The sequence below is a fragment of the Pseudomonas sp. NY15181 genome, assembly GCF_048068055.1.
In the GTDB taxonomy this organism is placed as follows: domain Bacteria; phylum Pseudomonadota; class Gammaproteobacteria; order Pseudomonadales; family Pseudomonadaceae; genus Pseudomonas.
This window is the reverse complement of the sequence record NZ_JBLUPT010000001.1, coordinates 726,200-782,113: the sequence shown is the minus strand read 5'-3', so window position 1 is coordinate 782,113 and position 55,914 is coordinate 726,200. Positions and strand designations below refer to the sequence as shown.

Genomic DNA, 55,914 nt, shown 5'->3' with positions numbered 1-55,914 from the left:
CATCGATGAAGCAGGCCACGCCCTCCGGCTTGAGCACCCGGCGCACTTCCCGCAGCGCCTGGCCGACATCGCGCCAGTGGTGCGCCGAATAGCGGCTGAAGACGAAGTCGAACTCACCATCCTTGAACGGCAGCTGCTCGGCGGCCCCGCAGCGGGTGGAGATATTGCCCAGCCCGCGCTCGGCGGCGGCCGCAGCCACCACGTCGAGCATCTGCTGCGACAGATCGTAGGCCACCACTTCGCCAGCCAGCGGCGCGACGTTGAAGCTCACGTGCCCTGCCCCGCAACCCAGGTCCAGTACACGCGCCCCGGTGGTCGCCGACAGTCGCTCGCGCAGCTGGGCGAATTCCTCACCCTGGGCGTGTACGGCGCTGGTCAGGTAAGCGTTGGCCTGGGCGCCGAACTGGCGCTGGACCACTTGCTCGTGGCGACTCTCGGTCATGACTGTCTCCTTGACTTGCGGTGCTGCGACGCCATCAGGCGTCGCGGAACAACCAGGGTTGCTGTTGCTTGTAACCGGTTTCGAAACTGCGGATGGCGTCGGCGTCCTGCAGGGTCAGGCCGATGTCGTCCAGGCCGTTGAGCAGGCAGTGCTTACGGAAGGCATCCACTTCGAAGCTGTACTGCTTGCCGTCCGGACGGGTCACGGTCTGCGCGGCGAGGTCGACGGTCAGCTGGTAACCCTCGGCGGCTTCGCACTGGGCGAACAGTTCGTCCATCTCTTCATCTTTCAGGATGATCGGCAGCAGGCCGTTCTTGAAACTGTTGTTGAAGAAGATGTCGGCGAAGCTCGGAGCGATCACGGCACGGAAGCCGTACTCGTCCAGCGCCCACGGCGCGTGCTCGCGGGAGGAGCCGCAACCGAAGTTCTCGCGGGCCAACAGCACGCTGGCGCCCTCGTAGCGCGGGAAGTTCAGCACGAAGTCCTTGTTCACCGGACGCTTGGAGTTGTCCTGGTTCGGCTGCCCCACGTCGTGGTAGCGCCACTCGTCGAACAGGTTCGGGCCGAAGCCGGTGCGCTTGATCGACTTGAGGAATTGCTTGGGGATGATCTGGTCGGTGTCGACGTTGGCACGGTCGAGCGGCGCGACGAGACCGGTGTGCTGAGTAAAGGCTTTCATTTATAGGTCTCCTCAGGCCTGCATCAATTCACGTACGTCGATGAAACGACCGGTCACGGCAGCCGCGGCAGCCATCGCCGGGCTCACCAGGTGGGTACGACCACCGGCACCCTGGCGGCCTTCGAAGTTGCGGTTGGAGGTGGAAGCGCAATGCTCGCCGCTCTCCAGGCGGTCCGGGTTCATCGCCAGGCACATGGAGCAGCCCGGTTCACGCCATTCGAAGCCGGCTTCGATGAAGATCTTGTCCAGGCCTTCCCGTTCAGCCTGGGCTTTCACCAGGCCCGAGCCCGGCACCACCAGCGCCTGCTTGACAGTGGCGGCGACCTTGCGGCCCTTGGCCACGGCGGCAGCGGCGCGCAGGTCTTCGATGCGCGAGTTGGTGCAGGAACCGATGAACACGCGGTCCAGCTGGATATCGGTGATCGCCTGGTTGGCGTTCAGGCCCATGTACTTGAGCGCGCGGACGATGGAGTCGCGCTTGACCGGGTCGGCTTCCACGGCCGGGTCCGGCACGTTCTGGTCGACGGCCAGGACCATTTCCGGGGAAGTGCCCCAGCTGACCTGCGGCTTGATGTCCTCGGCACGCAGCTCGACGATGGTGTCGAAGTGCGCGTCGGCGTCGGAAACCAGGTCGCTCCAGGCTTCCACGGCCTTGTTCCAGTCGCCGCCCTGCGGCGCGAACGGACGGCCCTTCACGTATGCGATGGTTTTCTCGTCGCACGCCACCATGCCGACGCGGGCGCCCGCTTCGATGGACATGTTGCAGATGGTCATGCGGCCTTCCATGGACAGGTCGCGGATGGCGCTGCCGGCGAACTCCAGGGCATGGCCGTTGCCGCCCGCGGTGCCGATCTTGCCGATCACCGCGAGGACGATGTCCTTGGCAGTCACGCCGAAGGGCAGTTTGCCTTCCACGCGGACCTGCATGTTCTTCATCTTCTTGGCGACCAGGCACTGGGTGGCCAGCACGTGCTCCACCTCGGAGGTGCCGATGCCGTGGGCCAGCGCACCGAAGGCGCCGTGGGTCGAAGTGTGCGAGTCGCCGCAGACCACGGTCATGCCCGGCAGGGTGGCGCCCTGCTCCGGGCCGACCACGTGGACGATGCCCTGGCGGATGTCGTTCATCTTGAATTCGAGGATACCGAAGTCATCGCAGTTCTCGTCCAGGGTCTGGACCTGGATACGCGACACTTCGTCGGCGATGGCATCGATGCCGCCCTTGCGCTCGGCCTGGGTGGTCGGCACGTTGTGGTCCGGGGTCGCGATGTTCGCGTCGATGCGCCACGGCTTGCGGCCGGCCAGGCGCAGGCCTTCGAAGGCCTGCGGCGAGGTCACTTCGTGAAGGATGTGGCGATCGATATAGATGAGCGACGAACCATCGTCACGGCGCTTCACCTCGTGCATTTCCCAGAGCTTGTCGTACAGCGTCTTGCCGGCCATCAGAGAATCCTCATCAGCGTCTTTCTATGCCCCTTGGGCTTGTGGGGATGATGCTATGGAAAGGAGCCGAATAACTCAAATTCATATTTTTTATCCAAAGGATTCCCAGAAGGAATACAGGTGCGTTATAAGAGTCGGGCGCCGTTTCCAGCCCTAACAGGGAGTCGACATGGACCTGACCAGCCTCAACACCTTCCTCGCCATCGCCGAGTCCGGCAGCTTCTCCGAAGCCGGCGAGCGCCTGCACCTGACCCAGCCGGCGGTGAGCAAACGCATCGCCGCCCTGGAGAGCCAACTGGGCGTGCGCCTGTTCGACCGCGTCGGTCGCGAAGTGACCCTGACCGAGTCCGGCCGCGCCCTGCTGCCGCGCGCCTACCAGATCCTCAGCGTGCTGGACGACACCCGCCGCGCCCTGACCAATCTCAATGGCGAAGTCAGCGGCCGGCTGGTCCTGGCGACCAGCCACCACATCGGCCTGCACCGCCTGCCGCCGCTGCTGCGCGCCTTCACCAAGGCCCACCCGCAGGTCGCGCTGGACATCCAGTTCTGCGATTCGGAAGTGGCCTATGAAGAGATTCTCCATGGCCGGGCCGAGCTGGCCGTGATCACCCTCGCCCCGGAAACCGCAGAACCCGTGCGCGCCGTGCCGGTGTGGGACGACCCGCTGGACTTCGTCGCCGCCCCCGAGCACCCACTGTCGGTGCAAGGCCCGGTATTCCTCGCCGACGTGGCGCGGCACCCTGCGGTGTTCCCCGGCGGCAATACCTTCACCCACCACATCGTGCGGCGCATGTTCGAGGCCGAGGGTCTGACGCCGAACATCGGCATGAGCACCAACTATATGGAGACCATCAAGATGATGGTCTCCATCGGCCTGGCCTGGAGCGTGCTGCCGCGCACCATGCTCGACGACAGCGTCGTGCGCCTGCCGCTGCAGGACATCCAGCTCAGCCGTCAGCTGGGCTACATCCTGCATACCGAACGCACGCTGTCCAACGCCGCGCGCGCCTTCATGCGCCTGCTCGACGCCCAGGCGGCGGGGCTTGCGCCTGTCGCGGCCTAACCTCTATTGTTCTGGCAGAACTAGAAGAACAAGGGGCCCGAATGCCCGTCCGCACGCCATTTCGCAACCGCCTTGTGAGCGGTCTCGGTTTCTTGCCGAGGAGCGATGCATGACCCGACACTCCTCATCCTCCCTGCCTGAATCCGAAAGCCAGGATCAGTTCGCCAAGGCTTTTCATACCGGCCCCGACGCCATGGTCATCACCGACCGGGACAGCGGGTGTTTCCGCGAGATCAACGCCAGCTTCACCGAACGCTTCGGCTGGAGCCGCGACGAAGCCATCGGCCGGACCTCGCTGCAGCTGGGCATCTGGCGCAGCCTGGATGAACGCCAGCGGATGCTCGACACCTTCGACGCCGAGCAACGCATCGACGGCTTCGAAGTCACCCTGCTCACCCGCGCAGGCGAAGCGCGCAGCGCCCGTGTCTACGGCTGCCAGATCGAACTGCAGGGCCGCAACTGCCTGGTCCTGACCATCCGCGACGTCACCCGCCTGCGCGCCCAGGAACAGGCCCTGCGCGACAGCCAGGAGCGCCTCGACCTGGCGCTGGACTCCGCACAGCTGGGCATCTGGGACTGGCACATCCCCTCCGGGATGATCTACGGCTCCACCCGCGCCGCCGTGCTCCACGAACTGCCGGCGCGGGACTTCCACGGCCCCTTCGGCGAATTCTTCGCCTGCGTCGACGAAGCCGATCGCCGGCGCATGCGCCAGGCCTACGCGCGCCTGGCCAAGGGTCCGGACAACGACTACCAGTTCACCTACCGCGCCCAGCTGCAATCCGGCGAAGTGCGCTACCTGGAGAGCCGCGCCCGGCTCTACCGGAACACCGAAGGCAAGCCGCTGCGCATGGCCGGCACCTTGCTCGACATCACCGAGCAGGTGGTGCGCGAACGCAACCTGGAAGCCTCCGAGGAAAAGTTCGCCAGCCTGTTCCAGGGCAGCCCCGACCCGATCTGCGTGTCGCGGGTGCGCGACGGCGAGTTCATCGAAATCAATCCGAGCTTCTGCAGTACCTTTGGCTGGCGCGCCGAGGAGATCATCGGCCAATCGTCGCACCTGATCGCCTTCTGGGCGGACAACCAACTGCGCGAGCGACTGTTCGAGCAACTGATGCGCGACCATTCGCTCCAGAACATCGAGGTGCAGTTCCTCACCCGCGAGGGCAAACCCATCACCTGCATGGTCGCCAGCCGGCTGATCTGGGTCGACCGCCAACTGTGCATCCTCTCAACCTTCCGCGACGTCACCGGGCGCCTGCAGGCGGAGGCGGAGCTCAAGGCCAGCCAGGAGAAATTCTACAAGGCGTTCCACTCCAGCCCCGACGCCATCACCATCACCGAGCGCGACAGCGGCCGCTACATCGAGGTCAACGAAGGCTTCCATCGCCTGACCGGGTATCGGCCGGACGAGGTGATCGGCCAGACCGCGATGGGCATCAACATCTGGGCCGACCCCAACGAACGCCAGGACATGCTTGCCGCGCTGAAACGCGACGGCTTCGTACACCACCTGGAAATGCTCGGCCGCCACCGCGACGGCACGGTCAAGACGGTGGACGTCTCGGTTGAGCAGATCGACCTGGGCGGCACCGCCTGCCTGCTGCTGACCGCCCGCGACACCAGCGAGCTGCGCGAGGCGGAAGCGCGCATCCAGCACCTGGCCTACCACGACGCCCTGACCGACCTGCCCAACCGCGCCCTGCTGATGGACCGCCTCAAGCAGCAGATCGCCCTGCTGCAGCGGCACGACCTGCGCGGCGCGCTGCTGTTCCTCGACCTGGACCACTTCAAGCACATCAATGACTCGCTGGGGCACTCGGTGGGCGATGCCATCCTGCAGATGGTCACCGCGCGCCTGGAAGCCAGCGTGCGCCAGGAAGACACGGTGGCGCGGCTGGGCGGTGACGAGTTCGTGATCCTGCTGACCGGTATCGACGGCAGCCGCCTGGAAACCGCGCGCCGGGTGCGCCAACTGGCGGAGAAACTGCGCGACCTGCTGGCCGAACCCATGCTGCTGGACGGGCACCGCCTGCAGATCACCCCGAGCATCGGCATCGCCCTGATACCCGACGACGGCGCGACGCCCGAGGACCTGCTCAAGCGCGCCGACATCGCCATGTACCGCGCCAAGGACGCCGGTCGCAATACCGTGCAGCTGTTCCACGCCTCCATGCAGAAAGCCGCCAGCGAGCGCCTGCGCCTGGAGAGCGGCCTGCGCATGGCCATCGCCCGTCGCGAGTTCAGCCTGCACTACCAGCCGCAGATCGACTCCCGCGGCTCGCGCATCGTCGGCGCCGAAGCGCTGTTGCGCTGGGACCACCCGACCCAGGGACCACAATCGCCGGCCAGCTTCATCCGCGTACTGGAAGACAGCGGGCTGATCATCGAAGTCGGCCGCTGGGTCATCGAGGAGGCCTGCCGCACCTGCGCGCGCCTGCTCGCCGAAGGACGGATCGACATCGATGACTTCTGCCTCAGCGTGAACATCAGCCCGCGGCAGTTCCGCCAGAACGACTTCGTCGAGCGCGTCCTCGACAGCCTGCACAAGGCCGGACTGCCGGCCAGTCTGCTGAAACTGGAGATCACCGAAGGGATCGTGATCCAGCAACTGGAGGACACCATCGCGCGGATGCAGCGCCTGCGCCAGGCCGGGGTGCGTTTCGCCATGGACGACTTCGGCACCGGCTACTCCTCACTCACCTACCTCAAGCGCCTGCCGGTGGACAGCCTGAAGATCGACCAGAGCTTCGTCCGCGACGCCCCCAGTAACAGCAACGACGCGGAGATCGTCCGCGCCATCATCGCCATGGGGCACAGCCTGGGCCTGGAGCTGATCGCCGAAGGCGTGGAAACCCCGGAGCAGCTTGCCTTGCTGGAAGAACAGGGCTGCCACCTGTACCAGGGCTACCTGTTCAGCCGGCCCGTGCCGCTGCAGGCCTTCATCGACCTGCTGCCGCGCCGGGACATGCACGGGGCGCCCTGACGCGCACCGCCCGGTCAGTCGGCCGGGCGCAACTCCGACATCACCACCATCACCTGCGCCTCGTCCGCCTCGCCGTCATTCAGGTAGAGGTGGCCGACGCTGCTGTCGAAGTAGGCCGTCTCGCGCGGGCCGATGCTCACCGACTCGCCCGTCTCGAACTGGATGCGCACACGTCCGGACACCACCAGAGCGAACTCCTGGCCGGGGTGGCGGACGAAATCGTCGAAGTCCCCCACCTCGCGGGCGAAGATGCGCGCATACAGTGGCGTCATGCTGCGCTGCGGGAAGTCGCCGGCAATCGGGTAGTACTCGTAACCGCCGGTATCGTAGCCGGCGGCCTCATCGACGCGGGTCTTCACGAAGGTTTTCAGCCCGGCCTGGGCGCCGACGGACGGTAGCGGGCGGAACAACTGGGCGATATCCACCTGCAGCGCGCGAGCCGCCGCCGCCAGCTTGTCATAGCTCACCGCAACCTGCGCCAGCTCCATCTTCGACAGCGTGGAAACCGCCACGCCAGACAGGTCGGAGAGCTGTTTCAAGGTCAGTTTCCGCTGCTTGCGCACCGCCCTCAGGCGCGCGCCGACTTCATTCCGATCCAGTTGCTGCGGCTTGGGCTGGGCTTGGGCGGATTCGCTCATGAGGCATCTCGAAAGGGGATGCGGAAAGTTTACCGGGCCTTGCCTTTGTCGCAAAAATTCTCATATCTTAGATTTCTCACATAAGAGAAAACCTGCAGAAGGTCCTTGCCGTGAATCCATTCGACATCGTCATCATCGGCGCCGGCATCGCTGGCGCATCCCTCGCCTACCGGCTGAGCGAGACCCATCGGGTACTGGTGCTGGAGCGGGAAGAACAGCCCGGCTACCACTCCACCGGACGCTCCGCCGCCATGTTCATGGAGGCCTACGGCACCCCGCAGATCCAGGCGCTGACCCGTGCCAGCCGGGCCTTCTACGAAAACCCGCCGGCCGGTTTCAGCGAGCACCCAATCCTCACCCCGCGCGGCTGCCTGTATGTCGGCGGTCCCGAGCAGGTCGACCTGCTCAAGCAGGCCGAAGCCACACCGGGAGTGCGGCGCATCAGCACCGAACAGGCGCTGGAATTCCTGCCGTACCTGCGCGCCGACGCCATCGCCGGTGCGCTGTACGAACCCGATGCCCGCGATCTCGACGTGCACGCACTGCACCAGGGCTACCTGCGTGGCCTGCGGCAGCGCGATGGCGAACTGCGCTGCAACCGCGAGCTGCTGTCGGCCCGGCACGAAGACGGCCTGTGGACGCTGCAGCTCAGCCAGGGCGAAACGGTGCAGGCCAGGCAACTGGTGAACGCCGCCGGCGCCTGGGCCGATCACGTGGCCGAGCGCTGCGGCATCCGTCCGGTCGGCCTGCAGCCCTGCCGCCGCACCGCCTTCACCTTCCCAGTCCCGGACGGCGTCGACATCAGCCACTGGCCCACCGTGATCGGCATCGACGAGAGCTTCTACTTCAAGCCCGACGCCGGCCAGTTGCTCGGCTCGCCCGCCAACGCCGACCCGGTACAGGCGCAGGACGTGCAGCCCGAAGAGCTGGACATCGCCCTGGGTGTGCACCACATCGAAGAACACACCACCCTGACGATCCGTCGCCCGAGCCATAGCTGGGCCGGCCTGCGCTCCTTCGTCGCCGACGGCGACCTGGTGATCGGCCAGGACGAGCAGAACCCCGCGTTCTTCTGGCTGGCCGCCCAGGGCGGCTATGGCATCCAGTCGGCCGATGGCGTGTCGCGCCTGGCCCAGTCGCTGCTGCTCGGCCAGCCGCTTCCCGAATCCCTGCGCCAGGAAGGCGTGGATCCCCTGCGCCTGAGCCCGGCGCGCTTGCGTTGAGTCCTACCGGAGGCACTCCCATGAGCGATATCCAGCGTTATCCCAGCACCCTGCCCTTCCCCTTCTCCCGCGCGGTCAAGGCCGGCGGCTTCCTGTTCCTTTCCGGGCAGATCCCGATGACGGCGGATGGCCAGGTGGTGAATGGCGACATCCAGACCCAGACCGAAGCGGTGATGACCCGTATCGCCGAGAGCCTGGAAGCCTGCGGCGCGAACTACTCCCAGGTGGTGAAGGCCACCGTGTGGCTGTCGGACATGGCGCATTTCGCCGGCTTCAACGAGGTGTACAAGCGCTACTTCGACCAGGGCCTGCCGGTGCGTTCCTGCGTGGCCTCCGCCCTGGCGCTGGGCGTGGACGTCGAAGTGGAAGTCCAGGCCTACGTCGGCGAAGCGTGATCCTTCCTCCGGCCTCGCCCCAGGCGCGGCCGCCCCAATAACAACAATAGGGTTTCGATCATGAATACCAGTCTCAAGCTCGGTGGTGCCTACATAGGCCTGGTGGTCGGCGTCGGTTTCGCCTCGGGCCAGGAGATCCTCCAGTTCTTCGGCAGCTTCGGCATCATGGGCCTGGCCGGCGCCGTGGTGGCGCTGGCGCTGTTCGCCTTCCTGCTGATGAACCTCTACCAGATCGGCAGCCGCCTGCAGACGCAGTCGCACAAAGAAGCGATGGAGTTCATCTGCGGCAAGCCGCTGGGCCGCGTCGTCGACCTGATGCTGACCTTCTTCCTGTTCGGCACCATGGTGGTGATGTTCGCCGGCGCCAACTCCTCCTTCGAACAGCAACTGGGCATCGGCCACAACATCGGCGGCATCGTGCTGGGCGTGCTGACCATCATCACGGTGTGCCTGGGCCTGAAGCGGGTGATCACCCTGATGAGCCTGATCACCCCGGTGCTGATGATCATCGTGGCGATCATCGCCATCTACGCCCTGACGCACATCCAGAAGCCGCTCGCCGAACTGGAACAGATCGCCCTCGCCCTGCCGCATCCGGCGCCCAACTGGCTGCTCAGCGCCTTCCTCTATGTTTCCTACAACGTCGCCGCCACCGCGGCTGCCGTGGTGGTGATGGGCAGCAGCGTGGCCAACCTGCGCAAGGCCGGGCTGGGCGGCATGATCGGCGGGGCCGGCGTCGGCGTGCTGATCCTGGCCATGGCCCTGGTGATGCTGGTGCAGATCGACGTGATCGGCGACAGCGCCATTCCCACCCTGCTGCTGAGCAACCACATCGCCCCCTGGTTCGGCGACGTGATGCTCGCGCTGCTGCTGGTGAAGCTGTACTGCACCACCAGCGGCTTCGCCTACACCCTGGCCGCGCGCTGCGCCGCCTATGGCGTGCCGTTCCGCGTGGCCACAGTGGCCGCGGTGGTGCTCGCCTTCATCGGTAGCCAGGTCGGCTTCGTCAAGCTGGTGGGGATCGTCTACCCGATCATGGGCTACCTGGGCTTCGTCCTGATGGTGGCAATCGTCATCGCCTGGTGGCGCAATCGCTCGGCGCCAATGCCGGAGCGGCAGAGCGCCTGACCGACGTAGAAACGAAAACGCCCGCCTCTTTCGAGGCGGGCGTTTTGCTTTGCGGCTACGGCTCGGTCAGTGCCGAGGCGATGCTCAGCCTTCGATGGCCGGGCGCTGGCCGTTGATGGCGATCCGCTTGGGCTTGGCTTCTTCCGGGATGATGCGCACCAGTTCGATGCTCAACAGGCCGTTCTTCAGCGACGCGCCCTGGACCTCGATGTGGTCGGCCAGGCGGAAGGACAGCTTGAAGGCACGCTGGGCGATGCCCTGGTGCAGGTAGGTGACGCTCTCGGAAGTCTTTTCGCGCTTGCCGCCGTTAACGGTCAGCACGCCGCGCTCCACCTGCAATTCCAGGTCTTCCTCCTGCAGGCCGGCGGCGGCGATGACGATGCGGTACTGGTCGTCACCATGCTTCTCGACGTTGTAGGGCGGGTAGGAACTGCCGCTTTCGCTGCGCAGTGCGGATTCGAACAGATCGTTGAAGCGGTCGAAACCGATGGACTGGCGGAACAGCGGGGCGAGGGAAAGGACGTTGCTCATGCGAATCTCCTGAAAATTTCAGCAAGGTATGATCTGGAGCCTGACTTCAGAACTCCGGTGCGGGACCCGTCTTCGGCCTCCCGCAGGAACATAGATTGGGCTGCTCGAATCCATTTCAAGCCCCCTTCGCAACGGGAAGATTTTCCATGGACAAGGTCATGCTGATCACCGGCGCCAGTCGCGGCATCGGTGCCGCCACCGCCCTCCTCGCCGCCGAACGCGGCTACCGGGTGGCGATCAACTATCGCCGCGAACGCGAGACCGCCGAGGCGCTGGTGGCACGGATCACCGCTGCCGGCGGAACGGCTCGGGCGTTCGCCGCCGACGTATCGAACGAGGAGGACGTGCTGCGCCTGTTCCGCGAAGTGGACGACGCGTTCGGCCGCCTCGACGTGCTGGTGAACAACGCCGGCATCCTGGAGCGCCAGATGCGCCTGGAAGACATGGACGTGGCACGCCTGCAGCGGGTGTTCGCGGTGAACGTCACCGGCACCTTCCTCTGCTGCCGCGAGGCGCTGAAGCGCATGGCGCGCAAGCACGGCGGCAACGGCGGGAGCATCGTCAACGTCTCGTCCATGGCCTCGCGCCTGGGCTCGCCCAACGAGTACATCGACTACGCGGCGGCCAAGGGCGCGGTGGACAGCCTGACCATCGGCCTGGCGAAGGAAGTGGCCGGCGAAGGCATCCGAGTCAATGCGGTGCGGCCGGGACTGATCAGGACCGAGATCCACGCCAGCGGCGGCGAGCCGGGGCGTGTCGAGCGCCTGCAATCGGCGATTCCCCTGGGCCGGGGTGGCGAGGCGGAGGAAGTGGCGCGGGCGATTCTATTCCTGGCCTCGGACGAGTCCAGCTACAGCACCGGCGGGTTCGTCGACGTCAGCGGCGGGCGCTGATCGGACCTCACGGATACGGCGCTAGCGCGCCGGACTTACCTGTAGGAGCGAGCTTGCTCGCGAACCACCCAAGTACCGAATCCAGCCGGCCAACCCGTTCGCGAGCAAGCTCGCTCCTACGAAAATCAAGAGCCGGCTCAGGCCGCTTCTTCGATCTCGACCTGCATCATCCGGTCGATCAGCTCGCAGTCATGCTCGCGGCGCACCTGGGTGAACAGCTCTACGGCTTCGGGATAGCTGCGGGTGAGCATCCCCAGCCACTGCTTCAGCCGCCCCGGCGCATAACGCGGCGCCAGCTTGCGCCGCGCCTGGCGCCAGAAATCGTCGAGCAGCACGCGCACTTCCGACCAGGGCATCGGCACCACTTCGCGACCGTCACGCCAGGCTGCAATCTGCCGCGCAAGGTCCGGACGGGAGACCAGTCCGCGCCCGAGCATGATGTCCGCCACGCCGCTGATGGAACGGCAGCGGTGATAGTCATCCAGGGTCCAGACTTCGCCATTGGCGAACACCGGCACCTTCACCGCATCCGCCACCCTGGCCACCCACTCCCAGTGCGCCGGCGGCTTGTAGCCGTCCACCTTGGTCCGCGCGTGCACCACCACATGGGCGGAGCCGGCGTCGGCCAGGGCTCGGGCACAGTCGATAGCGCCGTCCGGGCTGTCGTAGCCCAGGCGCATCTTCGAGGTGACCGGGATGTGCGCCGGCACGGCGCGGCGCACCGTCTCGATGATGCTGAACATCAGCTCGGGCTCTTTGAGCAGCACCGCGCCGCCACGGGAGCGGTTCACGGTCTTCGCCGGGCAGCCGAAATTCAGGTCGATCACCGGCGCGCCCAGCTCGCAGGCCTGCACGGCGTTCTCCGCCAGGCACTGCGGATCGGAGCCGAGCAGTTGTACGCGCATCGGCACGCCGGCGCGGGTGCGGCTGCCGTGTTCCAGCTCCGGGGCGAGCGCCAGGAAGGCCGACGGCGGCAGCAGCCGGTCATTGATGCGGATGAATTCGGTGACGCACCAGTCGATGCCGCCGACACGGGTCAGCACATCGCGGAGGATGTCATCTACCAGCCCTTCCATCGGGGCCAGGGCGATCTGCACGACAGGCGAGCCTTGAGTAATTGCGGGGCGGCGGATTGTAGGGAATGCGCCGCGCCGGGAAAAGCGCGGCGCGACGGATCACGCGCCGGCGGCCACGGCTTCCGGAGAGAGCAAGGCGCGGCCGTAGCCTTCGATGAACTCCGCCGGCATGCGCTTGGGCTTGCCGGTGGACAGTTCGATGCAGACGAAGGTGGTCTGCGCGCGCAGCAGGGTCACTGCGTCTTCCGGGCGCACCAGCTGGAAGTGACGGGTCATCTTCAGGCGCTGATCGGACTCGACGATCCAGGTCGCCAGTTGCAGCTGGTCGCCTTCGTAGGCGGCCGCCAGGTAGTCCACCTCGTGGCGCACCACGGCCATGGCGCGGTCCAGCCGGCGGTACTCGGCCAGATCCAGGCCGAGCCGCTGGGAGTGGCGCCAGGCGCAACGCTCCAGCCAGCTGACGTAGACGGCATTGTTGGCATGACCGAGACCGTCGATGTCTTCAGCCTTGACCTCGATGTCGATGACGAAGGGATCGGGCAACTGCCAACTCATGAGGAATGCTCCAGGCTTGCGGCCAGTTCGCGTGCTTCGACGGCCAATTGAGTGATCTGGTCCCAGGCACGGGCGCGCACCAGGCTCGGCGGTGCGATCCAGGTGCCGCCGACACAGGCGACGTTGGGCAGGCGCAGGACGTTGAGCAGGTTTTCCTGGGTGATGCCGCCGGTCGGGCAGAAGCGGATGCCGGTGAAGGGCTCCTTCAGGCTCTTGAGCATCCGGATCGCCGCATTGCCGTCGGCGGGGAACAGCTTCAGCGAGCGGTAGCCGTATTCCAGCGCCACCAGCACTTCCGAAGGCGTCATCACGCCGGGCAGGAACGGCAATTTCGCATCATCGGCGGCGGCCACCAGACGTGGCGTGCAGCCGGGGCTGATGGCGAACTGCGCGCCGGCATCGCGGGCCTCCTGGAACTGCTCGGTGTGGATCAGTGTGCCGGCGCCGAGGATCATCTCGGGCAGCTCGCGGCGGATCTCCGCGAGGGCATCCAGCGCCTGCGGCGTGCGCAGGGTCACTTCGAGCACCCGCACACCACCGTCATACAACGCGCGGGCCAGATCACCGGCCAGCGCCACATCCTCGATCACCAACACCGGCATGACCGGGCGCGCCTGCTGCAGCACCCAGTCCAGCGACAGATTCATGCGTTTCCCCCAATCGGCCACCCGCATGCGCAAGACCTCGCGCCCAGGCCGGGGCAGCCGGAAATGCCCGGAAGTCTACGCCAGCGCGCGGGGCCTGACGACCCGCAACGGGCCATCATGAAACGATAACGGCGGCCTGTAGCCACCGTTATCAATGTAGTGAATGACTCAGGAAACCAGTGCCAGGGGCAGGGGCTCCTCGACCTCTTCCAGCAGCTCCAGGACCGCATCGATGACCGCCGGATCCGCCAGCACCCGGTGATGTCCGCCATCGGTCAGGCGCAGCAGCCGGCTCTGCGGCCAGGCCTCGTGAATGGCCGTGGCCTCGCTCACCCGAACGTAACGATCATCCTCGGCGTGCACCACCAGACCGGGAAAGTCCAACTCGTAGCGCGCGACGTCCAGTTGCTTGGCCGCGATGCCCGAACGACTTTCGATCATCCGGATGAAGCGCGAGCGCGCCACCGGCGGCAAGCCGACCACTTTGGAGAAACCGCGCAGAACGCCGAGCACATTACTCGGTGCTCCGATGGTCACCAGGGTTTCGGTACGCAAACCCATCTGGGTAGCCAGCAAAGCGCTGGCGCCGCCCATGGAATGGCCGATCACCGCGCGCAGCGGCGGCAACTCACCGGCCGCTTCCAGGAGAGCACGGGCAAACAGCACGATGTCCGCTTCCTGGCCGGGCGACCGGCCGTGTCCAGGCCCGTCGAGGGCGATCACCCCGTATCCGGCACCCACCAGATTCTCGATCAGCGTAGCGAACTGGGTGGGCCGCCCTTCCCAGCCATGCATCAGCAGCACTGCCGGCCCTTCCCCCCAGCGCAGCGCGGACAGGCCGAAACGCAGGGTGACGCGCTCGGAGCTGGCCAGCAACGGCAACTCCCAGTCTCGCGGCGCGTGCTCGTTGGGCGTCACGAACAGCTGACGCATGCGCTCCGCCGCCCATTGCGGCGCAACGCGGCCCAGGGTGGAGTTGATTCCTCGAACCCAGCTCAGACTGCTCATTTCCGTACCTCCCTCAGATCACCGCTTTCTTCGCGGCACGCAGGACACGATCGGACAGGTCGCCCTTGCCCAGGGCACGGGCCAGCGCCAATCCGCCAATCATCAGGGCCATGTCGCTGAGCACCGCGTCGATTTCCTCCGGACGTTCAGCAAGGCTCGCCACCATCAGCTCCACGTGCTCCTCCAGCGCCTCACGGAAGCCTTCCGGGAGGTGCGCCACTTCGCTCAGGGAGCTGGGAATCGGACAGCCTTCGTCCTCGGTATCGCGGTGCTTGCGCGACAGGTAGAATTGCGCCGCCAGGGCCCGGCGCTCGGCAAAACTCATTTGCGGATCGAACATCTTCAGCCCGGCCCGACGCTTGCTCAGCAGTTGGCGGAACGCCTCCAGCATCAGCGCGTCCTTGCTCTCGAAATGCGCGTAGAAGCCGCCCACGGTCAGCCCCGCCGCCGACATCACCTCGCCCACACTGGGATCGACCGGACCGCGCTTGAGCAGCGCGCTGGTGGCAGCGGACAGGATGCGTTCGCGGGTCTGGGCCTTCTTGTCGCTCATGGCATCGCTCCAAAAATATTATGATCAGAATATTATTCTCATAATAAAAATCGGCAAGCAGAATGCGCGACCGCTGGTCGGGAGAAAATCTTTCAGGAGGGAGAAAAACAAAAGGGCCACTGAAAGTCTCAGTGGCCCTATAGGCATCGCAGAGCGATAAAAATGGCGTCCCCTAGGGGACTCGAACCCCTGTTACCGCCGTGAAAGGGCGGTGTCCTAGGCCACTAGACGAAGGGGACATATCCTTCGAAGAAACCCACCAGGCGGTGGATTCTGGCTTCATCCCGATTGGGAAATTGGTGGAGCTAGACGGGATCGAACCGTCGACCTCTTGCATGCCATGCAAGCGCTCTCCCAGCTGAGCTATAGCCCCAGATCACTCTGGCTGACGACGCGAACGCATCGTCGCTGGATAGTGGCGTCCCCTAGGGGACTCGAACCCCTGTTACCGCCGTGAAAGGGCGGTGTCCTAGGCCACTAGACGAAGGGGACGCAAAACCTTCGATTTCGGTCTTGCCAGGACAGACAAGACTTACTGGTAATTTGGTGGAGCTAGACGGGATCGAACCGTCGACCTCTTGCATGCCATGCAAGCGCTCTCCCAGCTGAGCTATAGCCCCAAAGTACCGCTGGATCTACCGTTCCGCTTCGCTCTGTCATTCAGTTCGTCGCTGGAACGGGGCGCATCTTAGGGGCGAGACGAAACCCTGTCAACAAGATTTTTTCAGATTTCTAATTTTTTTCTCCCAAAGAACAATCACTTATGTGACCGCCCCGAATCCAGGCCAACGGAATAAGCAGCCCGCCTGCCCTCCTCCAGCCATGCCAAACGCGCTGCGCAGACCTAAAAAAGGCCGGGCACCTGACGGCGACCGGCCTTCTCCAGAGTAGGAAAGATCTTAGGCGCCGATGGCGTCGCGAATCTTCTCCCACTCCTTGGCTTCTTTCTTCGACGCACCGCCCAGCAGCTCCAGCGCCTGGCGCAGGCGATAGCGCGACAGGTCGGCGCCGAGGATTTCCATGGCGTCGAGCACCGACACCGAGCTGGCCTGGCCGGTGATGGCCGGGAACATCAGCGGCATCACGTCACGCAGCTTCAGCCCCAGGTGCTCGGCCACGGCCTGGATGGTCGCGGTGATCCTGTCCTTCTCCCACTGACGCAGCGCTTCGAGCTTCCACAGCACCAGTTGCAGCACCTGGCGAACCTGGGTGGCGTCGAGCTTCTTGTGCTCGAACAGCTTGGCGTCCAGTTGCACGCCGCCGCTGAAGAAGAAGCCGGCCAGCGGGGCGATCTGGCTGAAGTTCTCCACACGGCCTTGCACGTGCGGGGCGATCTTCATCAGGTACTCGGGGTTGAGCGCCCACTTCTGCACTTCCTTGGCGAAGTCCTCGACGGACAGTTCGCGAATCCACTGACCGTTCAGCCAGGAGAGCTTCTCGATGTCGAAGATCGGGCCGCCCAGCGATACGCGGGACAGGTCGAAGTGCTCGATCATCTCCGCCAGGCTGAACTTCTCGCGCTCATCCGGCATGGACCAGCCCATGCGGCCGAGGTAGTTCAACAGGGCCTGGGGCAGCAGGCCCATGCGCTCGTAGAAGGTAATGGAGGTGGGGTTCTTGCGCTTGGACAGCTTGCTCTTGTCCGGGTTGCGCAGCAGCGGCATGTAGCAGAGCACCGGCTGCTCCCAGCCGAAGTACTCGTACAGCTTGATCAGCTTGGGCGCCGAGGGCAGCCACTCCTCGCCACGCAGAACGTGGGTGATGCCCATCAGGTGGTCGTCGACCACGTTGGCCAGGAAGTAGGTGGGCAGGCCGTCGGCCTTCATCAGCACCTGCATGTCCATGCGGTCCCACGGGATTTCCACGTCGCCACGGAGCATGTCCGGCACCACGCAGACGCCCTCGGTCGGCACCTTCATGCGCACCACGTGGGATTCGCCGGCGGCGATGCGCTTGGCCGACTCTTCCTTGGTCAGGTGCATGCAGTGGCCGTCGTAGCGCGGGGTTTCCTTGCGCGCCTGCTGCTCGGCGCGCAGCGTGTCGAGGCGCTCGGCGGAGCAGAAGCAGGGGAAGGCGTGGCCTTTTTCCACCAGCTCGTCGCTGTACTGCTTATAGATGGCGCCGCGCTCGCTCTGCCGGTACGGGCCGTGCGGACCACCGACGTCCGGACCTTCGTCCCACTCGATGCCCAACCAGCGCAGCGCGTCGAAGATCTGCTGTTCCGATTCGCGGGTGGAGCGCAGCTGGTCGGTATCCTCGATACGCAGGATGAACTGGCCGCCGTGCTGACGGGCGAAGCAGAGGTTGAACAGCGCGATATAAGCGGTGCCGACGTGCGGATCACCGGTGGGGGACGGCGCGATACGGGTGCGGACAGTGGTCATGAAGGCTCTCATGTGAATCGGTGAGGACAGCGCGGGCCAGGACACGCGCTCATGGACGCGATGTTATCAGGCGGGCCGCCCCCGGCTCCAGCCAACGCTCCGCATCAATGGGCAGGTTATTGATCAGGAAGTCGAGGAAGGCCTTCACCTTCATCGCCTGGAAGCGCCGTGACGGGTAAACCGCGTAGAGCTCGCCGACCGGCAACTGCACCTGCGGCAGGACGCGCACCAGGCTGCCGTTGGCCAGTTGTCCGTCGACGATCAGTTCCGGCAGCGATGCGATCCCGGCGCCGGCCAGCACCGCCTCGCGGGCGAAGGTGATGTTGTTGCACGACAACACCCGATGGCAGGGGATGCTCTCGCCGCTCAGCGGCCAGTAGCGCTGGGAATCCGCTTGCAGCAGCACGGCGCGATGGCCGGCTAGCTCCTCGACCTGCTGCGGCTGGCCATGCAAGGCCAGGTATTCCGGGCTGGCGCACAGGCAGCGGTTGGTGATCAGCATGCGCCGGGCGATCAGGGTGGAGTCTTCCGGCTGGCCGACCATGATGACGATGTCCACGCCCTCCTCCAGCGGATCGACGCTGCGTGAGGTCAGCTCGACTTCGGCGGCGATCTGCGGGTAGAGCCGCATGAAATCGCCCAGTACCTTGCCCAGGTACATCTGGCCGAACTCGATGGGCGCAGTGATACGCAACAGTCCCGACGGCGCCTGCTGCAACTGCATCACCGCCTGCTCGGCCTCGGCGAAGTCGTGCATGATCTGCCGGCAGCGGTCGTAGTAGGCCTGCCCCACTTCGGTCAGGCGCAACTTGCGGGTGGTGCGGTTGATCAGGCGCACGCCCAGGCGCTCTTCGAGCAGGACGATGCGCCGGCTCACCGTGGACTTCTGCATGCCCAGGCTCTGCGCGGCCTGGGTGAAACTGTGCAGTTCCACGACGCGGGTGAAGATCAGCGCATCATCCAGCCCCATGATTGTTCCTTATAAGCAACAAAGTTTCCGAAGTGTAGCGGCTACGTGCCGTCACGGAACACTGTTACATTGGCAAACATTTTTCCGTCAACCAAACGCTCGTTTAACTATGCCTGCCCAACTGCAACGTCGCCTGACCGTGTTCCTGGCCATCCTCGTGGTGGTCGCCCTCGCCTTCCTGGCGCGCTGGTATTTCATCGGTCGCTTCGTCGAGACGACCGATAACGCCTACGTGCAGGGCGAGATCACCCGTATCGCCAGCCAGCTCGGCGCGCGCATCGACGAAGTGCTGGTGCAGGACAACCAGCACGTGGAGAAGGGCCAGTTGCTAGTCAAGCTCGAAGCCGACGACTTCAAGCTCGCCCTGGACCGCGCCAAGGCCACCCTGGCCACCCGCGAGGCGGAGCTGGAGCAGGCTCGCAGCAAGCTCAAGGGGCAGTCGAGCACCATCGCCGCCAGCGAAGCCGACGTGAACGCCAGCCAGGCGACCCTCGGCCGCGCCGAAGTCGACCTGGGCCGCGCCCAGGCGCTGCGGGGGCCGGGGTACGTCTCGGAAGAGCGCGTCACCACCCTTACCGCCGACTCCCGCGTCGCACGTTCCCAGGTCGCCAAGGCCCAGGCCGACCTGCAGGCCCAGCGCGTCCAGCGCGCCACCCTCGGCACCGATGTCCAGCGCCTGCAAGCGCAGATCGAGAGCGCCCGCGCCGACATCGCCCAGGCCGAGCTCAACCTGGCCCGTACCGAAATCCGCGCACCGGTGAGCGGCCTGGTCGGCCAGCGCAACGCCCGCATCGGCCAGTACGTGCAGGTCGGCACCCAGCTGCTGTCGCTGGTGCCGGACGACGGCATCTGGATCCAGGCCAACTTCAAGGAAACCCAGATCGGCAAGATGCGTCCGGGACAGAAGGCACGCCTGGTGTTCGACTCCTTCCCCGACACCCCCATCGACGGCGAAGTGCAGAGCCTGTTCGCTGCCTCCGGCGCGCAGTTCAGCCTGCTGCCGCCGGACAACGCCACCGGCAACTTCACCAAGGTGGTGCAGCGCATTCCGGTCAAGATCACCTTCGCCGATGACAACCCGCTCAAGGGCCTGATCCGCCCGGGCATGTCGGTCGATGCCGAGGTCGAGTTGCGTGTCCGCTGATGCCCTGGTGCGGCCGGCCGGGGAGCCGACCCGCCGCGACTGGATCGCCGTGTTCAGCGCCATGCTCGGCGCCTTCATGGCGGTGCTCGACATCCAGATCACCAACTCCTCGCTGAAGGACATCCAGGGCGCGCTGGCCGCCACCCTGGAGGAAGGCTCGTGGATTTCCACTTCCTACCTGGTGGCGGAAATCATCATGATCCCGCTCACCGCCTGGCTGGTGCAACTGCTCTCGGCACGGCGGCTGGCCTGGATGATTTCCACCGGTTTCCTGTTCTCCTCCCTGCTTTGCTCCTTCGCCTGGAATCTGGAGAGCATGATCGTGTTCCGCGCCATGCAGGGCTTCACCGGCGGCGCGCTGATCCCGCTGGCCTTCACCCTGGCGCTGATCAAGCTGCCGGAACACCACCGCCCCAAGGGCATGGCGCTGTTCGCCATCACCGCCACCTTCGCGCCCTCCATCGGCCCGACCCTGGGCGGTTGGCTGACCGAGAACTTCGGCTGGGAATACATCTTCTACATCAATATCCCGCCGGGCCTGTTGATGATCGCCGGCCTGCTCTACGGCCTAGAGAAGAAGCCGCCGCACTGGGAACTGCTGAAGAGCACCGACTACGCCGGCATCGTCACCATGGCCATCGGCCTGGGCTGCCTGCAGGTGTTCCTGGAAGAAGGCCACCGCAAGGACTGGCTGGAATCCAACCTGATCGTCGGCCTGGGCAGCATCGCCCTGGTCAGCCTGATCCTCTTCGTGATCCTGCAGACCTCGCGGCCCAACCCGCTGATCAACCTGGGCATTCTGCGCAACCGCAACTTCGGCCTGTCGAGCATTTCCAGCATCGGCCTGGGGATGGGGCTGTACGGCTCGATCTACGTGCTGCCGCTGTACCTGGCACAGATCCAGGGCTACAACGCCATGCAGATCGGCGAGGTGATCATGTGGATGGGCATACCGCAGCTGTTCCTCATTCCGCTGATTCCCAAGCTGATGAAGATCGTCGAGCCGCGTCTGCTCTGCGCCCTGGGCTTCGGCCTGTTCGGTCTGGCCAGCTTCTGTTCCGGCGTGCTCAATCCGGACTTCGCCGGCCCGCAGTTCAACCAGATCCAGCTGCTGCGCGCCCTCGGCCAGCCAATGGTGATGGTCACCATCTCACTGATCGCCACCGTCTACCTGCAACCGCAGGACGCCGGCTCCGCCTCCAGCCTGTTCAACATCCTGCGCAACCTCGGCGGCGCCATCGGCATCGCCCTGCTGGCTACGCTGCTGGATAGCCGCGCCAAGGTCTACTACGACTACCTGCGTGAAGCAGTGGTGCCAGTGAATGGCGCGGTGGACGAACGTCTGGCGCAACTGACTTCGCAGCTGGGCACCCAGCAGGCGGCGCTGGGCAAGATCAGCGAGATCGTCCACCAGCAGGCGGCGATCATGGCCTACAACGACGCCTTCCACGCCATCGGCGTCGTCCTGGCGGTCAGCATGGTGGCGGTGCTGCTGACCCGTCCACTGCCGGCCGGCGTGGGTGCTGGGGCGGGAGCCGGGGCGCACTGAGCGGCCAGATCGATCGTTCGGCCTTGCTTCGGGACCAGCCCAAAAGCCCCTCACCCCAGCCCTCTCCCAGAGGGAGAGGGAGCCGTTCGGCATCTGTGGCAAAACGGAGTTATCCGGCGAGCACCAGACTACCAGCCCACTCAGGACAGTCCCCTCTCCCTCCGGGAGAGGGTCAGGGTGAGGGCCTGAATTGGCACAGGCCATCGGGGCGGCGGTCGCTCAGCCCATCGCCACCATACGGTCGCGCAACTTGCCGATCTCGTCGCGCACCCCGGCAGCGGCCTCGAACTCCAGGTCCCGCGCCAACTGGTACATGCGCTCTTCCAGCTGCTTGATGCGCTTGGCGATCTCGTCCGGCGTACGCAGCTCGTTCTCGTAGCGCCCGCTCTCCTCCGCCACCTTCGCCAGGCTGCGGCGCTTGCCCTTGGCGCCCGGCACTACGGCACCCTCGAGGATGTCCTTGATGTCCTTCTTCACGCCCTTGGGCACGATGCCGTGCTTGGCGTTGAACTCCAGCTGCTTGGCGCGGCGGCGCTCGGTCTCGTTGATCGCCCGCTGCATCGAGCCGGTGATGTTGTCGGCATAGAGGATCGCCTTGCCGTGCAGGTTCCGCGCGGCGCGGCCGATGGTCTGGATCAGCGAGCGTTCGGAACGCAGGAAGCCTTCCTTGTCCGCATCGAGGATCGCCACCAGCGCCACCTCGGGCATGTCCAGGCCCTCGCGCAGCAGGTTGATCCCCACCAGCACGTCGAAGGCGCCAGCACGCAGATCGCGGATGATCTCCACTCGCTCCACGGTGTCGATATCGGAGTGCAGGTAGCGCACCCGCACGTCGTGGTCGCCCAGGTAGTCGGTGAGGTCCTCGGCCATGCGCTTGGTCAGGGTGGTGACCAGCACGCGCTGGTCCTCCGCCACGCGTAGGCGGATCTCCGAGAGCAGGTCGTCCACCTGGGTGGTCGCCGGGCGGATTTCCACTTCCGGGTCGACCAGGCCGGTGGGGCGCACCACCTGCTCGATCACCCGGCCGGCGTGCTGATCCTCATAAGGGCCCGGGGTCGCCGAGACGAAGATGGTCTGCGGGCTGATCGCCTCCCACTCCTCGAAGCGCAGCGGCCGGTTGTCCAGCGCCGAGGGCAGGCGGAAGCCGTATTCCACCAGGGTTTCCTTGCGCGAACGGTCGCCCTTGTACATGGCGCCGACCTGGGGAACGCTGACGTGGGATTCATCGATCACCAGCAGGGAGTTGGCCGGCAGGTAGTCGTAAAGGGTCGGCGGCGGTTCGCCAGGACCGCGCCCGGAGAGGTAGCGCGAGTAGTTCTCGATGCCGTTGCAGTAGCCCAACTCGAGGATCATCTCCAGGTCGAAACGGGTGCGTTGCTCCAGGCGCTGGGCTTCCACCAGCTTGTTGTTACTGCGCAGGTATTCCAGGCGCACCTTGAGTTCGGCCTTGATCTGCTCCACCGCCTCCAGCAGCGTTTCCCGCGGGGTCACGTAGTGGCTCTTGGGGTAGAAGGTGAAGCGCGGCAACTTGGTGATCACTTCGCCGGTCAGCGGGTCGAAGGCTGCGATGTTCTCCACCTCGTCGTCGAACAGCTCGACGCGGATGGCTTCCAGGTCCGATTCCGCCGGGAAGATGTCGATGACGTCGCCACGCACTCGGAAGGTGGCGCGGGCGAAGTCCATGTCGTTGCGGGTGTACTGCAGGCTGGTCAGGCGGCGCAGCAGCTCGCGCTGGTCCATTTTGTCGCCACGATCCAGGTGCAGGACCATCTTCAGGTAGGACGCCGGGTCGCCCAGGCCATAGATCGACGACACGGTGCAGACGATGATGGCGTCCTCGCGCTCCAGCAGCGCCTTGGTCGCCGACAGCCGCATCTGCTCGATGTGGTCGTTGATCGAGGAATCCTTCTCGATATAGGTATCGGAGGACGGCACGTAGGCTTCGGGCTGGTAGTAGTCGTAGTAGGAGACGAAGTACTCCACCGCGTTGTTCGGGAAGAAGGTCTTGAACTCGCCGTAGAGCTGCGCGGCCAGGGTCTTGTTCGGCGCCAGGATCATGGTCGGGCGCTGCACCTGGGCGATGACGTTGGCGATGCTGAAGGTCTTGCCGGAGCCGGTTACCCCCAGCAGCGTCTGGTGCGACAGGCCCGCTTCCAGCCCTTCCACCATCTGTCGGATGGCTTCCGGCTGATCGCCGGCGGGCTTGAAGCGCGAATCGAGCTGGAATAACGACATGGGAACCTCGCATTGGCGTGTGACGCTTCGGTCGCCAAAGCGTCATACCAGTCGAAAAGCATGCGCGATAACTCGCCGCCTGCCATAGAGGCCTATATAATACCGGCCCGTCGACGCAACCCCCAGCGCCGTGAGCGGGGGGTTGTAATTGCACTTCACTCCCGCCTTAGAGCTGCTGCCAAAATGAGTCTGTTCTCCGCTGTCGAAATGGCCCCTCGTGACCCCATCCTGGGCCTGAACGAAGCTTTCAACGCCGATACCCGTCCGGGCAAGATCAACCTGGGCGTTGGCGTGTACTACAACGAGGAAGGTCGCCTCCCGTTGCTGCGCGCCGTCCAGGCCGCGGAGAAGGCCCGCATCGAAGCCCACGCTCCGCGCGGCTACCTGCCGATCGAAGGCATCGCCGCCTACGATTCGGGCGTGCAGAAGCTGCTGTTCGGTGCTGACTCCGAGCTGCTGGCCGAAGGCCGCGTGGTGACCACCCAGGCCGTCGGCGGTACCGGCGCGCTGAAGACCGGCGCCGACTTCCTCAAGCGCCTGCTGCCCAACGCCACCGTCGCCATCAGCGACCCGAGCTGGGAAAACCACCGCGCCCTGTTCGAAGCCGCCGGTTTCCCGGTGCAGAACTACCGCTACTACGACGCCACCACCCAGGGCGTTAACCGTGCCGGCCTGCTGGAAGACCTGAACGCCCTGCCGTCGCAGTCCATCGTTGTGCTGCACGCCTGCTGCCACAACCCAACCGGCGTCGACCTGAGCATGGACGACTGGAAACAGGTTCTGGACGTGCTCAAGGCCAAGGGCCACGTGCCGTTCCTCGACATCGCCTACCAGGGCTTCGGTGACGGCATCGACGAAGACGCCTCCGCCGTGCGCCTGTTCGCCAAGTCGGGTCTGAACTTCTTCGTGTCCAGCTCATTCTCCAAGTCGTTCTCGCTGTATGGCGAGCGCGTCGGCGCACTGTCGGTGGTGACCAACAGCCGCGAGGAATCGGCCCGCGTCCTGTCCCAGGTCAAGCGCGTGATCCGCACCAACTACTCCAACCCGCCGACCCACGGCGCCAGCGTCGTCGCTTCCGTGCTGAACAGCCCGGAACTGCGTGCCGTCTGGGAAGAAGAACTGGGCGAAATGCGCACCCGCATCCGCGCCATGCGCGAAGCCATGGTTCAGCAGCTGGCCGCCCTGGGCGCCAAGCGTGACTTCGGCTTCGTTGCCCAGCAGCGCGGCATGTTCTCCTACTCCGGCCTGACCGCCGAGCAGGTAGAACGCCTGAAGAACGAGTTCGGCATCTACGCGGTCGGCACCGGCCGTATCTGCGTCGCCGCGCTGAACAACGGCAACCTGGACACCGTGACCCGCGCCATCGTCCAGGTGCTGTAAAAAATTAAGGGGAAGTCGTCGGGGCGATGTTGACTTCCCCTTTTTAATCAGTAAGATACGCCCCGTTGTTCCGCGATAGCTCAGTCGGTAGAGCAAATGACTGTTAATCATTGGGTCCCTGGTTCGAGTCCAGGTCGCGGAGCCAAATTCGAAGCCCTCGGCACATGCCGGGGGCTTTTTCTTTGTGCCGCTGGACTCTCTCCAGGGACTGCGTCCCAGGTGATTCCTCCTTCGGGGCCGCGCTGAAGCGCGTTCGGCTGACGCCGTCGAGTCCAGGTCGCGGAGCCAAATTCAAAGCCCTCGGCACATGCCGGGGGCTTTTTCTTTGTGCCGCTGGACTCTCTCCTGGGACTGCGTCCCAGGTGATTCCCCCTTCGGGGGCGCGCTGAAGCGCGTTCGGCTGACGCCGTCGAGTCCAGGTCGCGGAGCCAAAATTCAAAGCCCTCGGCACATGCCGGGGGCTTTTTTTTGTGCCGCTGGACTCTCTCCAGGGACTGCGTCCCAGGTGATTCCCCTTCGGGGCCGCGCTGAAGCGCGTTCGGCTGACGCCGTCGAGCCCAGGTCGCGGAGCCAAATTCGAAGCCCTCGGCACACGCCGAGGGCTTTTTTCATTGGGGCACGAAAAACCGGCAAGCATCCCTGCCCCTGCGCCCCTAATAAAAAAGCCGGTCATCGACCGGCTTTCCTTTTACCAGGCAAGGCTCAGAGCGAAATCCTGTCCCGATTCTTGTCCAGGGTGCCCTTGCCAATCCCTTTCACTTCCAGGAGCTGGTCGACGCTCGTGAACGGGCCATTGGCCGTACGGTAATCGACGATCGCCTGGGCCTTGACCTTGCCGATGCCCTTCAGCGACTTCTGCAACTCTTCCACGGTCGCGGAATTGATGTTCACGGTGTCGGCCTGCGCAACCGGCGCCTTGCCGGCGGGAGCGGTGGATTCGACCGCAGGAGTCGTAACGGGCTGAGCCTTGGTGGCGGTGGCGGCATTGGTGACGCCAGTGAAGGAAAGGCAGGCCAGCAGGATGATGCTTGCGACGGAAAGCAGACTCTTCTTCATGGATCATTCCTTGATGTTTCAGGTTTCGAGGCGGGCGCCATTGCGCCGCCCGGAAAACATATCGCCAGGAATGCCCTTGAAAACGCTGGTTTAAAGAGTCGGCGGCAGATTCCGCTGCCGCCGACAGATTGCAAGGAAAGGACTGACAGTGCTCGCAGATGCGGTTCTTCCGGTTTCTGCTAGGAGCCCGCGATCAAGGCTCCATGCGTCGATGCTGGTGGATGAGGTCGACGATGTCGCCTTCCGGGCAATAGCCATTGACTGTTTCACGCAGCAACTGCCGCACCCGCGCATAGTTGCCCTGGTCAACCGCCTTGAGCAGGTCGACCAGCACCAGCTTGAAGCCCTCCCAGGGCATCAGCTCTTCGTTGGCCTTCATGATCATGGGGTGCTCGGTGGCGCTGACGTCGTCGCCGATCAGCAACTCCTCGTACAGTTTCTCGCCCGGCCGCAAGCCGCTGAACTCGATGGAGATATCACCGTGGGGCGTCCGTTCGGAGCGCACGCTCAGGCCGGACAGGTGAATCATCCGCTCGGCCAGTTCGAGAATCTTCACCGGCTGCCCCATGTCGAGCACGAACACGTCGCCGCCGCGCCCCATCGAACCCGCCTGGATCACCAACTGGGCAGCCTCGGGAATCGTCATGAAATAGCGGGTGATGCCGGGATGGGTGACCGTCACCGGCCCCCCGCGCTTGATCTGCTCCCGGAACAGCGGAATCACCGAACCGGACGAACCCAGCACGTTGCCGAAGCGAACCATGGTGAAACGGGTCTTGTTGACCTGATGCACACCGGACTTGTCACCGAACAGCACCGGCGCCGATTCCTGGCTCAGCGCCTGCAGGATCATCTCCGCCAGACGCTTGGTACTGCCCATGACGTTGGTGGGGCGCACCGCCTTGTCGGTGGAGATCAGCACGAAATTCTGGACCCCGGCCTGCACCGCCACCTGGGCCGTATGGAGCGTGCCGAGGACGTTGTTGAGCACGCCCTCGGAAATGTTGTGCTCGACGATCGGCACATGCTTGTAGGCCGCCGCATGATAGACGGTGGCCACCTTCCAGGTCCGCATGACGTCGAGCAGCCGCTCGGGGCTGCGCACGGAGCCCAGGATCGGCACCAACTGGACCGCCAGGGACTCGCGCCTGACGCGCATATCCAGTTCCTGGTGGACACGGTAGAGGTTGTACTCACTGTGCTCGAACAGGACCAGCACCGTCGGCGAGGAAGCCAGGATCTGACGACAGAGCTCCGAGCCGATGGAGCCCCCCGCGCCCGTCACCATGACCGCCTGACCACGGATACAGTGCTCGAACAACTCCTTGCGCGGCTCGACCGCATCCCGCCCGAGCAGGTCGGCGATGTCCACTTCCTGGATGTCGTCCACCCGCACCCGGCCGTTGGCCAGGTCGATGAAGCCGGGAACACTGCGCACATGCAGCGGATAGGGTTCCAGCAAACCCAGGATCTCGCGACGGCGCGCACGCGATGCGGACGGAATCGCCAGCAGCACTTCCTGCGCGCCGGTCTCCTCGATCAGTTGCTGGATGTGTTTGGGCTTGTACACGCGAAGGCCGGCGATGATCCGGTTGGCGATCTCGTCGTCGTCATCGATGAAGGCCACCGGTCGCATGGCCCGTCCCAGACGCAAGGCGGCGACCAGTTGGTTGCCTGCCGAGCCCGCCCCGTACACGACCACCTTCGGCAGGCCGTCCTGCTTGTTGAAGAACGGCACCGCCTGAACGGCGCTGTACCAATCGCCCATGAAGTACTGGCGCATGGCCAGACGCAAGCCACCGAGCATCAGCAGGCTGAGCCACCAGTAATTGAATACCAGCGAACGCGGCACCGCTTCTTCGACCGAGCGATTCCAGTACACCACCAGCGACAGCAGCAACGCAGACAGCGTCACCGCCTTCCAGATGGCAATCAGCGCGTCATTGCCCAGATAGCGCATCACCGCCCGGTACATCCCGAAACGGATGAACAGCGGAATCGCCACCAGCGGCGCAGCGATGAACAGCCAGCCATGCACGCGCAACGGATACGACAGATCCTCCGTCCCCAGGCGCACGATGAACGCCATCCAGAGCGCGAACCAGACCAGAATGATGTCAGTGACGACCTGCAAGAGTCGCTTGTACCGTCGCGGAAGCCTTAGCAGGCGTTCTCGGAGCATTTGCGCTTGTCCTTCATCGAGAGCGGGGATAAAACGCCCCCGCTACATTGACCACCATTTCCAATGGAGTTCAGCTCACATCCTGATCATCCGGACGACCTGCACCCAGACGAGCTACGACAAGCACCAAAGGAGCATAGGCCACAATCAGTGCCAACAAACCTGGAACCCGGCCCAGGCTGACCAGAACCGCCAGCGGCATCAACCAGCACAGGTTGATGCCGGTAATCGCCAGCGACACCCGCAGGTGGCTGCCGCAGCGCCGCGAGGCACGCTGATAGGCATGGCTTCGATGCGCCTCATAGACCCGCTCACCGCGAATCAGGCGATGGAGCAAGGTGTAGCTCGCATCCACCACGAACACCCCGAGCAGGATCAGCCAACTCCACAGCAGCGGCGGTGATACCCACCCCGCCTGGAGCGCCATCCCCCCCAGCACGACCCCGAGAAAACCGCTGCCGGCATCCCCCATGAAAATACGCGCCGGGGGGAAATTCCATACCAGAAACCCCGCGGTCGCCATGGCCAGGATCAATGGAAGCCACGCCTGCGAGGCCGCCCCGACCAACCAGTAGCACAGAGCCCCGGCCAGACAGACGCTGATAGCCTCCAGGCTGGCGATGCCATCGATGCCATCCATGAAGTTGTACAGGTTGAGCAGCCAGACCAGGAATACCAAGGCTAGCAGATCTCCTGCCAGACCCAGGTCAATCTCACCCCACGGCACGGACAGCACCGGCAGGCCGCCCACCCAGTACATCAACCATCCGGCCCCGGCGAAATGCCCAAGCAGGCGCCAACGGGCCGGAATATGCCGATGATCATCCAGGAAACCAATGACAGCCACCCAGGCGCCAGCAGGCAACAAAGCCACCAGGCTGCGAACGTCCACCGCTCCCAGAACAGCCGCCAGAGCCAGGCAGCCGAGGAAACCCACCACGATGGCGACACCGCCGCCCCGGGGCGTCGGAATCTGGTGCGAGCTGCGAGCATTGGGGATATCCATGATGCTCCGCGCCAGCGCATAGCGCCGCATCCCCCAGGTCATCGCCAAGGACGCCAGGAAGACCGCCGCCAACAATACTTCCATGCTCATTGACCTCGACGCTCCCTGTACCATTGCGCGGTTTCCCGGATAGCCTGCTTCACCGGCACCGGAGGCTGCCAATCCAGAACCTGGCGGGTGCTGGAGATATCCACCTGCAGCGAGCCGAGCAGGCGCTGCACCTGCTGGCTGCGACCGCTAAGCAGCCCGAGCGTTCGCAGGGCCAGGGCCGGCACCGGCAGCAAGCGCGGGTGCACGCCCAACGCCTCGCTCAGTTCGCGGCACAATTGCGCCGTGGACAGATCCTGCCCGTCGCTGGCCAGGAACACCCGGCCGGCCGCCGCGGGATGACGTGCGCACAGCAGCAGCAGATCGACCAGATTGTCCCGCGCCACCAGGCTGCGACGATTGTCGATGGCCGCGAAGGGCAATGGCAGCCGCCGTTGCAGCGCCCCCATCAGACTGGCGAAATTGGCCTTGACGCCCGGCCCATAGACCAGCGGCGGCCGAACCACCACCACCTCGAGGCCGGTCTCTTCTGCCAACGCGAACAGCATCTGCTCCGCTTCGAGCTTGGACTGGCCGTATGGGTCCTGCGGATTCGCGACCGAATCAGCACGGTACGGCTGTCCCGGCTCGGTTTCCTCACCGTTGACCTTGATGGAGCTGACGTAGACGAAGCGCTTCACGCCCACCGCGACCGCCTGTCGCGCCAGCTCGCGAGTCGCCTCGACGTTCACCGCGCGGAACTCGGTCAGCGGATCGGCGGCGCGCTCGTCCATGACATGCACTCGCGCGGCGGCATGAATCACCACGTCGATCCCGCGCACGGCCTCCTCCCAGCACTGGGAAGCACTCAGGCCTTCGATATGCACACACTCGATGCCGCCCGGCAGCTCATCCGGCAGCCGCCGCACGGCGATGCGCACACCCACGCCCGGCTCCGCGCACAAAAGCGCCAGCATGCCTCGACCGACAAAACCTGTCGCACCCGTCAGTAAAACCTTCAATCCTGTACCTGTAGAATCTGACGCCCACGGCGTCATCCAGAGAGTCGTGCGAACTCGCGCTAGAGGGGCGAGATGACCGGCCGCAGCGCATTCCAGGCATGGCAGCTCGGGCACTGCCAGTGCAGCTCCCGCCCAGCGAAACCACAGCGGCTGCAGCGATAGCGCGGCATTGTCCTATACAAGCCGATGATAATTGGAGCAATTTTTTCGATGCCAGAAGGATTGCCGTCCGCCGTGCCCAGCCCACCCAGGAATTCGCCCACGCCCTGCCAGGAGGGGCGCTGCTCGACACGCCGCAACAGGCTGTCGCGCCAGTACGTCGAAGCGCCGTCGTCCTCGGTCTCGGCCAGGACCGCCAGAATCAACGGCGGCACCTCTTCGGACTCCGCCAGGCTGCGGAGGAACTCTCGAACCAGCGGCACACCCAGGCAATCGTAACGTCGCAACAGCGGCACGATCTCCCCAACGAAAGCCTTGGCGTCACGCGCCAGCTCCCCCATGGTGGCGACGGCCGCGGGATGATCCTGCCGCCACAGCTCGCAGCCCAGGCGCATCAACAGCGCCCGCACGCAATGACGATCCACCCGTCGGGCTTCGCGCAGAAGTTCCTGCATGCCGCTGCGGTCGCCACTTCGGCCCTTCTCCTGGGCCAGCTCACAGTAGTAATTGGCCAGCGCCGCCACCAGTTCAGGCCGGCTGGGCACCAGTTGGGCCGCCAGCTCGATCGCTCGGGACCAATCCTTCTCCCGTTCGCAGATCAGCCGTTGCTCGTCGAGCGCTTCGAGGGAAATCGGCTCCCCCTGCTGGTGGACCAGTTCATCCAGCAGCTCCTCGGCACTGCCGAGCAGCCCACCGGCGATGAAGTCCCGCGCCAGCTCGAGGCGCACCTGGGAGGCCAGCGAAACATCCTCGCCAGCGCGCCCGAGAAGGTCCTGGTGAATATGAATGGCTTTTTCGATATCGCCCCGCCGGCGGAACAGATTGCCGACGTGCAAATGACTTTCCAGCGTTTCCGGGCTCAGCACCAGGCCTTGGGAAAGATTTTCCAGCGCATCGTCGGAGTGACGCTCCAGCAGGTTGTGCATGCTGTGGATGCGCGAGCGCAGGTCATTGCCTTCGCCGGGAACGGGCTGCAAACGCGAACGTCGCCCCATCCACCAACCGATGGCCAGGGCACAGAAGAAGAACAGCGTGGCAAGGACGCTAGGCATGATCCGTCAGCGACTTGTCACGCAGCGCGTCGTTCTCCTTGCGGAAGCGGGTGATTTCAGAGCGCATGCCGGCCATGCGGACGCGTGCCCGGGCGCGGACGGGAATGCTCAGCAGCAGGCCGATCAGCCCGCCGAGGATGAACGCCAGGGAGACGAAGACGACCAGCGGCCACTGAGGCGACTGCCAGCCAAGGAAGGTCAGTTGCACCCTCTGGAGGTTCTCCAGGACGAAAACCACCACCACGGCGGCCAGCACGACCAGCGCCAGGATGAACAGGAAACGCTTTACCCGAAGCATGGAAACTCCTTCAAAACGGATGCCCCAGGCTCACTCGGGCTCATTGACGCGGTCGCGCAGCTCCTTGCCGGGCTTGAAGTGCGGAACGAACTTGCCGTCCAGGCGCACGGACTCACCGGTCTTCGGATTACGGCCGGTGCGTGGGGCGCGATAATGCAACGAGAAACTGCCGAAACCCCGGATTTCGATGCGATCCCCAGTCGCCAGCGCCTGGGACATTTGCTCAAGCATGGTCTTGATCGCCAGCTCCACATCCTTTGCGGAAAGCTGCCCCTGATGGGTGACGATTCTCTCGATCAACTCCGACTTGGTCATGGTTTTCCCTTCTTTTTCAAGCGGCTAGATCAGCTCAAGGTTCTTTTAGCATGCTGATCAGACTTTGAACAGCCCGAAGGGAAAGGATGTGATCGCTCCCCCGCGGGGCCAGCATCGGGAATAAAAAATGGCCGGCCTCCGGGGGAAGGAGGTCGGCCACGGTCGCACCCAGGAGCGAAAGGGTGCGCAAGGGAAAAGCGGATCAGGCGACGGCGGCGAGCTGAGCCTTGGCCTTGGACAGGCCCTTCTCGGCGAATTCGGCGCCCATGTTCAGGCCTTCGGCGTGGATGAAGGTGACGTCATGGATACCGACGAAGCCCAGTGCCTGACGCAGGTAGGGTTCCTGGTGGTCCAGCGCGCCACCGGCGTAGACGCCGCCGCGGCTGGTCAGCACGAAGGCGCGCTTGCCGGTCAGCAGGCCCTGCGGGCCGGTCTCGGTGTACTTGAAGGTGACGCCGGCGCGCAGCACATGGTCCAGCCAGGATTTCAGGGTGCTGGGAATGGCGAAGTTGTACATCGGCGCGGCCAGCACCAGCACGTCGGCGGCCTGCAACTCGGCGGTCAGCAGGTTGGAGCGCTCGAGCGCCGCCCGTTCGATTTCGGTCTGCTCCTGCTCAGGCTTCATCCAGCCACCCAGCAGGTTGGCATCCAGGTGCGGCACCTGCTCGACAGCCAGGTCGCGAACCTGGATCTCGTCCGCCGGATGGGCGGCCTGCCATTGAGCGATGAATTCGCGGGTCAGCTGACGGGATACGGAACCTTGCTGACGGGCACTGCTTTCGATAACCAGAACGCGGGACATGGATTCGACCTCCATCGGTCATAACTGGGCGATGGAATGAATCCTACAGATGGATAACTCGATAAAAAAACGGAAATAATCGCTACTAACTATCGAATAAATTGATTTTCAATCGAACTGCTTCTATCTTGAATCGGTACCCGGATACCGTCAGGACGGCGTGCAGGTGAGCTTGATACGCAGCTTGATGACGGAGCGGCTGAAGCTGGTAGCCATGTTGGCGTCCTTGCCCGGCTCCAGGGTGGCCTTGCGCACATGGGGCGTTTCCGGGCCATTGACGAACACCGCGGTGCAGGTCACCGGCTGCTGGCCGTTGTTGCGCAGGAGGATAGCCCCCATCCGGTCGCCGATGTCCTGGGTGTCATAGCTGACTTCAGTGCCATTGAGCTTCTTCTCGACCTCGATGGGATAGGCCAGAGCCGTCAACGGCAGCAAGGCCAGTACGGCACAGCAGATTTTTTTCATGGCGGTCTCTCCCTGGTTTTCTCCGGACCGCCAGATTAGACAAGAGGAGGCGAGGATGAAAGCGCCCCGCGTTACCCTGGATCAGTGGAGAACCCTGCAGGCCGTGGTCGATCACGGCGGCTTCGCCCAGGCGGCGGAAGCCATGCACCGTTCGCAGTCGTCGATCAGCTACACCGTGGCGCGGATGCAGGAGCAGCTCGGCGTGCCGCTGCTGCGCATCGACGGGCGCAAGGCGGTGCTCACCGAGGCCGGCGAGGTGCTGCTGCGACGCTCCCGCCAACTGGTGAAATCCGCCGGCCAGTTGGAAGAACTGGCCCACCATATGGAACAGGGCTGGGAGCCGGAAGTCCGGCTGGTGGTGGACGCCGCCTACCCCACCGTGCGCCTGGTCCGCGCGCTCTCAGCGTTCATGCCGCAAAGCCGCGGCTGCCGGGTACTGCTGCGTGAAGAAGTGCTCTCCGGCGTGGAAGAAGCCCTGGTGCAGGGCCATGCGGATCTGGCCATCAGCGGCCTGAATATCGCCGGCCACCTGGGCGCCGACCTGAGCATGGTGGACTTCGTCGCCGTCGCACACCCCGACCACCCGCTGCACCGCCTGCAACGCGAAGTCACTCATCAGGACCTGGAAACCCAGATGCAGGTGGTGATCCGCGACTCCGGCCGCCTTCAGCCGCGCGATATCGGCTGGCTCGGCGCCGAGCAACGCTGGACGGTGGGCAGCCTGGCCACCGCCGCCACCTTCGTCAGCAACGGCCTGGGCTTCGCCTGGCTGCCGCGGCACATGATCGAGCGCGAACTCAAGGACGGCCTGCTCAAGCCGCTACCGCTCACTCAGGGCGGCGTGCGCGAGAGTCGCTTCTACCTTTACCCAAGCAAGGAGAAGCCGCTGGGTCCCGCCACGCAGATTCTCGTCGAGCTGCTGACCACCTTCGCCAGCGTCCCGCTGGACGCGCACTTCGCCGCCCCCGAGAGCCCGGCCTGAGAACCAGCCCCCAGAGCAACAGCAAGGAGCTCGCCATGCCCTTCTTCGACCACGCCGGCCACCGTCTGCATTACGAGGAAAGCGGATTCGGTACCCCGGTGCTGCTGGTGCATGGCCTGGGCTCCAGCACCCGCGACTGGGAATACCAGGTGCCGGAACTGGAAAAGCGCCATCGGGTAATCGCTCTCGACGTACGTGGCCACGGCCAGTCGGACAAGCCACGCGAACGCTACAGCATCGCCGCCTTCGCCGAGGACGTGATCGCCCTGCTCGACCACCTGCACCTGGGCCGCGTGCACCTCGTCGGCATCAGCATGGGCGGCATGATCGGCTTCGAGCTGGCCACCCGCTGGCCGGAGCGGCTGAACAGCCTGACCATCGTCAACAGTGCACCAGAGGTGAAACCCCGGACCCTGCGCGAATACATGGACGTGGCGCGCCGCCTGTTCCTCGCCCACGTGCTGGGGCTCGACACCGTGGGCAAGGCCCTGGGCAAGCTGCTGTTCCCCAAGCCCGAGCAGGCCGACCTGCGCCGCAAGATCCAGCAGCGCTGGCCGCAGAACGACAAACGCGCTTACCTTTCCAGCCTGCACGCCATCATCGGCTGGGGTGTGCAGGAACGCCTGGCGCGCATAACCTGTCCCACACTGGTGATCAGCGCCGACCGCGACTACACCCCGGTCTCGCTCAAGCAGGCCTACGTCGGGCACCTGCCCAACGCCCGCCTGGTGGTGATCGAGGACTCGCGCCACGCCACCCCGCTGGACCAACCGGAACGCTTCAACACCACCCTGCTCGAATTCCTCGAGCAGGTCGACCATCCCTAGAACCTAACGGAAACATCCGCCAAATGACTCTGTTCAAACGCTTCGTGCTCGCTGCCTGCTCCCTGGTCCTGGCCGGTTCGGCCTTCGCCGCCGACGCCAACAAGCCGCATGTGCTGCTGTCCACCACCCAGGGTGAAATCGAAATCGAGCTGTACGCCGACAAGGCGCCCATTTCTGTGAAGAACTACCTGTCCTACGTCGACAGCGGCTTCTACAACGGAACCATCTTCCACCGCGTGATTCCCAACTTCATGATCCAGGGCGGCGGCTTCACCGAAGCCATGAAGGAGAAAGACACCCAGGCGCCGATCAAGAACGAAGCCGACAACGGCCTGCTCAACGAGCGCGGCACCCTGGCCATGGCCCGCACCAGCGCCGTGGACTCGGCCACCAGCCAGTTCTTCATCAACCTGACCGGCAACGACTTCCTCAACCACGGCGCCCGCGACTTCGGCTACGCCGTGTTCGGCAAGGTGGTGCGCGGCATGGGCGTGGTCGACCAGATCGCCCAGGTCCAGACCGGCAACCACGGCATGTTCCAGGACGTCCCCAAGACCCCGGTCGTCATCCTCTCCGCCAAGCGCCTGTGATGTCCCGCGCACACGCCTGACGGAGGCCATGTTCAGCGGGTCCAGGATGGACCCGCTACCAACCCGAGAAGAATCATGCTTTACCGTCGTTTCGAACGTCTGATCGATCCCTTCCGCGACGTCCCCGAGCGCATGCCGCCGTCCGACGTCATCCGCTTCTACGTCTATTACCTGCGCCAGGTCTGGCCGGTATTCCTCGCCCTGCTCTTCGTCGGCCTGATCGTCGCGCTGATCGAAGTCGCCCTGTTCAGCTACCTCGGGCGTATCGTCGACCTCGCGCAAGGCAGCGCACCCGCCGACTTTTTCTCCCTGCACGGCCGGGAACTGATCTGGATGGCGGTCGTCGCGCTGATCCTGCGCCCGCTGTTCAACGGCCTGCACGACATGCTGGTGCACCAGAGCATCAACCCCAGCATGACCAACCTGATCCGCTGGCAGAACCACCGCTACGTGCTCAAGCAGAGCCTGGGCTTCTTCCAGAACGACTTCGCCGGACGCATCGCCCAGCGCATCATGCAGACCGGCAACTCCCTGCGCGACTCGGCAGTGCAGGTGGTGGACGCCATCTGGCACGTGGTCATCTACACCCTCAGCGCCCTGGTGCTGTTCGCCGAGGCCGACTGGCGCCTGATGATCCCGCTGGTGCTCTGGGTGATCGGCTACGTCGGCGCGCTGGGCTACTTCGTGCCGCAGGTGAAGCGCCGCTCGGTGGCCGCCTCGGATTCGCGCTCCAAGCTCATGGGGCGCATCGTCGACGGCTACACCAACATCACCACCCTCAAGCTGTTCGCCCACACGCGCCAGGAAGAGGACTACGCCCGCGAAGCCATCGACGACCAGACCCGCAAGGCCCAGCGCGCCGGGCGCGTGGTCACCTCCATGGACGTCACCATCACCATCTTCAACGGCATGCTGATCGCCGGCACCACCGGCCTTGCCCTGTGGCTGTGGAGCCAGTCGCTGATCTCGGTGGGCGCCATCGCCCTGGCCACCGGCCTGGTCATCCGCATCAACAACATGTCCGGCTGGATCATGTGGGTGGTCGGAGGCATCTTCGAGAACGTCGGCCAGGTACAGGACGGCATGCAGACCATCGCCCTGCCCCGCCAGGTGAACGACAAACCCGATGCCCGGCCGCTGGCGGTGAGCCGTGGCGAGGTGCGCTTCGAGCAGGTGTCGTTCAGCTATGGCAAGGGCGGCGGCCTGATCGACGGCCTCGACCTGGTGGTACGCCCCGGCGAGAAGATCGGCCTGGTCGGCCCCTCCGGCGCCGGCAAGTCGACCCTGGTCAACCTGCTGCTGCGCCTGTATGACCTGGAAGGCGGACGCATCCTGATCGACGACCAGGACATCGCCGGCGTAACCCAGGAAAGCCTGCGCGCGCAGATCGGCATGGTTACCCAGGACACCTCGCTGCTGCACCGCTCGATCCGCTCCAACCTGCTCTACGGCCGTCCGGATGCCGGCGAGGACGAGTTGCAGGACGCCATCCAGAAGGCCCGTGCCTCGGAATTCATCCCGCAGCTGAGCGATGCCGAGGGCCGCCTTGGCCTCGACGCCCATGTCGGCGAGCGCGGCGTGAAGCTATCCGGCGGCCAGCGCCAGCGCATCGCGATCACCCGCGTGCTGCTCAAGGACGCGCCGATCCTGATCCTCGACGAGGCCACCTCGGCGCTGGACTCGGAAGTGGAAGCGGCGATCCAGGAAAGCCTGGAGACCCTGATGCAGGGCAAGACGGTGATCGCCATCGCCCACCGCCTCTCCACCATCGCGCGCATGGACCGCCTGGTGGTGCTGGAGCACGGCCGCATCGTCGAGAGCGGCAGCCATGCCGAGCTACTGGCCCACGGCGGGCTTTACGCGCGGTTGTGGCGGCATCAGACGGGGGGGTTCGTCGGAGTGGATTGAGCCGCGCGCCGAGCTGTCCGCTTCCTGTAGGAGCGAGCTTGCTCGCGAACGGATTTCCCGGCGACGCCGATGCGCAGCTGTTCGCGAGCAAGCTCGCTCCTACGAAGAGCAATCCGCACAAATCCATCGCCAATAAAAAAGCCCGGCACAAGGCCGGGCATGTCCAAACCGGGACAGCTCAGTGTGTGTCCAGCAGCGCCAGCGCCTCACGGCTCAGGCGCTCGACCGTGGCCCAGTCACCGCTGTCGATGGCGGCCTTGGGCAGCATCCAGCTGCCGCCCACGCACATCACGTTGGCCAGCCGGTAATAGTCGTTGAGGTTGTCCGGGCCGACACCACCGGTGGGGCAGAAACGCACCTCCGGGAACGGCCCGCCGAAGGCCTTGAGCGCCTCCACGCCGCCGCACACCTTCGCCGGGAACAGCTTGAAGCGGCGCAGGCCATGGCGATACGCAGCCATGATTTCCGAAGCGGTGGCCACGCCCGGCAGCAACGGCACCGGGCGAGTCACGGCGTACTGCAGCAGCTCCTCGGTGCAGCCCGGCGTGACGATGAACTTCGCCCCCGCCTCTTCCGCCTGGCGGAAGGTCTGCGGGTCGAGCACGGTACCAGCACCGACCAGCAGCTCCGGACGCTGTTCGCTCAGCTGGCGGATCGCGGTGAGCCCCAGCGAGGTCCGCAACGTCACTTCCAGAACGGTGATACCGCCGGCGGCAAGAGCGTCCGCCATGGGCAGGATGTCCGCCTCGCGGTCGATGGTGATCACCGGCAGGATGCGCGCGCGCTGCGCCAGGGCATCGATCTGCTGGATGTGTTGTTCAGACATTGCGGTAACTCCGTGCCTCAGGGGCACCAATGGATCGAAAGGGGCGCGCGCAGGAACGCATTGACCGGCATGCGCTGGTCGTCGTTGTCGCTAAGCGCCTGGCTCAGGGTGGCCAGCTTGGCCTCGCCCTGGATCGCCAGCAGTTGCACCCGCGCGCCCTGCAGCACGGCGCGAGTCAGGGTCAGGCGCTGGCGCGGCACGCTCGGCGCCCACATCGGCAGGCAGCGGCGCATAGACGCCGGGTCGAGCGCTTCGGCCAACCCGGCGCTGCCGGGGAACAGCGAGGCGGTATGGCCGTCGTCGCCCATGCCGAGCACCAGCACGTCGATGGGCAGGCCCAGCTCATGCAGGAAACGGTCGGCCTTGTCCGCCGCCTCTTCCAGCGAGGCCGCCGGCTGGTACAGGCCGATGAAGTGCGCGCTGGCCGCAGCCCCCTTGAGCAGATGACGGCGCAACAGGCCGGCATTGCTGTCCGGATGCGACTCGGGCACCCAGCGTTCGTCGGCGAGGCTGACGGACACCTTCGCCCAGTCCAGCTCGGCGCCGCTCAGCGCTTCGAGGAAGGCGATCGGACTACGCCCGCCGGACACCACCAGCAACGCCCGGCCACGTTCGGCCAGCGCTGCGCGCAGTGCATCAGCCACGGTAGCGGCCAGTCCTTCTGCCTGCTCGGCGGCGTCGTTCCAGGTTTTCCAGGCCATGCCTTCAGCCAGTTTCGGTTCAGTGATCGCCATACCAGTCCCTCCCATCGCGTGCGATCAGGGCAACAGCCGCCTGTGGCCCCCAACTGCCCGCCGGGTATGGCTTGGGCTCCTCGCCCAGGCGGCCCCAGCCGGCGATCAGGTGGTCACACCATTTCCAGGCGAACTCCACCTCGTCCTTGCGCACGAACAGGTACTGATTGCCTTGCGTGACTTCCAGCAGCAGTCGCTCGTAGGCGTCCGGCGTACGGGCAGTATGGAAGGTCTCGGAGAAATTCAGTTGCAGCGGCCCGGTGCGCAGTTGCATGCCCTTGCCCAGGCCCTGGTCCTTGGTCATCACCTGCAGGGATATGCCCTCGTCCGGCTGCAGGCGGATGATCAGGCGGTTGCTGATCAGCGAGCGCTGCTCCGGGGCGAAGATGTAGTGCGGCGGTTCCTTGAAGTGGATGACGATCTGCGACAGCTTCTGCGGCATGCGCTTGCCGGTACGCAAGTAGAACGGCACGCCGGACCAGCGCCAGTTGCGGATGTCCACGCGCAAGGCGACGAAGGTCTCGGCGTCGCTGTTGGGGTTGGCATTTTCCTCGGCGAGGTAGCCGGGCACCGCCTTGCCGTCGATGAAGCCGGCCGTGTACTGCCCACGCACCACGCGGGTGGCCAGTTGCTCCGGCGCGATGGGTTCGAGTGCACGCAGCACCTTCACCTTCTCGTCGCGGATGCTGTCGGCGGTCAGGTCAGCCGGCGGGTCCATGGCGATCAGGCAGAGCAGTTGCAGCAGGTGGTTCTGCACCATGTCGCGCAACTGGCCGGCCTTGTCGAAGTAACCCCAGCGGCCTTCGATACCGACCATCTCGGCCACGGTAATCTCCACGTGGGAGATGTGATTCTGGTTCCACTGGGTCTCGAACAGGCTGTTGGCGAAGCGCAGCGCGATGAGGTTCTGCACCGTCTCCTTGCCCAGATAGTGGTCGATCCGGTAGATGCGGTTTTCCGGGAAGAAGCGCGCCACCGCGTCGTTCACCGCCCGGGAGGACTCCAGGTCGTGGCCGATGGGCTTCTCCAGCACCACCCGGGTACGCTCGGCGAGGCCGACGGCGGCGAGGTTCTCGCAGATGCCGCCAAATACCGAGGCGGCAGTGGCGAAGTAAGCGACCAGGGTCCGCTCGTCACCGACCTTCTCGGCCAGCGCCGTGTAGGAGCCGGCATCGAGGAAGTCCATGCTCAGGTGAGTCAGCCGCGCGCGGAAGCGCGTCCACACCGATTCGTCCCACTCCTTCGCCGGCACCGCCTGGCGCAGGCGTTGTTCGATGATGGCCAACGGGGCTTCGCCTGTGCCCTCATCGCGGGCCAGGGTGAGAATGCGGGTATCGCCGTGCAGCAGACTCTCACGATCGAGCTGGTACAGCGCCGGGAGCAGCTTGCGCAGGGCGAGATCACCCAGGGCGCCGAACAGCGCCAGGGTGCAGGGCAGAACGCGGACTTCAGGCATTTGTTGTTACCAACCAAATTTTGAACGATAGTTAGCCTTCCACACCGGCATTAAGACAAATATGTAGTAATTAAACAACATATTTTTACCCTTTCGCGCCGTTGTTGGTCGCCTGCCGGCCTGACGTTAGGATAGCGCCGCTGGCCGCCCCTACCCGGCCAACCGTCGATTGCCCAAGGAGCACGGATGAAAAACCTGCTGGAGCAGATCCAGAGCCGTCTGGAACAGCTGAACAAGGCCGAGCGCAAGGTCGCTGAAGTGATACTGCGCGACCCGCAACAGGCCACGCGCTTCAGCATCGCCGCGCTGGCCCAGGCGTCCAGCGTCAGCGAGCCGACGGTGAACCGTTTCTGCCGCTCCTTTGGCATGAGCGGCTACCCGGAACTGAAGATCCAGCTGGCCCAGAGCCTGGCCAGCGGCGCGGCCTTCGTCACCCAGGCGGTGGCCGAGGACGACGGCCCCGAGGCCTACACCCGGAAGATCTTCAGCAGCACCATCGCCTCGCTGGACAGCGCCTACAAACTGCTCGACCCGAAGGTGATCGACCGCGCCGTGGACCTGCTGATCCAAGCCCGGCAGATCCACTTCTTCGGTCTCGGCGCCTCCAGCTCCGTGGCGCTGGATGCACAGCACAAGTTCTTCCGCTTCAACCTGGCGGTGTCGGCCCACAGCGACGTGCTGATGCAGCGGATGATCGCCTCGGTGGCGCACACCGGCGACCTGTTCGTGGTGATTTCCTACACCGGGCGCACCCGAGAACTGGTGGAAGTGGCGCACCTGGCGCGGCAAAACGGTGCCTCGGTGCTCGGTCTGACCGCAGCCGACTCCCCGCTGGCCCGCGCCAGTACCCTGAGCCTGGACGTCCCGCTGCCGGAAGACACCGACATCTACATGCCGATGACCTCGCGGATCATCCAGCTCACCGTGCTCGACGTGCTCGCCACCGGCGTGACCCTGCGCCGCGGCGTGGACTTCCAGCCGCACCTGCGGCGGATCAAGGAGAGCCTGGTACCGACGCGCTACCAGCTCGATGAGGAAGACTGAGACGCGCGCGACTCGCGGGGGAATTTGCCTTTCGTAGGAGCGGAGCTTCTCCGCGATGCTCTTGTGCAAGGCTGACTCTTCGCGGACAAGGGCTAGGCGCCCCCGTCGCTCCTACGGGAGCAATCTGTGCCCGCAAGCAAACTCGGACGTTGCTCTCACAAGGCCTGCACGCCCCGTCACTCCCACGGTCAGCCTCGACCCGCCTTTTATAGGAGCGAGCTTGCTCGCGAGCAGACTCGCCGGAGGGTACGGAGCCAAGCGATTCGCGAGCAAGCTCGCTCCTACAACTCAGCCCACCCACGAAGCTCAGACGATCAGACCAGCCCCGCCCGCAGGTTCAGCAGCATCCGCTCGCCCTGCGCCAGGATCAGCCCGCCGGCGCGATAGCCGGCGGCACCAATGCACAGGAAGCGATCCGCCTCGGCCGCCGCCACCTGTTCCACCGTGCGACTGCCGGGATGCCAGATGACGCTGCCGGCGCCGACGTTCTTGTCGATGCGCAGGCGGCGTTGCCAGCCGGCATCTTCCAGCACCAGGGCGCCGGTGTTGTAGAGCACCTGCTTGACCGCCCCGCGCGGGGCCCAGGTGTTCGGCAGGCCGCTGGCCTTGCCGTCCAGCTCCATCCCGTGGACCACCGAGCGACGCAGCGAACCCACGCGCCAGTAGGGTTGCAGGGCGAAGCTGAAGAGACAGTCGCTGTCATCTTCGTGATAGCTGGAGAGCTCGATGTCCAGGTCCTGGCCCAGGCGCGCTTCCAGGCGCACATGCCAGTCCTCGACGTCCAGTTGCCAGCTGACCACCACCCTGCTGTCGTCGGCCCAGGCATCCAGCATCCGCCACTCGCGCTGGCGTGCCCAGCCGTGCTGGGGCCAGTCCGGCTCGACCGGATGGCTACCGAACCAGGGCCAGCAGACCGGGATGCCGCCACGGATCGGCGCGGTGCTCAGGCTCGGCCACTGGCTGGAACACCACAGCAGCGGGCGTGCATCACGCGGCTGGAAATGCAGCAACTGCGCACCCTGGCGGCTGAACACCGCCTGGCACTGCGGATGGTCGATCAGCAGCAGGTCGCGACGCTGGAAGCGCACCCAGTCGAAGGGGCGCTTGGCCCGCATGGAATGAAAAAAGCGCTGCAGCGGATGCTCGAGCATTATCCGGATGTCCTGATCCAATCCCTGCCCGGACACTCCGGGGCGTGAAGATCTCTGTAGTTTCACTACATTCGATGAAAGGCGGCGATTCTACCCGCAAAGCCTAGTCACGCGCAGCGCCCACGCCAACGAAATGCTCATCCGCAAGCGCCAGCCCTGCCGGCGCGGCTCAGGCTTCGGCGCGCAGGGCCTGCTCCAGCGCAACGCCAGCGCCGAACAGCCCCGGATACTCCGCCGTCATCACCCACACCGGCACCTGATCCAGGTAGGGTCCGCTGGTCTTGCCGCGCGCCGAGAAGGCCGCGGCGAAACCGCTGCGCTGGAAACGTTCGAGGAAGCGCGGAACGATGCCGCCGGTGATGTACACGCCGCCCAGCGCGCCCACCGTCAGCGCCGCGTTGCCGGCAACCCGCGCCAGCCACAGGAAGAAGTGCTCCAGCACAGCATCGGCGTAGGCATCGCCGGTCATGGCGCGCTCGCCGATCTGCGCGGCGCTGGCGCACTGCGGTTCGACGCCATCGAGTTGGCAACTCATGCGGTAAAGGTTTTCCAGGCCGCTGCCGGAGAGAACGCGCTCGGCCGACACGTGTCCGTACTTCTCGCGCAGCAGTTGCCAGAGGGCGAAATCGCGCTCGGAGGTCACCGGCAGGTCGACGTGGCCGCCTTCGCAGGGCAGCACTTCCCAACCGCCGGCCGGCAGCGGCATCAGGCTGGCGACGCCCAGGCCGGTGCCGGGGCCGATGATCAGTTTCGCGCGGCCTTCCAGCGCAGTACCTGGACGCACCTGCACCAGACGCTCTTCCGACAGCCGCGAAGCCGCCCAGGCCATGGTGCTGAAATCGTTGACCAGCAGCAGATGGCTCAGCCCCAGCGCGGCGCGGAAGGCGTCGCGCTTGATCACCCAATGGTTGTTGGTGAAACGGAAGTCGCCGGCGCCCACCGGCCCGGCACAGGCCAGACAGACGTTGTGGATGGCCGACAGCGGCTGACCGATGCGCTGCAGGTAGTCGCGCACGGCATCTTCCGGGCGCGGGTAATCGGCGCAGGCCAGGACCTGGATGGACTCGAGGACTTCACCGCGCCACAGGGCGAAGCGGGCGTTGGTGCCACCGATGTCGCCGACCAGGGCGAAAGCGTTCTGGGCGTTGCTGGAATTCATGGCGAGCTCGGCCTGGAAGTTGGAAAAAGGGCTCATGCCAGCATAGGACATCGACTCGAGCTTCCCACGCGACGAACAGGCATCGCGTGGGCGGCTCGTGTCTCAGAGCGAACCGTTGAGTTCGGCGGTGAAACTGCAGGCCCCCTGCTCCGCCGGGCTGAAGGCCTGGCGCATGAAGGCAAACAGTTCGCGGCCCATGCCAAGGTTATCGATGGCCGGGGTTTCGACCAGCGGGCGGGCGTCCCATTCCACCGCATCCACCAGCACGCGCAGCTCGCCGGTGGTGCCGTCGACGCGCACCACGTCGCCGTCGCGCAGCCTGGCCAGCGGGCCGCCATTGAGGGCTTCAGGCGACACATGGATGGCCGCCGGCACCTTGCCGGATGCGCCGGACATGCGCCCGTCGGTCACCAGCGCCACCTTGTAGCCACGGTCCTGCAGTACGCCGAGGAACGGCGTGAGCTTGTGCAGCTCCGGCATGCCGTTGGCGCGCGGCCCCTGGAAGCGCACCACGGCAACCAGGTCACGTTCCAGCTCGCCGGCCTTGAAGGCGGCGGCCAGGCTGTTCTGGTCGTGGAAGATGCGTACCGGCGCTTCGACGATCTGGTGTTCCGCCGCCACGGCAGACACCTTCATCACGCCACGGCCGAGGTTGCCTTCCATCAGGCGCAGCCCCCCCTCGGGGGAGAAGGGTTTGTCGATAGGCCGCAGGATGTTCTCGTCCAGGCTCGCCGCCGGGCCTTCGCGCCACACCAGCTTGCCGTCGTCGAGGAAAGGCTCCTGGATGTATCGGCGCAGCCCCTTGCCGACCACGGTCTGTACGTCTTCATGCAGCAGGCCGCCGTCGAGCAGCTGGCGGATCAGGAAGGACATGCCGCCCGCCGCCTGGAAGTGGTTGATGTCCGCCTGGCCGTTCGGGTAAATGCGCGCCAGGGTCGGCACCACCTCGGAGAGGTCGGCCATGTCCTGCCAGGTCAGCTGGATGCCGGCGGCCTGGGCGATGGCCAGCAGGTGCAGGGTGTGGTTGGTCGAGCCGCCAGTGGCCAGCAGCGCCACCACGGAGTTGACCATGGCCTTCTCGTCGACGATCTCCGCCATGGGCACGAACTGGCCGTTCTCCGGGGTCAGACGCGCGGCCTGGCGGGCGGCTTCGCGGGTCAGCTCATCGCGCAGCGGGGTGTTCGGATTGACGAAGGAGGCGCCCGGCAGGTGCAGGCCCATCACCTCCACCAGCAACTGGTTGGTGTTGGCGGTGCCATAGAAGGTGCAGGTGCCCGGCGCGTGATAGGAGGCCATCTCCGAGGCCAGCAGTTCCTCGCGGGTGGCCTTGCCTTCGGCAAACAGCTGGCGCACCGCGGCCTTCTCCTTGTTGGAGATACCGGTGGGCATGGGGCCGGCCGGCACGAACACCACCGGCAGGTGGCCGAAACGCAGCGAACCGATCAGCAGGCCGGGGACAATCTTGTCGCACACGCCCAGGCACAGCGCGGCGTCGAACATGTTGTGCGACAGCGCGATGGCGGTGCCCATGGCGATCACGTCGCGGCTGGCCAGGGACAGTTCCATCCCCGGCTCACCCTGGGTCACGCCGTCGCACATGGCCGGCACGCCGCCGGCGAACTGGCCGACCGAGCCGATCTGCCGCAGGGCGTCCTTGATCAGCACTGGGAAGCGCTCCAGCGGCTGGTGCGCGGAAAGCATGTCGTTGTAGGCGGAGACGATGGCGACGTTGGCCTGGTTCATCAGCCGCAGCGCCTGCTTGTCCGACTCGCCACAGGCCGCTACGCCGTGGGCGAGATTGCCGCAGGGCAGCGTGCCGCGGTGCGGGCCCTTGGTGGCGGCTGCCTTGACCAGGTCGAGATAGCGCTGGCGGGTCGCCGCGCTGCGGGCCTGGATGCGCTGGGTGACTTCGAGCACACGGGGGTGCATGGCAGCATTCTCCTAAAGACTAACAGTTGTTGTTTTTACAACATAATCTTCGATTACAAAGCGTTTACTTTTCTTCGAAGCAGAAATTTAATGTTTTTTACCACAACAAAAGAAAAGAGACGACCTTCATGACTATACGCCTGGCTATCAACGGATTCGGCCGCATCGGCAGGAACGTCCTCCGCGCACTCTACTCGGGCCCCTATCGCCAGCACCTGCAAGTGGTGGCGATCAATGACCTGGGCGATGCGGCGATCAACGCTCACCTGCTGCAGTACGACAGCGTGCATGGGCGCTTCCCACGCCAGGTAGAGCATGACGCGGAAAGCCTCAGCGTAGAGGGCGACCGCATCGCCGTCACGGCCGTCCGCAACCCGGCGGAGCTGCCTTGGAGGGCGCTGGAAGTGGACATCGTGCTGGAATGCACCGGTCTCTTCACCGCCCGCGACAAGGCCGCCGCGCACCTCGACGCCGGCGCGCGCCAGGTGCTGGTCTCGGCGCCGGGCCAGGGCATGGACGCCACGGTGGTCTACGGCGTCAACGAACACATCCTGCGGCCGACGCACCGCATTGTCTCCAACGCCTCCTGCACCACCAACTGCCTGGCGCCGGTGGTCCAGGTGCTGCATCGTGAGCTGGGCATCGAACATGGGCTGATGACCACCATCCACGCCTACACCAACGACCAGAACCTTTCCGACGTCTACCACAGCGACCCGTACCGGGCGCGCTCGGCCACCCAGTCGATGATCCCCACGCGCACCGGCGCCGCCGACGCGGTGGGCCTGGTGCTGCCGGAGCTGGCCGGCAAGCTGACCGGTCTGGCGGTGCGGGTGCCGGTGATCAATGTGTCGCTGGTGGACCTCACGGTGCAGGTCGCCCGCGCGGCCCGTGTCGAGGAGGTCAACGCAATGTTCGAGCGCGCCAGCCAGGAGTCGGCGATCCTCGGCTTCAACCGCCAGCCGCTGGTCTCGGTGGACTTCAACCATGATCCGCACTCCGCCATCTTCGATGCGAGCCACACGCGAGTCAGCGGCCGGCTGGTCAAGGTGATGGCCTGGTACGACAACGAGTGGGGCTTCTCCAACCGCATGCTGGATACGGCGCGGGCGATGTGGGTCGCGCGAGGCTGACGTAGGGCGTACAACCGTTCGCGGTTGTACGCCGATACACTGCGCGCATCGCTGGCGCCCCAATCGAACCTGGATCGCTCTGAAATCAAGGCCAATCGGCGTATAACGCGGAGCGTTATACGCCCTACGAACACAAATCCACCGTCCCCATGCTCGCCCTCAAGCTCACCCTGGTTCCGCTGTTCCTGTTGTTGATCTCGCTCTCCGGACGCTGGTGGGGCCCCGCCGTCGCCGGCTGCCTCGCCACCCTGCCCGCGATCACCGGGCCGATCCTCTATCTGATCACCCTCGAGCACGGCCGCGACTTCGGCGCCCAGGCCGCGCTGCTGGCGCTGGCCGCGATCTTCGCGTCGGAGGCGTTCAACTTCACCTATGCCTGGATCTGCCGGCGCCACCCATGGCCGCCGGCGCTGTGCGGCGCGATGCTGGCCTGGCTGATCGCCGCCTGGGGACTGACGCAACTGCCCACCCTGCCCGGCTGGGCCCTGGGCGCGGCGGCGTTGGGCACACTGACCAGCCAGCTGTTCATGCCGCGGGCGGAGCTGCCAGCAACCCTCTCGCCCATCGGACGCTTCGAGCTCGGCCTGCGCATGCTCGCCGGTGCCTTGCTGACGCTCTCCGTCACCGCCCTCGCCGGCTGGGCCGGGCCGAGCTGGAGCGGTCTGCTGGCGGTGTTCCCGCTGCTCTCCATCGTGCTCTGCGTGTCGTCGCAGCGGCTTAATGGCTCAGGCTTCGTCATCGTACTGCTGCGTGGCATGGTGACCGGGCGGCCGGCCTTTGGCGCCTTCTGCCTGTGGCTGGCGTTGCGGCTGCCCCAGGTCGACACCCTGCAAAGCTTCGCCGAAGCGGCGCTGCTGTCGGTGCTGGTGCAGGGTGCGTTGCGCTGGATGATCGGGCGCCGGGCCAGAAAGCTGGCGAACACGGCGACCTGAAAAGAAAACGCCACGGCTCATCGAGCCGTGGCGTTTTCTTTTGTGGCGCGAGTGGCGATTAGAGCAGCGTGAAGCTCTGCTCCTTCACGTTGTCCGAATCCAGGCCGACGTAGACCTTGAACTCGCCCGGCTCCGAGGCGTAGCGCAGCTGGCTGTCGTAGAAGCGCAGGTCCTCCTCGCGGATCGGGAACTGCACCACCTTCGACTCACCCGGCTGCAGCATGATCTTGCTGAAGCCCTTGAGCTCCTTCACCGGACGGCTGATGGAAGCGGCGACGTCGCGCAGGTAGAGCTGCACCACGGTCTCGCCGGCGACCTTGCCGGTGTTCTTCACCGTCACGCTGGCGGTCAGCTGGTCACCCTTCTTCAGCTTGCTGGCCGACATCTTCACGTCCGAGACGCTGAAGTCGGTGTAGCTCAGGCCGAAGCCGAAGGGGTACAGCGGGCCGTTCTGCGAGTCGAAGTAGCGCGAGGTGTACTTGTTCGGGTGCTCGTGGTCGAACGGGCGGCCGGTGTTCAGGTGGTTGTAATAGATCGGCACCTGGCCCACCGAGCGCGGGAAGGTCATGCTCAGCTTGCCCGCCGGGTTGTAGTCGCCGAACAGCACGTCGGCGATGGCGTTGCCACCCTCGGTGCCGCTGAACCAGGTTTCCAGGATGGCGTCCGCGTTGGCGCTTTCCCAGCGCAGGTCCAGCGGGCGGCCGTTCATCAGCACCAGCACCAGCGGCTTGCCGGTGGCCTTGAGGGCCTTGAGCAGCTCGATCTGGCTTTGCGCGATGTGCAGGTTGGTCTTGCTCGATGCCTCGTGGGCCATGCCCTGGGCCTCGCCGACCACGGCAACCACCACGTCGGCCTGCTTGGCCTTGGCCACGGCCTCGTCGATCATCGCCTTCGGGCTGCGGGAGTCGACCTTGACGTCCTCGCTGTACTCGTTGAGGTACTTGATGATCTCTGCGTCGTCGGTGACGTTGGCGCCTTTGGCATAAAGCAGCGCGGCCTTGCCGCGGGTCGCCGTGCCCATGCCTTCGAGCACGGTCACCGCCTGGAAGGCCTTGCCGGCGGCGGACCAGCTGCCCATCACGTCGCGCTTGCTGTCGGCCAGCGGGCCGACCAGGGCGATCACGCCGTCACGCTTGAGCGGCAGTACGCCACCCTCGTTCTTCAGCAGGACCATGCCCTTGCGCGCGATCTCGCGGGCGTCGGCACGGTGCAGGCGCGACTCGGCGTCGGTATTCACCGGGTCGGAGCCCTGCAGGTAGCGGTACGGGTCCTTGAACAGGCCCATGTCCCACTTGGCGGCGAGCACGTCGCGGCAGGCGCGGTCGATCTCGGCCTGGCTGATCAGCCCGGCCTTGAGCAGCTCGGGCATGTGCTTGCCGTAGAGGTCGTCGTTCATGTTCATTTCGACGCCGGCGTTGATCGCCAGGCGGGTGGCGTCGCGCTCATTGGCGGCCACGCCGTGCTTGATCAGCTCGCCCACCGCGCCGTGGTCGCTCAGGGTCAGGCCCTTGTAGCCCCACTGGCCGCGCAGCAGGTCCTGCAGCAGCCAGGTGTTGGCGGTGGCGGGCACGCCGTTGACGCTGTTCAGCGAGACCATCACCGCGCCGGCGCCGGCATCGATGGCGGCGCGGTACGGCGGCAGGTAGTCCTGGAACATGCGCTGCGGGCTCATGTCCACGGTATTGTAGTCGCGGCCGCCTTCACCGGCGCCGTACAGGGCGAAGTGCTTGACCCCGGCCATGATGGTTTCCGGCTGGTTCAGGCCCTTGCCCTGGTAGCCCTTGACCACTGCGGCGGCGACCTTGCTGGTCAGCCAGGCGTCTTCGCCGAAGCCTTCGGAGACGCGCCCCCAGCGCGGATCGCGAGCGATATCGACGGTGGGCGAATAGGTCAGGTTGAGGCCGTCGGCGCTGGCCTCGATGGCCGAGACGCGGGCGCTGCGCTCGATGGACGCCAGGTCCCAGCTCGCCGCCAGGCCCAGGCCGATGGGGAACACGGTGCGATGGCCGTGGACCACGTCATAGGCGAAGAACAGCGGGATCTTCAGCCGGCTCTTCATGGCCGCATCCTGCAGATCGCGGATGCCCGGACGCACCACGGTGTTGAACACCGCGCCAGTGGTGCCGGCGGCGATCTCTTCCAGCAGCACCGGCTTGGGATGGTCCGGACCGACGCTGACCAGGCGCAGCTGGCCGATCTTCTCTTCCTGCGTCATGCGCTGCATCAGGCTGTCGATGAAGGCGTCCTTCGACTGGCCAGGCAGCGGCACGGCGGGCGCTACGGCAGGAGCCTGGGCTGCGGAAAGCGAAGCGCTGCTCAGGCCCAGCAGGAGGCCGAGCCAGGAGATACGGCTGATTGGTGTTGTTTTCATATGGGTACTCAGCAGCCTGCGCGAAACGCCAGGTCACTGTGGAATGTTGTCGAGAGACGTCGTCAGGGCGGTTGATCGGGCGGCATCCCCGGGTGTTGCCGCCAGCGCCTTGCGAACGCGGCACATAAGGTCGTCGCGGCGAAGACGGAAGTCAATCACCGGGCGGCTGGAAATCGCTGAAGATCGCGCATCAATGGTCGCGATTGCGCGCGTTGAACTCCATTTCCTCGCGCATGGCTTCGCGCAGGGCGCGCTCTTCGTCCCATTCGTCCTCTTCCGCTACAGACGGCGCAGGCGCAGGCGCCGGCGGCTGCGGCGCGGGCGCCTGGGCCTCGACATCGGTCTCACCCTCGGCGGTCGCTTGCGCCTCGTCCGGCGACTCGACCTCGGGCAGCGCGTGCACGCCACTGAAATCGGCGTCCACGCCACTGTCCTCTGCGTCCACCGGCGGCAGGTCGATGAGGTCGTCGAAATCGGTCTTCAGGCCCTGTTCCATCTCGTCCAGCTCGGCGAGCAGGCTGCGGAAGCTGGTTTCTTCCTTCGGCTCCTCCGGCGGTGCCGGTTCCGGCTCTTCGCCGACATCGCGCAGCGCCTGGTCGGCCAGCGCCTGCAGCGACGGCGGAACGTAGTCCTCGTCGTACTCCTCGGGGCTTGGCAGGCTGACCGTCGGCGCCATGTCCTCGAGGATCGGCTGGGGCTCGGGCTCCATCAGCTTCAGCTCGGCCAGCGGCGGCAGCTCTTCCAGACTCTTCAGGTTGAAGTAGTCGAGGAAGGTCCGGGTGGTCGCCAGCATCGCCGGGCGGCCAGGCACCTCGCGATAGCCGACGATGCGAATCCACTCGCGCTCCATCAGCGTCTTGACGATCTGGGTGTTCACCGCGACGCCACGGATCTCCTCGATCTCGCCCCGGGTGATCGGCTGGCGGTAGGCGATCAGCGCCAGGGTCTCCAGCAGGGCGCGGGAATAGCGCTGCGGGCGCTCCTCCCACAAGCGGCCGACCCAGGGCGCAAGCTTCTCGCGCACCTGCAGGCGGTAGCCGGTGGCCACTTCCTTGAGCTCGAAAGCCCGGCCGGCGCAGGACAGCGACAGCACTGCCAGCGCATCGCGGAACTGTTGCGGCTCAGGACGCTCGGCCTCCTCGAACAGCTCGCCGAGGCGCTCCAGCGACAGCGGCTTGCCGGCCGCCAGGAGGATGCCTTCGAGCAGGGTCGCCAGTTCTTTGGGGTCGGACAGGTTCATCGAGTCGCTCAGTGGGTCAGCCGAAACGGGTGAAGGCCGGGTGGTAGGCCACCTCGCCGCGCACCGTCTGTGCCTCAGCGGTCAGACGCAGGCATTGGCAGTACTGGGCGGGGATGCCGGGGAAAACCAGGGTGTCATCGGCGACGAAGCCGAAGCGCGCATAGTAAGCCGGATCGCCCACCAGCACACAGCCGGCCACGCCGTCGGCGCGCAGGCGCTGCAGGCAGGCTTTGGCGAGCGCGGCGCCAATGCCGGCCTTCTGCCGCGCCGGCAGCACCGCCAGCGGGCCCATGCCCAGCCAGCCGATGGCTCGGCCGTCGAGGGTCACCGGCGAGGCGGCCAGGTAGCCGACCACTTCGCCGGCCTCTTCGGCTACCAGCGCCAGGCTGAGTGCGCCCTCCTCGCGCAGGGCCTGCACCAGCAGGTGCTCGGTCTGCCGGCTGTGCGGATGGTCGGCGAACGCCGCGCGCAACAGGGCGTCGATGGCGGCGTGGTCGCCAGGCTGTTCAGAGCGAATCTTCAAGGTCATCGAATGTCGGCTCCGGAGGCACTGCCTCCTCGGGTTCGAAGGCCCCCTCGCCTTCCTCCTGCACGGCTTCGGCGGACGGGGCGCCTTCCGTGCTCTCAGCACGGGCGCGCACGTGGATCGGTGCAAAGGCGGCAGTCTGCACCAGCTCCACCAGTTGCTCCTTCACCAGTTCGAGCACGGCCATGAAGGTCACCACCACGCCGAGCTTGCCCTCCTCGACGCGGAACAGGGTGATGAAGGGCACGAAGCCCTCGCCCTTGAGGCGCTCAAGGATTTCGGCCATGCGCTCGCGAGTGGAAAGCATCTCGCGGGTGACCTGATGGCTCTCGAACAGGTCGGCGCGACGCAGCACCTCGGCCATGCACAGCATCAGCTCCTGCATGTCGACATCGGGCAGCAGCTTGCGCGCCCGCGCATCCGGCGCGGCGACCGAGGGCAGGATGATGTCGCGGCCCAGGCGTGGCAGGGTGTCGAGGTCCTCGGCGGCCTTCTTGAAGCGCTCGTATTCCTGCAGCCGTCGGATCAGCTCGGCGCGCGGGTCATCCTCTTCCTCCTCGGCCTCGGCCGAGCGCGGCAGCAACATGCGCGACTTGATCTCGGCGAGCATGGCGGCCATCACCAGATACTCGGCGGCCAGTTCCAGGCGCACCGACTTCATCAGCTCGACGTAGCCCATGTACTGGCGGGTGATTTCCGCCACCGGGATGTCGAGGATGTTGATGTTCTGCTTGCGGATCAGGTAAAGCAGCAGGTCGAGCGGACCTTCGAAGGCTTCGAGGAAGACTTCCAGGGCGTCCGGCGGGATGTACAGGTCCTGCGGCAGCTCGGTCAGGGCCTCGCCGTAGACCAGCGCCAGCTGTACCGGGGCCCGGTATTCAGTGGCGCTGGAAGGATCGTCCGGCTCGGTCAGGTCACTCATCGGCCACTCGTCAGGCTCTGGGGGATACAGGCGGCATTATCCCTGCTTTTACCCGCCGTGGGTGGGGGAAATGGCGGAAGGAATGGACGGTGTCACATCGCATCGTGCGGTGCAGGGGATTCCCGTAGGAGCGAGCTTGCTCGCGAACCGGACTCTGCGACGGGGCTTTTTCGCGAGCAAGCTCGCTCCTACGAAAGCGTATATCAGCGGTAGGACAACCCCATGGCATGCCGCACCTCCACCAGCGTCTCGCGGGCAGTCTCGCGGGCATGTTCGGCGCCCTCGGCGAGGATGCTGCGCACCAGCTCCGGGTTGTCCTCGTAGTCCAGCGCGCGCTCCTGGATCGGCCTCAGTTCCTGCTGGATCGACTCGATCAGCGGTCGCTTGCAGTCCAGACAGCCGATCCCGGCGCTGCGGCAACCCTCCTGCACCCACTGCTGGCAACCGGAGTCGGAGTAGATCAGATGCCACTGCCACACCGGGCAGCGCTCGGGGTCGCCCGGATCGTTGCGGTGCACCCGCGCAGGGTCGGTGGGCATCCGCGCGATCTTTTCCTCCACCTCCGCCGGGCTGTCGCGCAGGGCGACGGTATTGCCGTGGGACTTGGACATCTTGTGACCATCCAGCCCCGGCATCTTCGGGGCGTGGCTGACCAGGGTCTGCGGTTCGGGCAACAACAGCCGGCTGCTGCCTTCGAGATAGCCGAACAAGCGCTCGCGGTCGCCCAGGGTCAGGCTCTGCTGCTCCTTGAGCAGCGCCCGCGCGGTCTCCAGGGCCTCGGCGTCGCCCTGCTCCTGCCAGGTGCGGCGCAGGCTGGAATAGAGCTTGCCGGTCTTCTTGCCCAGGCGGCCGATGGCGGTCTGCACCCGCTCCTCGAAGTCGTCCTCGCCGCCGTACAGATGGTTGAAGCGGCGGGCGATCTCGCGGCTGAACTCGACGTGGGCGAACTGATCGGAACCCACCGGCACCCAGCCGGCGCGGTAGATCAGGATGTCCGCCGCCTGCAGCAGCGGATAGCCCAGGAAGCCATAGGTGGAGAGGTCCTTGTGGCTGAGCTTTTCCTGCAGCTCCTTGTAGGTCGGCACCCGCTCCAGCCAGGACAGCGGGCATATCATCGACAGCAGCAGGTGCAGCTCGGCGTGCTCAGGCACCTGGGACTGGATGAACATCGTCGCCGCGCTGGGGCTGACGCCCACTGCCAGCCAGTCGATGGCCATGTCGCGCACATGCTGGCGGATGTTATGGGTTTCGTCGTACTCGGTGGTCAGGGCGTGCCAGTCGACGATGGAGAAGAAACATTCATATTCGTGCTGCAGCTTCACCCAGTTCTGCAGCACGCCGTGGTAATGCCCCAGGTGCAGGCGCCCGGTGGGGCGCATGCCGGACAGCACGCGGCGCTCGGAATCGACACTGGCCAAAGATCAACCTCGCGGAATCGGCGAATGGAGAGCCCAGTATAGGTTCAGGCGCTGACCATGAAGGGTTCCGGATCGCCGCAGCCGACGCGTACCACCACCGGGTCCTCGTCGGTCAGCGCGATCACCGTGGAGGCTTCGCCGCCGCCGTAACCGCCATCGATGATCAGGTCCACCTGGTGTTGCAGCAGGTCGCGCATCTCGTACGGGTCGTTCATCGGCTCGGTCTGCCCCGGCAAAATCAGGCTGACGCTCATCAGCGGCTCACCCAGTTCCTCCAGCAGCGCCAGGGCGATGGGGCAGGCCGGCACGCGCAGGCCGATGGTGCGGCGCTTGGGGTGCAGCAGCATGCGCGGCACCTCGCGGGTGGCGTTGAGGATGAAGGTGTAAGGCCCCGGGGTATGCGCCTTGAGCAGGCGGAACAGGCCGGTGTCGACCTTGGCGTAGAGCCCCAGTTCGGAGAGGTCGCGGCAGACCAGGGTGAAGTTGTGCTTGTCGTCCAGCCGGCGAATGTGGCGGATGCGCTCCACCGCTGACTTCTCGCCGATCCGGCAGCCCAGCGCATAGGAGGAGTCGGTGGGATAGGCAATCACGCCACCCTGCCGGACGATCTCCACCGCCTGCTTGATCAGGCGCGACTGGGGGTTTTCCGGGTGGACCTGAAAGAACTGGCTCATTGAATCTCCTTGTTCCCTGGAACGTTGTCCGCACGAGCGAATCGCGGCCAGAGCGGCGGCAGGTCATCCGGCACCGCGCGGTACAGGCCCAGCTCGGACCAGTCGCTGGGACCGTGGAAGTCGCTGCCGGCGGTGACCATCAGGCCGAACTCGCGGGCGAGGATACTGAGCACGCCGACCTGTTCCGCCGGCTGCGGACCATTGACCACTTCGATGGCATGGCCACCGGCGGCGATGAAGTCGGCGACCAGCTTGCGCCGCTTGGTGCGCGTGAAATCGTATTGGTAGGGATGCGCCAGGCTGATCCAGGCGCCGGCGTCACGCAGAGTGCCAACCGCGTCGGCCAGCGAAGGCCAGTGCTGCTTGACGTCGCCCAGCTTGCCGGCGCCCAGCCACTTGCGGAAGGCTTCGGCACGGTCCTTGACGTAGCCCTGGCGCAGCAGGAACTCGGCGAAGTGCGGGCGCGCCGGGGCATTCTCGCTGTCGCCCAGCTCGCCCTGTACCGCCCGCGCGCCTTCGAAGGCGCCGGGCATGCCCTTGGCCTCCAGGCGCCGGCCGATCTCCTCGGCGCGGGTCCAGCGGGCGCGGTGCAGGTCGTCCAGCGCCTTGACCAGCGACTCGGCGAGCGGATCGAAGCCATAGCCCAGCACATGGATGGTCGCCCCGCCCCAGGTGCATGACAGTTCCACTCCATCGACCAGCTCCATGCCCAACTGACGTGCGGCTTCGCGGGCCTCGGGGAGGCCGTCGAGGGTGTCGTGGTCGGTCAGCGCCAGCACATGCACGCCG

General features: G+C 65.5%; 51 protein-coding genes and 5 tRNA genes (2 of these 56 only partly in view). 17 read left to right on the top strand and 39 right to left on the bottom strand.

What is annotated here, in order from left to right; translation table 11 throughout:
* The 3 genes in view from ACNFBT_RS03645 to leuC are tightly spaced (at most 34 nt apart) and all read right to left on the bottom strand, a layout consistent with a single transcriptional unit that may run on beyond the window.
* Positions 1–442: the 5' portion of a class I SAM-dependent methyltransferase gene (locus ACNFBT_RS03645; RefSeq protein ID WP_416746514.1), read on the bottom strand. 323 nt of this gene lie to the left of the window's left edge; 442 of the gene's 765 nt are visible here — the first part of the coding sequence; its start codon is at positions 440–442; its stop codon lies off the left edge, out of view.
* 34 nt (positions 443–476) lie between these two features.
* Positions 477–1,121, bottom strand: a complete 645-nt coding sequence (gene leuD / locus ACNFBT_RS03640) for a 3-isopropylmalate dehydratase small subunit (RefSeq protein WP_416746512.1) — start codon at positions 1,119–1,121, stop codon at positions 477–479.
* A gap of 12 nt (positions 1,122–1,133) precedes the next feature.
* Complete coding sequence (gene leuC, locus ACNFBT_RS03635) at positions 1,134–2,561, bottom strand: 3-isopropylmalate dehydratase large subunit (protein ID WP_416746510.1); 1,428 nt, start codon at positions 2,559–2,561, stop codon at positions 1,134–1,136.
* 169 nt (positions 2,562–2,730) lie between these two features.
* Here leuC and ACNFBT_RS03630 point away from each other — a divergent pair, with 169 nt between their 5' ends.
* Positions 2,731–3,624 (top strand): LysR family transcriptional regulator, encoded by an 894-nt coding sequence (locus tag ACNFBT_RS03630; RefSeq protein ID WP_152224669.1) that lies wholly within the window; start codon positions 2,731–2,733, stop codon positions 3,622–3,624.
* Positions 3,625–3,733: 109 nt separating this feature from the next.
* A complete protein-coding gene (locus ACNFBT_RS03625) occupies positions 3,734–6,610 on the top strand; it encodes an EAL domain-containing protein (protein ID WP_416746508.1) in 2,877 nt (958 codons plus the stop codon).
* Positions 6,611–6,624: 14 nt separating this feature from the next.
* On the opposite strand, the gene ACNFBT_RS03620 is transcribed toward ACNFBT_RS03625, so the two are convergent.
* Positions 6,625–7,248 (bottom strand): helix-turn-helix domain-containing protein, encoded by a 624-nt coding sequence (locus tag ACNFBT_RS03620; RefSeq protein ID WP_416746506.1) that lies wholly within the window; start codon positions 7,246–7,248, stop codon positions 6,625–6,627.
* Between the two features lie 110 nt (positions 7,249–7,358).
* On the opposite strand from ACNFBT_RS03620, the gene ACNFBT_RS03615 reads away from it, so the two are divergent.
* Genes ACNFBT_RS03615 through ACNFBT_RS03605 form a run of 3 tightly spaced genes read left to right on the top strand, consistent with a single transcriptional unit; the run spans position 7,359 to position 9,994 of the window.
* A complete protein-coding gene (locus ACNFBT_RS03615; RefSeq protein ID WP_416746504.1) occupies positions 7,359–8,471 on the top strand; it encodes an NAD(P)/FAD-dependent oxidoreductase in 1,113 nt (370 codons plus the stop codon).
* Between the two features lie 20 nt (positions 8,472–8,491).
* Positions 8,492–8,866, top strand: coding sequence for a RidA family protein (locus ACNFBT_RS03610; protein ID WP_416746502.1), 375 nt, complete (start codon positions 8,492–8,494; stop codon positions 8,864–8,866).
* A 60-nt stretch (positions 8,867–8,926) separates the two neighbouring features.
* Positions 8,927–9,994 carry a hypothetical protein gene (locus ACNFBT_RS03605; RefSeq protein WP_416746500.1) on the top strand — a complete coding sequence of 356 codons (1,068 nt, stop codon included), beginning with the start codon at positions 8,927–8,929 and terminating at the stop codon, positions 9,992–9,994.
* An 84-nt stretch (positions 9,995–10,078) separates the two neighbouring features.
* On the opposite strand, the gene ACNFBT_RS03600 is transcribed toward ACNFBT_RS03605, so the two are convergent.
* A complete protein-coding gene (locus ACNFBT_RS03600; protein ID WP_416746498.1) occupies positions 10,079–10,525 on the bottom strand; it encodes an Hsp20 family protein in 447 nt (148 codons plus the stop codon).
* A gap of 146 nt (positions 10,526–10,671) precedes the next feature.
* Between ACNFBT_RS03600 and ACNFBT_RS03595 the strand changes: the two genes are divergently transcribed.
* Positions 10,672–11,418, top strand: a complete 747-nt coding sequence (locus ACNFBT_RS03595; protein WP_416746496.1) for an SDR family oxidoreductase — start codon at positions 10,672–10,674, stop codon at positions 11,416–11,418.
* 137 nt (positions 11,419–11,555) lie between these two features.
* On the opposite strand, the gene ACNFBT_RS03590 is transcribed toward ACNFBT_RS03595, so the two are convergent.
* The 11 genes from ACNFBT_RS03590 to ACNFBT_RS03540 all read right to left on the bottom strand — a co-directional run bounded on the left by ACNFBT_RS03590 (position 11,556) and on the right by ACNFBT_RS03540 (position 18,611).
* Positions 11,556–12,515: a tRNA dihydrouridine synthase gene (locus ACNFBT_RS03590; protein ID WP_416746495.1), complete on the bottom strand. Its 960-nt coding sequence runs from the start codon at positions 12,513–12,515 to the stop codon at positions 11,556–11,558.
* A 78-nt stretch (positions 12,516–12,593) separates the two neighbouring features.
* Positions 12,594–13,049, bottom strand: coding sequence for an acyl-CoA thioesterase (locus tag ACNFBT_RS03585; RefSeq protein ID WP_371229893.1), 456 nt, complete (start codon positions 13,047–13,049; stop codon positions 12,594–12,596).
* Positions 13,046–13,696, bottom strand: coding sequence for a bifunctional 4-hydroxy-2-oxoglutarate aldolase/2-dehydro-3-deoxy-phosphogluconate aldolase (locus ACNFBT_RS03580; RefSeq protein WP_416746492.1), 651 nt, complete (start codon positions 13,694–13,696; stop codon positions 13,046–13,048). Before ACNFBT_RS03580 ends, ACNFBT_RS03585 begins: the two co-directional genes overlap by 4 nt.
* 168 nt (positions 13,697–13,864) lie before the next feature.
* Positions 13,865–14,704 (bottom strand): alpha/beta fold hydrolase, encoded by an 840-nt coding sequence (locus ACNFBT_RS03575; RefSeq protein ID WP_416746490.1) that lies wholly within the window; start codon positions 14,702–14,704, stop codon positions 13,865–13,867.
* 13 nt (positions 14,705–14,717) lie between these two features.
* Complete coding sequence (locus tag ACNFBT_RS03570) at positions 14,718–15,257, bottom strand: TetR/AcrR family transcriptional regulator (protein WP_416746488.1); 540 nt, start codon at positions 15,255–15,257, stop codon at positions 14,718–14,720.
* A gap of 163 nt (positions 15,258–15,420) precedes the next feature.
* Positions 15,421–15,496: transfer RNA gene (locus tag ACNFBT_RS03565), tRNA-Glu, on the bottom strand.
* 58 nt (positions 15,497–15,554) lie between these two features.
* Positions 15,555–15,630, bottom strand: a tRNA-Ala gene (locus ACNFBT_RS03560).
* A 43-nt stretch (positions 15,631–15,673) separates the two neighbouring features.
* Positions 15,674–15,749, bottom strand: a tRNA-Glu gene (locus tag ACNFBT_RS03555).
* 52 nt (positions 15,750–15,801) lie between these two features.
* A tRNA-Ala gene (locus ACNFBT_RS03550) sits at positions 15,802–15,877 on the bottom strand.
* Positions 15,878–16,156: 279 nt separating this feature from the next.
* Positions 16,157–17,641: a glutamate--tRNA ligase gene (gene gltX / locus ACNFBT_RS03545; protein WP_416746486.1), complete on the bottom strand. Its 1,485-nt coding sequence runs from the start codon at positions 17,639–17,641 to the stop codon at positions 16,157–16,159.
* Positions 17,642–17,690: 49 nt separating this feature from the next.
* The gene (locus tag ACNFBT_RS03540) at positions 17,691–18,611 is read right to left on the bottom strand and encodes a LysR family transcriptional regulator (RefSeq protein WP_416746484.1); all 921 of its coding nucleotides are present in this window, start codon (positions 18,609–18,611) and stop codon (positions 17,691–17,693) included.
* 109 nt (positions 18,612–18,720) lie between these two features.
* Between ACNFBT_RS03540 and ACNFBT_RS03535 the strand changes: the two genes are divergently transcribed.
* Positions 18,721–19,755: an HlyD family secretion protein gene (locus ACNFBT_RS03535; protein ID WP_416746482.1), complete on the top strand. Its 1,035-nt coding sequence runs from the start codon at positions 18,721–18,723 to the stop codon at positions 19,753–19,755.
* A gap of 49 nt (positions 19,756–19,804) precedes the next feature.
* A complete protein-coding gene (locus ACNFBT_RS03530) occupies positions 19,805–21,304 on the top strand; it encodes an MDR family MFS transporter (protein WP_416747195.1) in 1,500 nt (499 codons plus the stop codon).
* A gap of 219 nt (positions 21,305–21,523) precedes the next feature.
* On the opposite strand, the gene uvrB is transcribed toward ACNFBT_RS03530, so the two are convergent.
* Positions 21,524–23,539: an excinuclease ABC subunit UvrB gene (gene uvrB, locus ACNFBT_RS03525; RefSeq protein ID WP_416746480.1), complete on the bottom strand. Its 2,016-nt coding sequence runs from the start codon at positions 23,537–23,539 to the stop codon at positions 21,524–21,526.
* Positions 23,540–23,722: 183 nt separating this feature from the next.
* Between uvrB and ACNFBT_RS03520 the strand changes: the two genes are divergently transcribed.
* Together ACNFBT_RS03520 and ACNFBT_RS03515 are read left to right on the top strand one after the other, a co-directional pair.
* Positions 23,723–24,919, top strand: coding sequence for an amino acid aminotransferase (locus ACNFBT_RS03520; protein ID WP_416746478.1), 1,197 nt, complete (start codon positions 23,723–23,725; stop codon positions 24,917–24,919).
* Positions 24,920–24,988: 69 nt separating this feature from the next.
* A tRNA-Asn gene (locus ACNFBT_RS03515) sits at positions 24,989–25,064 on the top strand.
* 557 nt (positions 25,065–25,621) lie between these two features.
* Here ACNFBT_RS03515 and ACNFBT_RS03510 read toward each other — a convergent pair.
* The 9 genes from ACNFBT_RS03510 to ACNFBT_RS03470 all read right to left on the bottom strand — a co-directional run bounded on the left by ACNFBT_RS03510 (position 25,622) and on the right by ACNFBT_RS03470 (position 33,303).
* Positions 25,622–25,975 (bottom strand): ComEA family DNA-binding protein, encoded by a 354-nt coding sequence (locus ACNFBT_RS03510; RefSeq protein WP_416746476.1) that lies wholly within the window; start codon positions 25,973–25,975, stop codon positions 25,622–25,624.
* A 193-nt stretch (positions 25,976–26,168) separates the two neighbouring features.
* Positions 26,169–28,157 (bottom strand): polysaccharide biosynthesis protein, encoded by a 1,989-nt coding sequence (locus tag ACNFBT_RS03505; protein WP_416746474.1) that lies wholly within the window; start codon positions 28,155–28,157, stop codon positions 26,169–26,171.
* Between the two features lie 70 nt (positions 28,158–28,227).
* On the bottom strand, positions 28,228–29,253 hold the full coding sequence (locus tag ACNFBT_RS03500) for an MraY family glycosyltransferase (protein WP_416746472.1): 1,026 nt from the start codon (positions 29,251–29,253) through the stop codon (positions 28,228–28,230).
* The gene (locus ACNFBT_RS03495; RefSeq protein WP_416746471.1) at positions 29,250–30,212 is read right to left on the bottom strand and encodes a UDP-glucose 4-epimerase family protein; all 963 of its coding nucleotides are present in this window, start codon (positions 30,210–30,212) and stop codon (positions 29,250–29,252) included. Before ACNFBT_RS03495 ends, ACNFBT_RS03500 begins: the two co-directional genes overlap by 4 nt.
* 59 nt (positions 30,213–30,271) lie before the next feature.
* On the bottom strand, positions 30,272–31,297 hold the full coding sequence (locus ACNFBT_RS03490; RefSeq protein WP_416746470.1) for a hypothetical protein: 1,026 nt from the start codon (positions 31,295–31,297) through the stop codon (positions 30,272–30,274).
* 118 nt (positions 31,298–31,415) lie between these two features.
* The gene (locus ACNFBT_RS03485) at positions 31,416–31,721 is read right to left on the bottom strand and encodes a lipopolysaccharide assembly protein LapA domain-containing protein (protein ID WP_416746468.1); all 306 of its coding nucleotides are present in this window, start codon (positions 31,719–31,721) and stop codon (positions 31,416–31,418) included.
* Between the two features lie 30 nt (positions 31,722–31,751).
* Entirely contained in the window at positions 31,752–32,036 is a 285-nt protein-coding gene (gene ihfB, locus ACNFBT_RS03480) for an integration host factor subunit beta (protein ID WP_015478091.1), read from the bottom strand.
* Positions 32,037–32,238: 202 nt separating this feature from the next.
* On the bottom strand, positions 32,239–32,838 hold the full coding sequence (locus ACNFBT_RS03475) for an FMN-dependent NADH-azoreductase (protein WP_416746466.1): 600 nt from the start codon (positions 32,836–32,838) through the stop codon (positions 32,239–32,241).
* 150 nt (positions 32,839–32,988) lie between these two features.
* Positions 32,989–33,303, bottom strand: a complete 315-nt coding sequence (locus tag ACNFBT_RS03470) for a 3-phosphoglycerate kinase (RefSeq protein WP_416746464.1) — start codon at positions 33,301–33,303, stop codon at positions 32,989–32,991.
* A 55-nt stretch (positions 33,304–33,358) separates the two neighbouring features.
* Here ACNFBT_RS03470 and ACNFBT_RS03465 point away from each other — a divergent pair, with 55 nt between their 5' ends.
* The 4 genes from ACNFBT_RS03465 to ACNFBT_RS03450 all read left to right on the top strand — a co-directional run bounded on the left by ACNFBT_RS03465 (position 33,359) and on the right by ACNFBT_RS03450 (position 37,610).
* Entirely contained in the window at positions 33,359–34,285 is a 927-nt protein-coding gene (locus ACNFBT_RS03465) for a LysR family transcriptional regulator (protein ID WP_416746462.1), read from the top strand.
* A 35-nt stretch (positions 34,286–34,320) separates the two neighbouring features.
* On the top strand, positions 34,321–35,112 hold the full coding sequence (locus tag ACNFBT_RS03460) for an alpha/beta fold hydrolase (protein WP_416746460.1): 792 nt from the start codon (positions 34,321–34,323) through the stop codon (positions 35,110–35,112).
* A 23-nt stretch (positions 35,113–35,135) separates the two neighbouring features.
* Positions 35,136–35,702, top strand: a complete 567-nt coding sequence (locus ACNFBT_RS03455; RefSeq protein WP_416746458.1) for a peptidylprolyl isomerase — start codon at positions 35,136–35,138, stop codon at positions 35,700–35,702.
* A gap of 75 nt (positions 35,703–35,777) precedes the next feature.
* A complete protein-coding gene (locus tag ACNFBT_RS03450; RefSeq protein ID WP_416746456.1) occupies positions 35,778–37,610 on the top strand; it encodes an ABC transporter ATP-binding protein in 1,833 nt (610 codons plus the stop codon).
* Between the two features lie 178 nt (positions 37,611–37,788).
* Here the strand turns inward: ACNFBT_RS03450 and ACNFBT_RS03445 are convergent, their stop codons facing one another.
* From ACNFBT_RS03445 to zwf, 3 genes are read right to left on the bottom strand one after another with little or no spacing between them, the layout of a single operon-like run.
* Entirely contained in the window at positions 37,789–38,436 is a 648-nt protein-coding gene (locus ACNFBT_RS03445) for a bifunctional 4-hydroxy-2-oxoglutarate aldolase/2-dehydro-3-deoxy-phosphogluconate aldolase (RefSeq protein WP_416746454.1), read from the bottom strand.
* 17 nt (positions 38,437–38,453) lie between these two features.
* Positions 38,454–39,170, bottom strand: coding sequence for a 6-phosphogluconolactonase (gene pgl, locus ACNFBT_RS03440; RefSeq protein ID WP_416746452.1), 717 nt, complete (start codon positions 39,168–39,170; stop codon positions 38,454–38,456).
* Positions 39,157–40,626, bottom strand: coding sequence for a glucose-6-phosphate dehydrogenase (gene zwf, locus ACNFBT_RS03435; protein WP_416746450.1), 1,470 nt, complete (start codon positions 40,624–40,626; stop codon positions 39,157–39,159). Before zwf ends, pgl begins: the two co-directional genes overlap by 14 nt.
* Positions 40,627–40,812: 186 nt before the next feature.
* Between zwf and ACNFBT_RS03430 the strand changes: the two genes are divergently transcribed.
* A complete protein-coding gene (locus tag ACNFBT_RS03430) occupies positions 40,813–41,670 on the top strand; it encodes a MurR/RpiR family transcriptional regulator (RefSeq protein ID WP_416746448.1) in 858 nt (285 codons plus the stop codon).
* Positions 41,671–41,984: 314 nt separating this feature from the next.
* Here the strand turns inward: ACNFBT_RS03430 and ACNFBT_RS03425 are convergent, their stop codons facing one another.
* From ACNFBT_RS03425 to edd, 3 genes are all read right to left on the bottom strand, one after another.
* Complete coding sequence (locus ACNFBT_RS03425; protein ID WP_416746446.1) at positions 41,985–42,821, bottom strand: D-hexose-6-phosphate mutarotase; 837 nt, start codon at positions 42,819–42,821, stop codon at positions 41,985–41,987.
* Positions 42,822–42,990: 169 nt separating this feature from the next.
* On the bottom strand, positions 42,991–43,980 hold the full coding sequence (locus ACNFBT_RS03420) for a glucokinase (protein WP_416746444.1): 990 nt from the start codon (positions 43,978–43,980) through the stop codon (positions 42,991–42,993).
* 102 nt (positions 43,981–44,082) lie between these two features.
* A complete protein-coding gene (edd, locus tag ACNFBT_RS03415; RefSeq protein ID WP_416746442.1) occupies positions 44,083–45,909 on the bottom strand; it encodes a phosphogluconate dehydratase in 1,827 nt (608 codons plus the stop codon).
* 128 nt (positions 45,910–46,037) lie between these two features.
* On the opposite strand from edd, the gene gap reads away from it, so the two are divergent.
* Together gap and ACNFBT_RS03405 are read left to right on the top strand one after the other, a co-directional pair.
* A complete protein-coding gene (gene gap, locus ACNFBT_RS03410) occupies positions 46,038–47,042 on the top strand; it encodes a type I glyceraldehyde-3-phosphate dehydrogenase (protein ID WP_416746439.1) in 1,005 nt (334 codons plus the stop codon).
* 149 nt (positions 47,043–47,191) lie between these two features.
* Complete coding sequence (locus ACNFBT_RS03405) at positions 47,192–47,974, top strand: hypothetical protein (RefSeq protein WP_416746437.1); 783 nt, start codon at positions 47,192–47,194, stop codon at positions 47,972–47,974.
* 58 nt (positions 47,975–48,032) lie between these two features.
* On the opposite strand, the gene bglX is transcribed toward ACNFBT_RS03405, so the two are convergent.
* From bglX to ACNFBT_RS03370, 7 genes are all read right to left on the bottom strand, one after another.
* Positions 48,033–50,330 carry a beta-glucosidase BglX gene (gene bglX / locus ACNFBT_RS03400; protein ID WP_416747193.1) on the bottom strand — a complete coding sequence of 766 codons (2,298 nt, stop codon included), beginning with the start codon at positions 50,328–50,330 and terminating at the stop codon, positions 48,033–48,035.
* A gap of 205 nt (positions 50,331–50,535) precedes the next feature.
* Entirely contained in the window at positions 50,536–51,585 is a 1,050-nt protein-coding gene (gene scpB / locus ACNFBT_RS03395; protein WP_416746435.1) for an SMC-Scp complex subunit ScpB, read from the bottom strand.
* Positions 51,586–51,601: 16 nt separating this feature from the next.
* The gene (locus ACNFBT_RS03390) at positions 51,602–52,114 is read right to left on the bottom strand and encodes a GNAT family N-acetyltransferase (RefSeq protein WP_416746433.1); all 513 of its coding nucleotides are present in this window, start codon (positions 52,112–52,114) and stop codon (positions 51,602–51,604) included.
* On the bottom strand, positions 52,092–52,904 hold the full coding sequence (locus ACNFBT_RS03385; protein ID WP_416747192.1) for a segregation and condensation protein A: 813 nt from the start codon (positions 52,902–52,904) through the stop codon (positions 52,092–52,094). Before ACNFBT_RS03385 ends, ACNFBT_RS03390 begins: the two co-directional genes overlap by 23 nt.
* A gap of 332 nt (positions 52,905–53,236) precedes the next feature.
* The gene (locus tag ACNFBT_RS03380) at positions 53,237–54,451 is read right to left on the bottom strand and encodes a tryptophan--tRNA ligase (protein ID WP_416746431.1); all 1,215 of its coding nucleotides are present in this window, start codon (positions 54,449–54,451) and stop codon (positions 53,237–53,239) included.
* Positions 54,452–54,495: 44 nt separating this feature from the next.
* Complete coding sequence (locus tag ACNFBT_RS03375) at positions 54,496–55,125, bottom strand: L-threonylcarbamoyladenylate synthase (protein WP_416746429.1); 630 nt, start codon at positions 55,123–55,125, stop codon at positions 54,496–54,498.
* Positions 55,122–55,914, bottom strand: the 3' portion of a protein-coding gene (locus ACNFBT_RS03370; RefSeq protein WP_416746427.1) for a PHP domain-containing protein. 83 nt of this gene lie beyond the right edge of the window; the window shows 793 of its 876 coding nt (coding positions 84–876); its start codon lies beyond the right edge, outside the window — the gene reads right to left on this strand; its stop codon occupies positions 55,122–55,124. Before ACNFBT_RS03370 ends, ACNFBT_RS03375 begins: the two co-directional genes overlap by 4 nt.

What these genes read in the sequence shown, in the direction of transcription:
- leuD (WP_416746512.1), bottom strand. Translation starts at nt 1,121, where the DNA reads ATGAAAGCCTTTACTCAGCACACCGGTCTCGTCGCGCCGCTCGACCGT.
- leuC (WP_416746510.1), bottom strand. Translation starts at nt 2,561, where the DNA reads ATGGCCGGCAAGACGCTGTACGACAAGCTCTGGGAAATGCACGAGGTG.
- ACNFBT_RS03630 (WP_152224669.1), top strand. Translation starts at nt 2,731, where the DNA reads ATGGACCTGACCAGCCTCAACACCTTCCTCGCCATCGCCGAGTCCGGC.
- ACNFBT_RS03625 (WP_416746508.1), top strand. Translation starts at nt 3,734, where the DNA reads ATGACCCGACACTCCTCATCCTCCCTGCCTGAATCCGAAAGCCAGGAT.
- ACNFBT_RS03620 (WP_416746506.1), bottom strand. Translation starts at nt 7,248, where the DNA reads ATGAGCGAATCCGCCCAAGCCCAGCCCAAGCCGCAGCAACTGGATCGG.
- ACNFBT_RS03610 (WP_416746502.1), top strand. Translation starts at nt 8,492, where the DNA reads ATGAGCGATATCCAGCGTTATCCCAGCACCCTGCCCTTCCCCTTCTCC.
- ACNFBT_RS03605 (WP_416746500.1), top strand. Translation starts at nt 8,927, where the DNA reads ATGAATACCAGTCTCAAGCTCGGTGGTGCCTACATAGGCCTGGTGGTC.
- ACNFBT_RS03600 (WP_416746498.1), bottom strand. Translation starts at nt 10,525, where the DNA reads ATGAGCAACGTCCTTTCCCTCGCCCCGCTGTTCCGCCAGTCCATCGGT.
- ACNFBT_RS03595 (WP_416746496.1), top strand. Translation starts at nt 10,672, where the DNA reads ATGGACAAGGTCATGCTGATCACCGGCGCCAGTCGCGGCATCGGTGCC.
- ACNFBT_RS03585 (WP_371229893.1), bottom strand. Translation starts at nt 13,049, where the DNA reads ATGAGTTGGCAGTTGCCCGATCCCTTCGTCATCGACATCGAGGTCAAG.
- ACNFBT_RS03580 (WP_416746492.1), bottom strand. Translation starts at nt 13,696, where the DNA reads ATGAATCTGTCGCTGGACTGGGTGCTGCAGCAGGCGCGCCCGGTCATG.
- ACNFBT_RS03575 (WP_416746490.1), bottom strand. Translation starts at nt 14,704, where the DNA reads ATGAGCAGTCTGAGCTGGGTTCGAGGAATCAACTCCACCCTGGGCCGC.
- ACNFBT_RS03570 (WP_416746488.1), bottom strand. Translation starts at nt 15,257, where the DNA reads ATGAGCGACAAGAAGGCCCAGACCCGCGAACGCATCCTGTCCGCTGCC.
- gltX (WP_416746486.1), bottom strand. Translation starts at nt 17,641, where the DNA reads ATGACCACTGTCCGCACCCGTATCGCGCCGTCCCCCACCGGTGATCCG.
- ACNFBT_RS03540 (WP_416746484.1), bottom strand. Translation starts at nt 18,611, where the DNA reads ATGGGGCTGGATGATGCGCTGATCTTCACCCGCGTCGTGGAACTGCAC.
- ACNFBT_RS03535 (WP_416746482.1), top strand. Translation starts at nt 18,721, where the DNA reads ATGCCTGCCCAACTGCAACGTCGCCTGACCGTGTTCCTGGCCATCCTC.
- uvrB (WP_416746480.1), bottom strand. Translation starts at nt 23,539, where the DNA reads ATGTCGTTATTCCAGCTCGATTCGCGCTTCAAGCCCGCCGGCGATCAG.
- ACNFBT_RS03520 (WP_416746478.1), top strand. Translation starts at nt 23,723, where the DNA reads ATGAGTCTGTTCTCCGCTGTCGAAATGGCCCCTCGTGACCCCATCCTG.
- ACNFBT_RS03510 (WP_416746476.1), bottom strand. Translation starts at nt 25,975, where the DNA reads ATGAAGAAGAGTCTGCTTTCCGTCGCAAGCATCATCCTGCTGGCCTGC.
- ACNFBT_RS03505 (WP_416746474.1), bottom strand. Translation starts at nt 28,157, where the DNA reads ATGCTCCGAGAACGCCTGCTAAGGCTTCCGCGACGGTACAAGCGACTC.
- ACNFBT_RS03500 (WP_416746472.1), bottom strand. Translation starts at nt 29,253, where the DNA reads ATGAGCATGGAAGTATTGTTGGCGGCGGTCTTCCTGGCGTCCTTGGCG.
- ACNFBT_RS03490 (WP_416746470.1), bottom strand. Translation starts at nt 31,297, where the DNA reads ATGCACAACCTGCTGGAGCGTCACTCCGACGATGCGCTGGAAAATCTT.
- ACNFBT_RS03485 (WP_416746468.1), bottom strand. Translation starts at nt 31,721, where the DNA reads ATGCTTCGGGTAAAGCGTTTCCTGTTCATCCTGGCGCTGGTCGTGCTG.
- ihfB (WP_015478091.1), bottom strand. Translation starts at nt 32,036, where the DNA reads ATGACCAAGTCGGAGTTGATCGAGAGAATCGTCACCCATCAGGGGCAG.
- ACNFBT_RS03475 (WP_416746466.1), bottom strand. Translation starts at nt 32,838, where the DNA reads ATGTCCCGCGTTCTGGTTATCGAAAGCAGTGCCCGTCAGCAAGGTTCC.
- ACNFBT_RS03470 (WP_416746464.1), bottom strand. Translation starts at nt 33,303, where the DNA reads ATGAAAAAAATCTGCTGTGCCGTACTGGCCTTGCTGCCGTTGACGGCT.
- ACNFBT_RS03465 (WP_416746462.1), top strand. Translation starts at nt 33,359, where the DNA reads ATGAAAGCGCCCCGCGTTACCCTGGATCAGTGGAGAACCCTGCAGGCC.
- ACNFBT_RS03460 (WP_416746460.1), top strand. Translation starts at nt 34,321, where the DNA reads ATGCCCTTCTTCGACCACGCCGGCCACCGTCTGCATTACGAGGAAAGC.
- ACNFBT_RS03455 (WP_416746458.1), top strand. Translation starts at nt 35,136, where the DNA reads ATGACTCTGTTCAAACGCTTCGTGCTCGCTGCCTGCTCCCTGGTCCTG.
- ACNFBT_RS03450 (WP_416746456.1), top strand. Translation starts at nt 35,778, where the DNA reads ATGCTTTACCGTCGTTTCGAACGTCTGATCGATCCCTTCCGCGACGTC.
- ACNFBT_RS03445 (WP_416746454.1), bottom strand. Translation starts at nt 38,436, where the DNA reads ATGTCTGAACAACACATCCAGCAGATCGATGCCCTGGCGCAGCGCGCG.
- pgl (WP_416746452.1), bottom strand. Translation starts at nt 39,170, where the DNA reads ATGGCGATCACTGAACCGAAACTGGCTGAAGGCATGGCCTGGAAAACC.
- zwf (WP_416746450.1), bottom strand. Translation starts at nt 40,626, where the DNA reads ATGCCTGAAGTCCGCGTTCTGCCCTGCACCCTGGCGCTGTTCGGCGCC.
- ACNFBT_RS03430 (WP_416746448.1), top strand. Translation starts at nt 40,813, where the DNA reads ATGAAAAACCTGCTGGAGCAGATCCAGAGCCGTCTGGAACAGCTGAAC.
- ACNFBT_RS03425 (WP_416746446.1), bottom strand. Translation starts at nt 42,821, where the DNA reads ATGCTCGAGCATCCGCTGCAGCGCTTTTTTCATTCCATGCGGGCCAAG.
- ACNFBT_RS03420 (WP_416746444.1), bottom strand. Translation starts at nt 43,980, where the DNA reads ATGAATTCCAGCAACGCCCAGAACGCTTTCGCCCTGGTCGGCGACATC.
- edd (WP_416746442.1), bottom strand. Translation starts at nt 45,909, where the DNA reads ATGCACCCCCGTGTGCTCGAAGTCACCCAGCGCATCCAGGCCCGCAGC.
- gap (WP_416746439.1), top strand. Translation starts at nt 46,038, where the DNA reads ATGACTATACGCCTGGCTATCAACGGATTCGGCCGCATCGGCAGGAAC.
- ACNFBT_RS03405 (WP_416746437.1), top strand. Translation starts at nt 47,192, where the DNA reads ATGCTCGCCCTCAAGCTCACCCTGGTTCCGCTGTTCCTGTTGTTGATC.
- scpB (WP_416746435.1), bottom strand. Translation starts at nt 51,585, where the DNA reads ATGAACCTGTCCGACCCCAAAGAACTGGCGACCCTGCTCGAAGGCATC.
- ACNFBT_RS03390 (WP_416746433.1), bottom strand. Translation starts at nt 52,114, where the DNA reads ATGACCTTGAAGATTCGCTCTGAACAGCCTGGCGACCACGCCGCCATC.
- ACNFBT_RS03375 (WP_416746429.1), bottom strand. Translation starts at nt 55,125, where the DNA reads ATGAGCCAGTTCTTTCAGGTCCACCCGGAAAACCCCCAGTCGCGCCTG.